We start from the raw sequence: 57671 nt of genomic DNA on the forward strand, positions 1-57671 counted from the left end.
CATTCCTGGGTATCCCTGCGCCGTCCGCTCGTGATCGGCCCCGCCCCTGCGTCCCGTTTCCGGCCGTGGGCGGCTGCGGGCGCGTGCCATGGCGCCATTCCTGGGTATCCCTGCGCCGTCCGCTCGTGATCGGCCCCGCCCCTGCGTCCCCTTCCGGCCGTGGGCGGCTGCGGGCGCGTGCCATGGCGCCATTCCTGGGTATCCCTGCGCCGTCCGCTCGTGATCGGCCCCGCCCCTGCGTCCCGTTTCCGGCCGTGGGCGGCTGCGGGCGTGTGTGGAGCCGTCTTTGTGGCTTCGCTTGTGGCCTCCGGTTGCGGTTTGCGGGGCCGGGGGTGGTGTTCTTACTGGCAGCCGCAGGTCGACAGGGCTGTGGCTGTGCGGTCCAGGGCCGACTGGGCCGCGGACGGGTCGGTCGTGCCGTCGGTGAGGAAGGCGAAGGCCAGGAGGCGGCCGTCGCGGTCGACGACCGTGCCCGCCAGGGTGTTGACGCCCGTCAGGGTGCCGGTCTTCGCCCGTACGAGGCCCGCCGCGCCGTCCGCGTAGCGGCCGCTGAGGGTGCCGGTGAAGCCGGCGACCGGGAGGCCGGTGAGGGCGGGGCGGAGGTCGGGGGAGGCCGGATCGGCGGCCTTGGTCAGCAGGGACGTGAGGAGGTCCGCGCTGAGTCTGTCGGTGCGGTCCAGGCCGCTGCCGTCGTGGAAGGCGGCGCCGGCGACCGGGAGGCCGAGCTTCTTCAGCTGGGCGGCGATCGCCGCGGCGCCGCCCGCGAAGTCCGCCCGTCCGCCCGTTCCCAGGGCCGTCTGGCGGGCCAGGGCCTCGGCGATGTCGTTGTCGCTGTGGGTGAGCATGCGCTCGACCAGGGCCGACAGCGGGGGTGAGGAGACGGTCGCGAGGGTCTGCGCGCGGCGCGTGGCCTTGGAGGGGCCGGGGGCCGTGGCCGTGACGCCGTGGCTCTTCAGGAGGTCCGCGAAGGCGCGGGCCGTGGCGGCGGCCGGGTCCGCCGCCCGGGGGGCCGGGCCGCTCGTGGAGGCGTCGGTGCGGGCCTCGTCGGTCATCAGGGCGGTGACCGGGGCGAGGTTCTCGTTGACGCCGATCGGGTGAAGTTCGGGGCCGGCGTAGAGGGCCGTGTCGTAGGAGAGCGTGACCTTGGTCAGCCCGCGTTTGCGCAGGGCGGCGGCCGTGTCGTCGGCGAGGGTGCGCAGGCTGGCCCAGCCGCCGGCGTCCGGGCGGGCGGTGAGGGTGGGGTCCCCGCCGCCGACCAGGACCAGTTCCCGGGTGTCGGGCTCCAGGGCGGCGCGGGTGGTGAGGCGGTGGTCGGCGCCGAGGGCGGAGAGCGCCGCGACGGCGGTGGCGATCTTCGTGGTGGAGGCGGGAGTGAGCGTGTCGCCGGCGTCCCGGCCGTACACACGGCGGCCGCTGGCGACGTCGACGACCGCGGCCGAGCGGCGGGTGCCGAGCGCGGAGACGTCCAGGAGCGGGTCCAGGACATCGGCGAGGGCCGGTCCGGTGGGCGCCGTGCCGGCGGTGCCGCCGACGCCCGCCAGGACGGTCGCGGCGCTCGGCGCCGGGCGCGGGGTGTCCGCCGTCACGGAGCCGTCGCCGTGATCTGTGCCACCCGTGCGCCCCAGGGCGGCCGCCCGCTCGCGCTCGGCCGTACGCTGGCCGGAGGAGTCCCAGGGGCCGGCGGCGGTCACCACGGCGGCGGCGAGCGCCAGCCCGGCCGTGGCGGCGCCGGCGGTGTACTGCCAGGTCCTCGGTACCCGCGTGAGCCGTACGACCCGCGCGGCCCGGGCGAGACGCGGCCGTGCGGCGCGCCCGAGACGCGCCAAGCGCGGTCTCGCGGCCCGCCAGACCCTCAGCTCCGGCACGACCACCAGCCCCTTTCGCGATCACACACGTGCGTGAGGGACACTTAACCACCAGAACTATGTGCTGATCATGGAGGAGCCACCGGTGGAGTTCGACGTCACGATCGAGATCCCGAAGGGTTCGCGGAACAAGTACGAGGTGGACCACGAGACCGGTCGTATCCGCCTGGACCGCCGACTCTTCACCTCGACCAGCTACCCGGCGGACTACGGCTTCGTCGAGAACACCCTCGGCGAGGACGGCGACCCGCTGGACGCCCTGGTCATCCTGGACGAGCCGACGTTCCCCGGCTGCCTCATCAAGTGCCGCACCATCGGCATGTTCCGCATGACGGACGAGGCCGGCGGCGACGACAAGCTGCTGTGCGTGCCCGCGTCCGACCCGCGCGTGGAGCACCTGCGGGACATCCACCACGTGTCGGAGTTCGACCGCCTGGAGATCCAGCACTTCTTCGAGGTCTACAAGGACCTCGAGCCCGGCAAGTCGGTGGAGGGCGCCAACTGGGTCGGCCGCTCCGACGCCGAGGCCGAGATCGAGCGGTCCATCAAGCGGTTCCAGGAGCACGGCGGTCACTGACCGCTTGTGGGGCCGGTGCTCAGGCCGGATCCCCCGCGGGCCGCGCGACCTCTGCCGGGGTGGCGCGGCCCGTCCGCGTGTCGGCGCGCATACTGAGAGTTACGAAAGGTGTCGTTCAGGGAGCGTTGCTCAGTGACGGATGCGGAGGACCGCAAGCCGCAGTCGGACGAGGTACGGAGCACGTTCAGGGCGCCCGTGGCCGTGTCGACGGGCCCGGTGGGCGACAGCGAGTCGTCCACGACCTCGGAGTTCGCGATCCCGCGGGGCCTGGCCGTGTCCAGGGGCGGGAGCGAGTCGGAGACCACGTCGGAGTTCGCCGTCCCGGCGGGGCTCGGCGTGCCGCACCAGGCCCAGGGCGCGGAACCCGAGGGTTCCGCCTTCAGCCTGCCGAGGACCTACACCTCGCGCCAGGCCCCGCCCGCCTTCACCCCGCCCAACGGCATCCCCCTGGTCAGCCTGACCAAGGACGTGCCCTGGCAGGACCGGATGCGCACGATGCTGCGCATGTCGGTGACGGAGCGGCCGGCGCCCGAGCCGCCGCCGAAGAGCGAGGAGGGCGGCCCCGCCGTCCCCCGCGTGCTCGACCTCACCCTGCGTATCGGCGAGCTGCTGCTCGCCGGTGGTGAGGGCGCCGAGGACGTGGAGGCGGCGATGTTCGCGGTCTGCCGGTCCTACGGACTGGACCGCTGCGAGCCGAACGTCACCTTCACCCTGCTGTCGATCTCGTACCAGCCGTCCCTCGTCGACGACCCCGTCTCGGCGTCGCGGACGGTGCGGCGCCGGGGCACCGACTACACGCGGCTGTCGGCCGTCTTCCGGCTCGTCGACGACCTGAGCGACCCGGAGACCCATCTCTCCCTCGAGGAGGCCTACCGGAGGCTCGCGGAGATCCGCCGCAACCGGCACCCCTATCCCGGCTGGGCACTGACCGCGGCCGCCGGACTGCTCGCCGGCGCGGCGTCCGTGCTCGTCGGCGGTGGCCTGCTGGTCTTCGTCGCGGCCGCGCTCGGCGCGATGCTCGGCGACCGGCTGGCGTGGCTGTGCGCGGGACGCGGGCTGCCGGAGTTCTACCAGTTCACGGTCGCCGCGATGCCGCCGGCCGCGCTGGGCGTGGCGCTCACCGTCGCGAACGTCGACGTGAACGCCTCCGCGGTGATCACCGGTGGGCTGTTCGCGCTGCTGCCGGGACGGGCCCTGGTGGCCGGCGTGCAGGACGGGCTGACGGGCTTCTACATCACCGCCTCCGCGCGCCTGCTGGAGGTCATGTACTTCTTCGTCGGCATCGTCACCGGCGTGCTGGTGGTGCTGTACTTCGGCGTGAAGCTCGGCGCGGAGCTCAACCCGGACGCGGCGCTGGGCATCAGCGAACGGCCGCTGCTGCAGATCTGCGCGTCGATGCTGCTGTCGCTGACGTTCGCGGTGCTGCTCCAGCAGGAGCGCTCCACCGTGCTCGCGGTGACGCTGAACGGCGGCGTCGCGTGGTCGGTGTACGGCGCGATGCACTACGCCGGCGGCCTCTCGCCGGTCGCCTCCACCGCGGTCGCCGCGGGGCTGGTCGGACTGTTCGGGCAGCTGCTGTCCCGCTACCGGTTCGCGTCCGCGCTGCCGTACACCACGGCCGCGATCGGGCCGCTGCTGCCGGGTTCCGCGACCTACTTCGGTCTGCTGTCCATCGCGCAGAACAACATCGACAAGGGGCTGGTCTCCCTGGCGAAGGCGGTGTCGCTCGCCATGGCCATCGCGATCGGGGTGAACCTGGGATCGGAGATCTCGCGGCTGTTCCTGCGGATCGGGTCCCTGCAGAAGCGCCGGGCCGCCAAGCGGACCCGCGGCTTCTGATGCGGCGGGGCGCGCCGCCGCCCGCTCACGGGGCCCGGTAGTAGCCCTGGCCGTGCGGGTACTGGCGCGGGTCCTGCTCCTGCTGCGGGTACTGCTGCGGGTCCGTCGGGTGGGGGTACTGCTGCGGGTCCTGCTGGTACTGGCCGCCGTACTCCTCCGGGCTGCCGTACGGGCCGCCGCCGTACGGGCCCCCGTCCTGCGGCTGCTGGGGGTGCTGGTGCCGCGGGTGCTGCGGCTCCTGCGGGTGCTGCCGGCCGCCGTAGTACTGCTGGTCGTAGCCGTACTGCGGGTGCTGCTGGTGCTGCTGCGGGTACCGGTCGTCGCCGTAGGCCCGGTCCTGGCCCTGGTGGGGCTGGTCCTGGTAGGCCGGCTCGATCCGCCGCAGCCGGGTCGTGGCGTCGTCCAGGACGGGCTGCTGGTGCTGCGCGGGCCGCTGCCGGTCCGGGGCCGGGCCCTCCCCCGGGTTCTTCTTCGCCTTGGACCGGGCCCGCCAGAACTCGATGATGATCGGGACCACCGAGACGAGGACGATCAGGATGAGGATCGCCTCGATGTTGTTCTTCACGAGGGCGATGTTGCCGAGCCAGGAGCCCAGCAGGGTGACGCCCGCGCCCCACAGCACGCCGCCGAGGATGTTGAAGGTCAGGAACGAGCGGTACCGCATGCCGCTGACGCCCGCGATGATCGGCGTGAACGTGCGCACGATGGGCACGAAGCGGGCCAGCACCAGGGACTTGGGGCCGTACTTCTCGAAGAACTCGTGCGCCTTGGTGACGTTCTCCTGCTTGAACAGGCGCGAGTCGGGGCGGCTGAAGAGGGACGGGCCGACCTTCTTGCCGAACATGTAGCCCGCCTGGTCGCCGAGGATCGCGGCCGCGCAGATCAGGGCGATCGCGCCCCACAGCGGGAAGTCGAGCTGGTTGGACGTGATCAGCAGCCCGCAGGTGAACAGCAGGGAGTCACCCGGCAGGAAGAACCCGATGAGCAGACCGGACTCGGCGAAGACGATGAGGAGCAGGCCCCAGAGGCCGAAGGTGTCCAAGAGGTAGTTCGGATCGAGCCAGCTCGGGCCGAGGGCAAGCGTCGTCACGGTTCCGGGCTCCTGAGGGGTGGGAAGGTACGGCGGCGGGTTCACTTCCGGTGCTGCCGCCCAAAGCTATCAACGCCTCGTGACCACCCCGGGTTCCACGGGGCCGGCCGGACGCCCGGCGGGCCCCCGTGGGGGCCGGCCCGGCCGGACGCCGTGCCGGCCCGGGCCCTCAGGAGTGCCGTGCGGCGTTCGCGAGGATCGCCTCCCTCAGGTGCTCGGCGAGCCCCGGCCGCAGCGCGTCGTAGTACGCCTTGAAGCGCTCGTCGGCGACGTACATCTCCGCCAGGCCCTGGTGCAGCTCGTAGGAGCAGTCGTAGAACCACGCGCGGATGTGCTGCCGGTGCTCCTCGGCCAGGTCCATGGCCGCCTCCCCGGCCGGCGGCTCCCCGGCGTCCACCAGGGCGCCGTAGCGCTCGCCCCAGGCGTCGGCCTCGGCCCGCATCCGCTTCCAGTCGTCCTTGGTGTACCGGGCGGCCCGGCGCTGCGACTCGGCGTACTGCGCCGTGCCGCCCCAGCGCTGCTCGGCCTCCTCCGCGTACTGCTCGGGGTCCTGGTCGCCGAAGACCTCGAACCTCTCCTCCGGCGTGAGATCGATGCCCATCCTGCGTGCCTCCATGGCGTGCTCCACGGCCGCGGCCATCCTCTGCAGCCTCTCGATCCGGGCGGTCAGCAGCTCGTGCCGGCGGCGCAGGTGCGCGCGCGGGTCCGCATGGGGATCGTCGAGGAGGACCGCGACCTCCTCGAGCGGGAAGCCGAGCTCCCGGTAGAACAGGATCCGCTGCAGCCGGTCGAGGTCGGCGTCGCCGTAGCGCCGGTGACCCGCGTGGCTGCGTCCGCTCGGGACGAGCAGGCCGATGTCGTCGTAGTGGTGCAGCGTGCGCACCGTGACCCCGGCGAAGGCGGCGACCTCTCCCACGGAGTAGCCCACTTCCGCTCCCTTCTTCTCGTGCGCTCCCCAGGCTGCCGCCTCACGCCGCGTGAGGTGCAAGCACACGGCCCCGCCGCGTCCGGGCGGAGATCCTTCCGGATGTTGTGTCGCTTTTATCCGCTTATCGTGAGCCCGTGGCCCAGGACACCGCAGAGCCGACCAGCGGCGCTCCTGTCCGAGGTGGGCGAGCCGGCCGCCCGCCCCGACGGCTGGTCGGCGGGGCAGTTCGCGACGATGGCGGTGGTCAAGCTCGCCGCGCTGGTCGTCGCCGCGTCCTGCGGCTTCCGCGACGGGCGGATCTTCCCGGCCGTCTTCGTCGGCGCCGCCCTCGGCCTGTGCGCGCACCGCGCGTGCCCGCGGTGCAGCCGGCTGCGGGAGTGCCGGCGGGCGTGCCGGGGATGCTGCCGGCCGTCACCCGGCAGGGCTGGATCAGCCTCCTCACGGCCGTCGTCCTGGTGTCCTCGCCGACGGGCCTCACCCTGCTCCGCGCGGCCACGCTCCCGGCCTGGCTGCCGGTGACCGGCGGCCGCGGACGCGACTGCGGAAGGACGGTACGGCGATGCGCTGACGGCTCGGCAGCCCCCGACCCTTCACCTGCCCCGCACTCCCGCCCCTTCAGGGACCCCTCGGGCACCCCGCTACCCCCCACCCCGTCAGGCACCCGCCCCGGAACCTCCAGGAGGCCCCCATGCCACTCCACGAAGGCCGCCGCACGCCCGACGAGCCCCCGCGGTCCGTCAACCCCTTCTACGCCGAGGCGAACCCGGTCGGCACCATGACCGAGGCCCCGCCCAAGGACCGGCTGCCGGACGCCCCGCTGGCGCCCACCACGGCGTACCAGCTGGTGCACGACGAACTCATGCTGGACGGCAACGCCCGGCTGAACCTGGCCACGTTCGTCACCACGTGGATGGAACCGCAGGCCGGGCAGCTCATGGGAGAGTGCCGCGACAAGAACATGATCGACAAGGACGAGTACCCGCGCACCGCCGAACTGGAGCGGCGCTGCGTGTCGATGCTCGCCGACCTGTGGAACACGCCGGACCAGGCCGCCGCCGTGGGCTGCTCCACGACGGGCTCGAGCGAGGCCTGCATGCTCGCCGGGATGGCGCTCAAGCGGCGGTGGGCGCGGCGCAACTCCGACCGGTATCCCAGCCGGGACGCCCGCCCCAACCTGGTCATGGGCATCAACGTCCAGGTCTGCTGGGAGAAGTTCTGCAACTTCTGGGAGGTGGAGGCCCGCCAGGTTCCCATGGAGGGCGAGCGGTACCACCTCGACCCGCAGGCCGCCGCCGAGCTGTGCGACGAGAACACCATCGGGGCCGTCGCCGTCCTCGGCTCCACCTTCGACGGCTCCTACGAGCCGGTCGCGGACCTGTGCGCGGCCCTGGACGCCCTGCAGGAGCGGACGGGCCTCGACGTCCCGGTGCACGTGGACGGGGCCTCCGGCGCCATGATCGCCCCCTTCCTCGACGAGGACCTGGTGTGGGACTTCCGCCTGCCGCGCGTGGCCTCGATCAACACCTCGGGGCACAAGTACGGCCTGGTCTACCCGGGCGTCGGCTGGGCCCTGTGGCGCGATCACGAGGCCCTGCCCGAGGAGCTCGTCTCCCGCGTCAACTACCTCGGCGGCGACATGCCGACCTTCGCGCTCAACTTCTCCCGGCCGGGCTCCCAGGTCGTCGCGCAGTACTACACCTTCCTGCGGCTGGGCCGCGAGGGCTACCGGCTGGTGCAGCAGTCCACCCGTAACGTGGCCCGGACAGTGGCCGGCCGGATCGGGGCTCTGGGCGACTTCCGCCTGCTCACCCGGGGCGACGAGCTGCCGGTTTTCGCCTTCACCACGGCGCCGGACGTTCAGGCGTTCGACGTGTTCGACGTCTCCCGGCGGCTGCGGGAGAGCGGCTGGCTCGTGCCTGCCTACACCTTCCCGCCCAAGCGCGAGGACCTGGCGGTGCTGCGGGTGGTGTGCCGCAACGGCTTCTCGACCGACCTCGCCGACCTGTTCCTGGAGGACCTGGAGCGGCTGCTGCCCGAACTGCGACGGCAGCCGTACCCGCTGACGCGGGACCGGCAGGCGGCGACCGGCTTCCATCACTGACGGCCGCCGTGCGGTCCGGCCGCCCGCCGGTCCGCCGCCACCGGTACAGGCCAGTGGAGGGCCGGCGCCGAGCCGTCGGGTCGTACGAGGGCGCCGGGCGGGGGCAGGAGCTGGTGCGGCAGCCGGGCGCCCGCCCGGCGTGCTCCTCCGCCGCCGGTCCCGGACGCGCCGTCCGGGACCTGCCCGCCCCGCCCGGCGGCCGTCCGGTCAGGCCCCGGACGTGCCGCCCTGCTCCATCGCCACCAGCTCGAACGCCGTCCTGCCGTCCAGCGACTCGCGGATGATGTCGGCATGGCCCGCGTGCCGGGCCGTCTCGCGGATCAGGTGGAGCACCAGCCAGCGCAGGGAGACCCGCTCGTCCGGCGGGAACCACGGGTCGTTCGGCAGCGCGAACGTGTCGTCGAGACTCGGGGCCGAGCGGATGAAGTCCTCCGTCGCGGCGGCGACCTTCTCCCAGTACGCCAGGTGCGCCTCCACCGTCTCGTCGTCGAGGAGGACGAAGCTCTGGTGCCAGTTCGACTCGTCCCGCCCGGCCGCCGGCGCCTGCCCCCTGGCCCGGGCCAGCCAGCCCTCTTCCGTCTCGGCCAGGTGCTTGACCAGGCCGCCCAGGGACAGCTCACTGGCACAGGGGCGGGAGCGGACCTGCTCCTCGGTCAGTCCGAGCACCGCGCGCCGCACACCGCCGCGCTGCTCCGCGAGGAAGGACAGCAGCGCTCCCCGCTCGTCGCCCCGCGCCTCGGCTCGCACGTGCATGACCATGACCGGCCGCCTTTCGCTCGTCGGATCCGCCGGCGGAGGCCTGCCCTCCGCCCGCCACCGACGACGCTACGGACCCTTGCGGTCAGGTGCTGTCCGCAAGGGCCCGGCGTCCACCCCTACGGGGGGACTCAGAACGGGAACCGGCTGCGTCCGTGCTGCACGGAGATCCACTTGACGGTGGTGAAGGCGTCCACGGTCTCCTCACCGTTCAGCCGGCCGACGCCGGAGTGCTTTTCACCGCCGAAGGGGACGAGCGGCTCGTCGTGGACGGTGCCGTCGTTCACGTGGAACATGCCGGTGTCGATCCGCTGGGCGAAGCGCACGCCGCGCTCCACGTCACCGGTGTGGACCGCGCCGCTCAGGCCGTACGGGGTGTCGTTGACGATCCGCACCGCCTCCTCCTCGCCGTCGAACGGGACGAGGAAGGCGACCGGGCCGAAGACCTCCTGCCGGAGCAGCGCCGAGTCGGCGGGGACGTCCGTCAGCACGGACGGCTCGACCAGGTTGTCGGTGGCCGTCCCGCGTACCAGGGCGGTCGCCCCCTCGGCGACGGCCTGCTCCACGACGGCCGTCAGGGCGTCCGCCTGCGAGGAGTTGATCACCGGGCCGATGACGGTCTCCGGGTCGCGCGGGTCGCCGACCTTCAGCGACCTGACCTTGGCGACGAACTTCTCGGTGAACTCCCCGGCCACCGAGCGGTCCACCAGGATGCGGTTGGCGGCCATGCAGACCTGGCCCTGGTGCACGTACCGGCTGAAGACGGCGGCGTCCACCGCGTAGTCGAGGTCGGCGTCGTCGAGGACCACCAGGGCGCTGTTGCCGCCGAGCTCGAGCACCGAGCGCTTGAAGTGGGAGGCGCAGACGGTGGCGACGTGCCGGCCGACCTGGTCGGAGCCGGTGAAGGAGATGACCTTGGGGACGGGGTGTTCGAGGAAGGCGTCACCGATCTCCGCTATGTCGGTGATGACGACGTTGAGCAGGCCGCCGGGCAGACCCGCGTCCTCGAAGATCTTCGCCACCAGGGAGCCACCCGTGATCGGGGTGTTCTGGTGCGGCTTGAGCACCACGCCGTTGCCGACGGCGAGAGCCGGCGCGACCGACTTGACCGACAGCAGGAAGGGGAAGTTGAAGGGGCTGATCACGCCGACGACACCGACGGGGACGCGGTAGACGCGGTTCTCCTTGCCGTCGGACGGGGACGGCAGGATCCGGCCCTCGGGGCGCAGCGCCAGGTGGACCGACTCGCGCAGGAACTCCTTGACGAGGTGGAGCTCGAACCCGGCCTTCGTGCGCGTGCCGCCCAGTTCGGCGATGATCACCTCGGCGATCTCCTGCTCGCGCTCCTCGACCAGGCGCAGCGCCTTCTCGAACACCGCGCGGCGGGCGTAGGGGTTCGTCGCCGCCCACTGCTTCTGCGCGCGGGCGGCGGCACGGTAGGCCTGATCCACCTCGTCGACCGTGGCTATCGTGATCGAGGCCAGCTTCTCGCCGTCGTACGGGTTGAAGTCGATGATGTCCCAGGACCCGCTGCCCGGGCGCCACTCGCCGTCGATGTACTGCTGGGCCAGGTCGGTGAAGTACGACGACATGTGATCCTCAATCCCCCTGCCGCGAGGCGGGCGAAGCAGTCGGAGCAGACACCCGATCGACGCCCGATCGCTTCCTGGTCTGATGTGACGTCATCGTACGTCTGTTTGTGACCAGTTGAGGTGGCAGTCCGGCCATCGGCCGGACGCGGGCGGACACAGGAGACCAGGGGACGCCTCCCGTTCCGGCCGCGGCCGCTACGTCAGCTGCAGCAGCCCCCGCAGCAGGTCCCGGCTCCCGTCCGGCCCCGGGCTGTCCCGCTGCAGTTCCTTCAGCGCCTTCTCGTACTGGGCGACGTCCTCCCTCTTGTCCAGGTAGAGGGCGCTGGTGAGCTGCTCCAGGTAGACCACGTCCGACAGGTCGGACTCCGGGAAGCTGAGGATGGTGAAGGCGCCGGACTCCCCGGAGTGCCCGCCGAAGCTGAACGGCATGACCTGCAGCCGCACGTTGGGCCGCTCGGACATCTCGATCAGGTGCTGGAACTGGCCGCGCATGACCTCGCGGTCACCGTAGGGCCGGCGCAGGGCGGCCTCGTCGAGGACGATGTGGAAGTCGGGCGCGTTCTCGGCGACGAGGTACTTCTGCCGCTCCAGGCGCAGCGCCACGCGCCGCTCCACGTCGGCCTCGCTCGCGCCCTGCATGCCGCGCCTGACCACCGCGCGGGCGTACTCCTCGGTCTGCAGCAGGCCGTGGACGAACTGCACCTCGTAGGCGCGGATCAGGGAGGCGGCGCCCTCCAGCCCCACGTAGGTGGGGAACCAGCTGGGCAGGACGTCGGAGTAACTGTGCCACCAGCCCGCGACGTTGGCCTCCTTGGCAAGGGACAGCAGAGAGGTCCGCTCCGCCTCGTCCGTGATGCCGTACAGCGTCAACAGGTCTTCCACGTCTCTCGTCTTGAAGCTCACCCGGCCCAGCTCCATCCGGCTGATCTTCGACTCCGAGGCGCGGATCGAGTAGCCCGCCGCCTCGCGTGTGATCCCCCGGGCCTCGCGCAGCCGCCTGAGTTGCGAGCCGAGCAGCATGCGCCGCACCACCGATCCGGGCTCTCCCGCGCTCACGTTCGCCAGCCTCCCCAAGTTTCAGACGCCGCAGTCTGCCACTAAAACACTTCAAGCTGTACTCGCGCGATTACGGAGACGGAAAGAGATCGAAGGAAGCGACACAGGTCTGGACAAGGGAACCGCAAGCGGAGGGCCAGAAGATGGCAGAAAAAATGGCCAGTAAGCGGTACGGGACCGTCCAATTCGGTCGCGTGCACGTGCATCTGCCCTTGCATCTGCTGTACGCATCCGAAACCATGGGGCCGCGCCACCGCTGCATCGCTACGACCGCGGATTACCGGGAGTGCCTCGCATGGGGACGAATGGATCGACCATGCTCGAGCCGTTACGGCAGGGCCCTCCGCCGCTGGACCCCGCGGCCGTGTCCAACGCCGCCTCCTGTGCCCTGCCGGCCCGCTACGAGGCGGTGGGCGAGGCCCGGCGGTTCACGCGCGGCGCACTCGAGCACTGGGAGACGGGCGACCGTTTCGACGACATCTGCCTCGTCGTCTCCGAACTGGTCACCAACGCCCTGCGGCACGGCCTGCCCCTCGACCACCGGCAATCCGGGCACGAGGCCCACCGGTCCCCGTCGTACGACGCGACGGGGACCGCGCGCAACCGCGCAGAGGACCCGCCGGTGCGGCTGCACCTGATGCGGTGCGCCGGACGTGTGGTGTGCGCGGTGCGGGACCCCAGTCACGACACCCCGGTCGCCGGCGACACGGACGACTGCGCGGCGGAGTCCGGCCGCGGCCTGTTCCTCGTCGAGTCCTTCAGCGACAGCTGGGGCTGGCACCCGCTCGACGGAGCGGTGGGCGGCAAGGTCGTGTGGGCGCTGTTCCGGCTGGAGAACACCGGCTGAGGGAGCGCGAGTCCTGTCACGCCCTGGTTCTACGCGCGTCGCGGGCCGTCGCGGGCCGGTTACTTTCCGTCACCCGTCCTGCGCCGGCCGCGGCCCGTTCAGCCGACGACCAGGTGGTCGAACTCGCCGTCCTTGACGCCCAGCAGCATGGCCTCGATCTCGGCGCGCGTGTAGACGAGCGCGGGACCGTCCGGGAAGCGGGAGTTGCGCACGGCCACGTCCCCTCCCGGCAGGCGCGCGAACTCCACGCACGAGCCCTGCGAGTTGCTGTGCCGGCTCTTCTGCCAGGCCACTCCGCGCAGCCGCGTGGCCGCCATGCCGTTGTACACGTCGCACTCCCCGTACACGCCCTCAGCGTCGTGGTCCACAGGTCGCTCCCCGATGGTGCACTGGCTGGTGTGGCCATTGATGCATTGGTCAACTGACCCGGATCATAGCTCTGTTTCCCGTGCAGCTGCGTGAGCAAATGCACGTGCACGGGCGGTGGCCCCGTGGTTACGGCTGTGACGTCCGCCGTATCCGAAGTGCTCAGCGGCTGCCCTGAAAGCCGCAGGACATGCGGCGGCCGCCACGCGGCCACAACCGTGCCGCCCGTGGATCGCCCCGGATCGCGCCGGATCCCGCCGACCCAATCCTTCGCGCGTAAGAAAAGACGCGCGCCGGGGGTCCGGTGTTCCGTGATTCAGATAACGGTCCGGCGTGACGTCCCCCGCGACGGGACCGCTGTGCTCCGGGCCGACCCGCTGGTAGCTTGCTGCGGTCGTTCCGCCCGTCGGTCGACGGGCCGCGGCGCGGGCGCACCGGCCCGGTCCATCGGTCCATCGGTCCATCGGTCCATCGGTCCATCGGTCCATCGGTCCATCGGTCCATCGGTCCATCGGCTACAGCTTGGGAGCTACCAGTGACTTCGGCGACCCTCTCGCGCGCCGCCCGTACGGCGACGCGCCGGCGCGTGCGGATCGCGGCCGCGGCGGCCTTCCTGGCGGGCGCGCTCTCGCTGACCGCGTGCAGCGGCGGCGACGGCTCGGACGACGGCGCCGCCGCCTCCTCGACGGCTTCCGCCACCACGTCCCCGACGGCGACGGCCGGCACGGGTGACGGCCCGGGCGGCCCGTCGGCCGACGCGGGCGGTCTGGCGGGCAGTTGGCTCGCCACCACCGGGGGCAAGGCGGTGGTGCTGGTGGTCAACGGCAGCCAGGCCGGGCTCTTCACGACCGGGAAGACCGTGTGCAGCGGGACGGCGGGTGAGCAGTCCGGGCAGCGGACGATCCGCCTGAAGTGCAACAACGGGGACGAGGACCGCACGGCCGGCGTGGTCGACTCCGTCAACAAGACCACGCTGGAGGTCACTTGGCAGGGTGGTCTGGGCAAGGAGACGTACACGCGGTCGGAAGGCGGCACGCTGCCGCCCGGCCTGCCCACGGCAAGTCTCGGCTCCTGAATACCACTCAGGTTCGTTGAGGCCCGCCGAGGTCCTCTGAGCTCCGCTGAGCTTCGCACGGGGCGCGGGTCGCGGTTCTTGGCGGCGCCCGCGCGCCGCGTACGCCTCTTCCGCGCCCGGCCGCCCCTGCGTCCTGCGCGCCGTCCGCGCGGTTCGGCAACCGGGCGGCCGCCGAATACGTGATGATCCTTGAGCATCGTCACGACCCCAAGGAACCACCTCATGCGCGCCATTCCGCTCACCGTCACCGCGCTCGCCGCGGCCGTCCTCCTCACCGGCTGCGGCAGCGACGGCGGCAGCGACTCCGCCGACAAGAAGAACCACGACGACACGGCCTGCCGGCTCGGCGGTGTCTCGGTGCAGGTCGGCCCCGCCAACGCCGCGCCCGCCGCCGGGGACACCGGCGACGTGCCCGTCACGATCAGCAACCGCGGCGCCGAGTGCACGCTGGAGGGGTTCCCGGGGGTGACCCTGTCCGCTGGCGGCGCCTCCGCGACCGTGTCGGCGCAGCAGGCCGGTACGCCGCAGAAGCTGACGCTCGCCAAGGACGGCACGGCCTCCTTCACCCTCACCTACGTGCGCGGCGCGGAGGGCGACGCCAAGAGCCTCGGCGCCACGAAGCTGCGGCTTGCCCTGCCCGGCGCCACGGACTCGAAGAGCTTCCCCTGGTCCTACGGCCCGGTGCGGGGCAAGAAGGACGCCCACGACCCGGAGGCGTCCGTCACCGCCTTCCAGCAGGCCGGCGACTGACCTCCGACGGCCGGGCCGGGGCACCGGCGGGTTCCCGGAACCATCGGGTCGCGGAAGCGGCGGGTCGCGGAGGCGGTAGGTCGCGGAGCCATCGGGGTCGCCGCGCCGGCGCCCGCCCGGTCTCGGGCGCTCAGCGCAGCGGCGGGCGCGCCCTCAGCTGTGCCCGGTCCGCCGCCCGCGCCCCCTCGGTCCACCCCGCCTCGTCGCTCACTCCGCGCAGACGGGTGGTCGTCGTCTGCGGGAACATGCGGTCCAGCCGGTCGGTGACCGCGACGTCCCGGCTCGCCAGCACCGGGAGCAGGTCCTCGGTCACCTGGGTCCCGGCGGCGGCCGCCAGGCGGGTGCCGATGTGGTGGGCGTAGGCGGCCAGGAACGACTGGCGGAAGGGCTTGGTCCGTCTGCGGCCCCCGGCTTTCCCCCGCTCCCTCGCCCTCGCTCCGGCGGAGGGCGCCGCCACCGCCGCCTCCGCCCGCGTCATCGCGGTCGTGGCCTGGACGAGGAGCGAGGCGTAGAGCAGCTCGACCGCCTCCAGGTCGGATTCGAAGCCGACGACGGTGGAGAAACCGAGGGACTCGTTCCACACGGCACGGCAGTGGTTCGCCGTGGCGACGGCGTCCAGCAGCACCGCCTTGGCCTGCTCGTACGGCGGTTCGACGCCGATGCGACAGGCGCCCGGCGTGTCCGCTCCGGGCGCGTCCGCCGGCGCCCGGGCCGCGAGCAGGGCCTCGTCGATGCTGTGCCGGGCCATCAGTTCCTGGGCCTTCGCGCTGAGAGCCTCCGCCTCCTCCGGGAAGGCGGTCGCCTCCGCCTTGGCGAGCAGCGCACGGATGCGGGTCAGCATGCGGGACTCGGTCCGGGGACGCACCGCGGGGTTGCCGGACGGTTCGTCGAGCGGTTCGAGGGAGGGCAGCCGCAGCAGCAGGCGGTACAGCTCCAGGACGGCGGTGGCGTGGGAGAAGCGGTCGGCCGGGGCCGGCTCCCCGGCGGGCAGTTCGCCGAGCTGGGCCGCCCAGCGCCGGCCGCGCGGCCGGTCGTCCGGCGCCTGCGCCCGTATGAGGGCCGTCACCAGTCCCGCGTGGACCTCGCCCAGCTCCCGCCGCACGATCCGCACGACGTCGGCGGGCTGCCAGCCGCGCTGCCAGGCCGACGCGACGAACTCCCGCCCGCGCCGGGCCACTTCGTCGCCGGCCGCCGGGTCGGCCGCGAGCAGGGAGGCGCCGGTGTCGAGGGCGTCGTCGTCGGCGGCGTAGAGGGCGGCGCGGAAGGCGCGGTCGACGGCGCCGGGGTTGCTGGGCGTGCTCACCCGTCGATGGTGTCATGCCCGCGGGATCGTCTGTCCACAGGCTGTGGACAACGGGGGGGAGGGTGGCTTCACGGGGTGGGCGAGCCTGGGCCCGCGCGGAGCGTCGAGGGAACACACGGCTGAGCGTCCGCCAATTGTCAACTTCGGGTTGACGGCCGCCTGCCGTCAACCTACGGTTGACACATGTCGACGAACCCCGCCTTCACGTCAGCAGTCCGTCTCGACGACCTCATCGCCGCCATCAAGAAGGTCCACGCCGAACCCCTGGAGCAGCTCCAGGACGCGGTGATCGCCGCGGAGCACCTCGACGAGGTGGCCGACCACCTGATCGGCCACTTCGTGGACCAGGCGCGCCGGTCCGGAGCCTCCTGGACCGACATCGGCAAGAGCATGGGCGTCACCCGGCAGGCCGCCCAGAAGCGCTTCGTGCCGAAGGAATCGCTCGACCTCGACCCCAACCAGGGCTTCAGCCGCTTCACCCCGCGCGCCCGCAACACGGTCATGGCCGCCCACAACGCGGGCAAGTCCGCGGGCAACACGGAGGTCCTGCCCGAGCACCTCGTCCTGGGTCTGCTCGCCGAACCGGAGGGAATCGCCGCCAAGGCGATCGCCGACCAGGGCGTCACGCTCGACGCGGTCCGTGAAGCCGCGACCGCCGCCCTGCCGCCGGCCTCGGCAGAGGCCCCCGAGCTCCTCCCCTACGGCCCCGCCGCGAAGAAGGCCCTGGAGCTCACCTTCCGCGAGGCGCTCCGCCTCGGCCACAACTACGTCGGCACCGAGCACGTCCTGCTCGCGCTGCTGGAGCACGAGAACGGGCGGGGCGTCCTCAGCGGCCTCGGCATCGACAAGGCGCGGACCGAGGCGTACGTCGCTCGGGTCCTGGCGCTGCTGGTCGAGACCCGCCCGGAGGAGCAGCAGGGCGAGGGCGACCGCCCGGCCTGACGGCGACCGCCCGCCTGGCGAGGACCGCCCCCGGCCTGGCGGCGCCCGGGCCGGGCGGTGGCACCCGGGCGGCGTCCTCACCGAGCGCCCGGCGGACGCGCGGCGCACCCTTCGGGTCCGGCCCCATATCCATCCGGCCTGACCCCGCACCCGTCGGTCCGGCACCACGCCCGTCGGCCCGGCCCCGCACTCATCGGTCCGGCACCACGCCCGTCGGCCCGGCACCACGCCCGTGGGTCCGGTCCGGACCGGGTGCCCGACCGGTCTGCTCCGCCCGGCAGCCCCCTGACCACCCGGGACCACCCCGGACCATCCCTGACCGCCCCGTGCGCCCCCGGCCCGAGCGAAAGCACGGCCCGGGCCGAGGCCGCACAACCCCGCAGGCCGGGCCGGGTGCCCCGGGCGGATGCGCTGGTCGCGGGGTTGTCAGAGCCGGGTGCGAGACTCGCGGACATGACCGGACGGTGGGCCCTGGCTCCCGCCGAGGACGGCGGCGCGGACGTCGCCCCCCTCGGCGCGGACGGGCTGCCCGCCGGGCCGGTGCGCCGGGAGCCCCGTCTCGCCGAGGCGGTCCGCAGCCGTCCGGACGTCACCCGCTGGGTGTGGCGCTCCACCACCGAGGTCCATCCGCACCTGCTCGCCGCCGGCGTGCGCGTGGAGCGGTGCTACGACGTCGAGAGCGCCGAGACGCTCCTCCTCGGCCACGAGGGCCGCTACGGCGAACCCCGCTCGGCGGCCGCCGCCCTGGCCCGGCTGCGCGGCGGCCCCGTCCCGCCGGACCCGCCGCAGCGCTCCGCCGAGCCGGGCGCGCAGTCCGCGCTGTTCGAACCCCGGGGCGCACACCTGCCGCTGGCGGACCTGATCGAGGTGTACGCCGGCCAGCAGCGACGGCACGACCGCGCGGCCCACCCGGACCGCATGCGCCTGCTGACGGCGGCCGAGTCGGCGGGGATGCTGGTGGCGGCGGAGATGAACCGCGCGGGCTTGCCCTGGAGCGCGGACGTGCACCGTGAGGTGCTCCACGAACTGCTCGGCGAGCGGTACACCCGCGGCGGAGAACCCCGCCGCCTGGCCGAACTGGCCGACGAGGTCTCGACCGCCTTCGGCCGCCGGGTGCGGCCCGATCTGCCCGCCGACGTGGTCAAGGCGTTCGCCCAGGCCGGCATCAAGGTCAGGTCCACCCGGCGCTGGGAGATCAAGTCCGTCGACCACCCGGCGGTGAAGCCCCTGCTCGAGTACAAGAAGCTGTACCGGATCTGGGTCGCCCACGGCTGGTCCTGGCTGCAGGACTGGGTGCGCGACGGGCGGTTCCGGCCGGAGTTCCTGGTGGGCGGCACCGTGACCGGGCGCTGGGTGACCCACGGCGGTGGCGCGCTGCAGATCCCCAAGGTCATCCGGCGTGCCGTGGTCGCCGACCCCGGCTGGCGGCTCGTGGTCGCGGACGCCGACCAGATGGAGCCGCGTGTGCTCGCCGCGATCTCCCGCGACCCCGGCCTGATGGAGGTGGCGGGGCGTGGGACCGACCTGTACCAGTCGGTGTCCGACCGGGCCTTCTCCGGCGACCGGGCGCAGGCCAAGCTCGCCGTGCTCGGCGCGATCTACGGCCAGACCTCGGGCGACGGCCTGAAGAACCTCGCCGCCCTCAGACGCCGCTTCCCCAAGGCGGTCGCGTACGTCGACGAGGCGGCACGGGCCGGCGAGGAGGGCCGGCTCGTGCGGACCTGGCTGGGACGCACGTGCCCGCCGGCCGCCGCTGCCGGGGACGACGCCGCCGAGGAGGCCGGCATCCCCGTCGCCGCCGACCAGCCGTCCGGGGAGCCGGCCGAACAGCAGTGGATGCCGGGATACGCCTCGACGAGCGCTCGCGCCCGCGGCCGCTTCGCCCGCAATTTCGTCGTCCAGGGCAGCGCCGCCGACTGGGCCCTGCTGCTCCTGGCCGCGCTCCGGCGGTCCTGCCGGGACCTGGCGGCCGAGCTGGTCTTCTTCCAGCACGACGAGGTGATCGTGCACTGCCCGCAGGAGGAGGCGGAGACGGTCGTCGAGGCCATCCGGGAGGCGTCGGAGCTGGCGGGACGCCTGACGTTCGGGGACACGCCGGTGCGGTTCCCGTTCACGACGGCGGTGGTGCAGTGCTATGCGGACGCCAAGTGAACGAACGAGGACGTCCGGGCCGCCGTTGGTGATGGCCGCCCGCGCGGCCGCCTGGGCGCGCCGTGCGGTGGTGGCCACCCCCTCGGCCGCCCGGGTCCGCCGTCCCCGAGTGACGGCCGCCCCGGACCGCGTGCGGTGGTGGCCGTTCCCGCGGCCGCCCGGAAGCGCCGCCCCCGGGTACGCCGACCGACCGGACGCCGCCTCAGGGGGCGCCGGCCGCCCCGGCCAGCAGCTCCCGCAACTCCTCGACGACGGCCTTCGCGTCCGTGCCGTCCAGTGCCGTGAGCGCGGAGCGCCACTCCTCGTGCGCCTCCTCGATGCGGCCCTGGTCCCGCAGCAGCAGCCCGCGCTGGTGGCGGGCGAGGCTGCCCGCATAGCGGTCGGCGCGGGCATCGGCGCGGCGCAGCAGTTCGGCGCACTCCCGCTGGGCGCGCCGGGCGTGGCCCAGCCGGCGCAGCGCACGGACGAGGCCCAGCCGGGTACGGGACTCGCCCTGCCAGTCGCCGTGCCCGCCGAGGATGCGCAGGCTCTCCTCGAAGTGCGCCGCGGCGGCCTCCGGTTCGCCGAGGCTCAGGTGGGCGTGGCCGATGTTGCAGTGCGCGGTGTGCCGCAGGGTGACGGCGCCGATCTGGTCGCCGATGGCGAGGGAGTGCCGGTGCTGTTCGATGGCGGCCCGGGGGTCGGTGTGCCCGTAGAGGGTGCCGAGGTGGCTGTGGGTGACGGCCTCGCCGTGGGGGTCGTTCAGCCGGCGTGAGTACGCGAGGCTCTGCCGCAGTGCCTCGCCCGACTCGGCGTACCGGCCGAGTCCTTCGAGGAGCAGCCCGCGGTGGTCGAGGCAGCCCCGGATCCTCGAGACGACGCCGAGCCGCCGCCACAGTTCCAGTGACCGGTCGTTGAGGGCGAGGGCGTCGCTGTGGCGGCCGGTCAGGTAGTGCAGCGCCGCGAGGTCGCCCAGGGCGTGGGCCTCGGCCGCCGTGTCCCCCAGTGTGCGCGCCGTCACGAGCCCGGCCCGCCCCAGTACCTCCATCTCCGCCACCCGGCCGCTGCGTTGGGCGTAGGGGAAGAAGAGCCGGACGAGGAGGGAGACCCGTGCCGCCCGGCGGTCGTCGGCAGCGACCGCGCCGGTGGGAGGGGGTGAGGTGGCCGGCGCGGCGGCGTGGGTGTGCGGGGCGCTGAGCGCCGTGCCGTGCCGGACGGTGGACGACCGGCTGGGCTGAACGCCGCGTGACTGCCCGGGCCGCGTGCCGGACGGGGGGCCGGGCCGGGTGTCGGACGGCCGATCCCGCTGGGCGGCGGGGGCGGGGCAGCATGCCTGACGGGGGTCGGACCCGAGGCGCTCCGGACCGCTCCGGTCGTTGTGAGCCGAGGCCGCGGCGTCCACGGGGGTGGACGGAGCGGCGTCGGCCACCGCAGCGGAGCGCGGGACAGCGCCGGCACCTCCGGAGCCGGGTGGAAAGGCCTCGGCGTACGGCGGGCCGAGCGCGCCGGCGTGGCGTTCCGCCAGGGCGACGACGTTCTCCAGTTCGGCGTCCGCCCAGGCGAGGGCGTCCTCAGGGCAGCAGAACGGTGAGACGGAACGCAGGTCGGCCGCGTGCTCGGGCGGCTGCGCGGCGGTGGGGCGGCAGCGGTCCTCCCGGTCGAGGCCGGGCTCGGCGACCGCGGTGAGGGCGTGCTGGGCGACGGCTGCGTACCAGCGCAGGGCGGCTTCGACGGGGTCCGCGCCCCTGGCCGTCACCGTATCCATGACCGTGCCCGTACCTGTGCCCGCGGCCGTGGCCCCGCCCGTGAACGTGTTCTCGCCCGTGAACGTGGCCTCGCCCGTGGACGTGGGCGCGCCTGTCGCCGTGGGCGTCTCGGTGAGTTCACGAGCGAAGTCCCGCACGAGGTCGTGCGGGGCGTAACGGCCGTACGCCGTCTCCTCCAGCAGAGCCACGTCGACGAGGCGGTCGAGGGCGGCCTCCGCGCGGGGCTCGTCGGTGCCGGTGAGGCGGGCCAGCAGGCGCGCGCCGTACGTGGGGAGGTCGAGCGCGCCGATGTGCCGCAGCGTCAGGGCCGCGTCCCGGTCGGCCTCCCGTTCCGAGGCGGCGAGCGCGTCGTGCGCCACGGCCAGGGAACGGCGCACGCTCAGGTCGTCGTACTCCAGGTGGTGCAGCCTTCCCTCCGTGGCGGCCAGTTGGCCGGCGAGCACGTCCGGGGTGAGGGCCTGGCGGGCGGCGAGCCGTGCGGCGACGACGCGCAGGGCGAGCGGGAGCCGGCCGGTCAGCTCGACGAGTGGATGACCGGCGTGGAGTCCGTCCCGCCCGGAGACCGCGCGCAGCAGCGCCGCGCTGTCCTCGCCGGACAGCGGTGCGAGCGCGAAGCGGCGGGCCGCGTCGAGGGCGGTGAGCGGGGAGCGGCTGGTGACGATCACCGCGCAGCCGCCGCCGGCGGGCAGCAGCGGGCGGACCTGCGCGGCGCTTTCCGCGTCGTCCAGCAGCAGGAGCGTGCGCGTGGGTGCGAGCAGCGAGCGCAGCAACGCGGCCGCCGCGCCCGGGTGGTCGGGGATGTGCCGCGGCCCGGTGCCCAGGTCGCGGAGCAGGGCGCGCAGCGCCTGGCCGGGGGTGAGCGGGGTCATGCCGGGGGTGGCGCCGTGCAGGTTGAGGTAGAGCTGACCGTCGGGGAAACGTTCCAGCAGTCCATGCGCCACGTGCAGTGCGAGGGCGCTCTTGCCCACGCCGGCCATGCCGCTGAGGACGGCGACCGGGCTCCCGCCGACGTCACCGAACCCGTCCTCGGCGGTCAGGTACAGCCGCAGGGCCTGCTGGACGTCGTCGCGCCCGGTGAAGTGGGCCGGAGGCGGGGGAAGTTGCGCCGGTCGGGGTGATGGGGCGGCGTCGCCCTGCGTGGACCGGAGGGGACCGGCATTGGCGACGACGGGGCCGGAAACCGTCTCGGACGCGGGAGCGGGAGCGGGACCGGCCTGCGCAGCGGAGTCGGTGACGGGCTCGGAAGCCGATTCGGGACCGCAGCCGAGGGCAGCGGAGGAGCCGGCCGCACGAGCGGTATCGGCCTCGGTGGACGAATCGGCCGCAGGAGCCGTACCGGCCGCGGCGGACGAACCGGCCACCGGAGCCGTACCGTGGGCGGCGGACGTACCGGCCACAGGAGCGGTACCGGCGGCAGCAGAGGAACCGGCCACAGGAGCGGTACCGGCGGCGGCAGAGGAACCGGCCGCCGACGCGGTGCCGGCCCCGGACACGCGCCCGGCAGCTGGAGCGGCACCGACCCGTGCGGCACGGTCCGCGGCCGAAGCGGCGTCCGCCTCGGGGACGGGGCCCGCACCAGGGGCGGGCCGGGCACCCGGGGTGGGCCGGGTATCCCGGGTGGGCGAGGTATCAGGTGCGCGGCCGACGGCCGGGGCCGAGCTGTCCTCGGCCTGCGCGACGACTCCCCGCAGCACCTCCAGGTGCGCCTCGCGCACGGCCGCACCCGGTTCCACGCCGAGTTCGTCCACCATGCGGGCCCGCAGGTCGCGGTGGACGGCCAGCGCCTCGGCCCGTCGGCCGGTCCGGTGCAGGGCGATCATCAGCTGACGGTGGTACGCCTCCCGCATCGGGTGCTCGGCGGCGAGGGCCGTCAGCTCCGGGACGAGACCGGCCGGCCTGGTGCCGCCGACGGCCAGCTCGGCGTCGTACCGCCACTCCAGGAGCAGCAGCCGCGCCTCCTCCAGACGCTGGACGACGGAGTACCGCCCGAGCCCGGCAGGCAGTCCGCCGAGCGGCGTGCCCCGCCAGAGTTTCAGGGCCGCCGCGCACGCGCGCAGCACCCGCACCCAGTCCTGGTCCGCGTGCGCCAGGCGTGCCTCGGCGAGCCGTGCCTCGAAGACGTGCACGTCGAGTTCGCCCCGGCGGACCCGCAGGACGTATCCGGGCGGTACCGCGCGCAGCCGCTGCGGGTCGTCGAGCAGCCGGCGCAGACGGGCCACGTGGTTGTGGAGCGAGGCACGGGCGGAGGCCGGCGGCGCGCCGTCCCACAGCGCTTCCTGGAGCGACTCGACGGAGACGACACGGCCGGCCTCCAGCAGCAGCGCGGCCAGCAGGGCCCGCACCTTCGGGCTGCCGATGGGCCTGGCGACGGGAGGACCGGCGGCGCCCTCCCGGCCGGCCACGCCGTCCCGGCCCGCCGGCCCCTTTTGATGAGCTGCTGCGCCGCCCCCGGCCGCCACGACGGGACCGGCCGGCTCGTCCGCACCGGGCGGTTCGTAGAGGGCTGGTGGCCCCAGCAGTCCGAACCGCAGCTCGCACCGCATCACGCAGTCCACTGCCTTTCCCGGCGGTCACTTGCCGACCGCACCACCCGGCGGTTCCTCGCCGTCACGGCGGATGTCCGCATCCCTGGCAGGCGGTAGCCCGCCCTCCTGACGGAAGCCCGCCGCACCGCAGCGCTCTCCTGCCACGTCTGCGCCGCGGGACCCGGCCGCAGTCCCGTGCGGTGCGGGCCGCGGCCCGATGCCTCCCGGCTACTTCAGGCCAACTGGCCGACAATCACCGGGCAAACCATTGGCCATATGTTAGCGATCTGTTGGCGCGATCTGATGTGATCACGCCATCGGATGCGGTCCGACGGTGCGCGGTACGACGCGTAACTCGGGGGAGTGTCGCCGCCGGCCGGATCCGGGGAGGCAGTGGGGCCCCGGTCGTCAGAGGTGAACGACCGGGGCCCCGTCCTGCGCCCACCCCCGAACGGCATCCCGGAACACGCGCTCCCCCACGACGCTCCGGAAGATCGACGTGTACGAGGACCGGCAGGCCTGGAACGGGCCGCAGCCCCCGGAGGGAAGCGCCAGGCGTACGACTGGCCGACGGGGTTCGCGCGATTCAGGATCGAGGTCTTGGATCCGAAGCGGGCATGGCTGACCGACGAGGCACTGGCCACCCTCACGAGCGCGCTCGGACACTCACTACGACAGCTCCTCACCCACCCGGAGCGCTGGGACCGGGCAGATCACTGCCCTGACGCCCTGCTCGCCCGTGTCACCGGCTCAGCGACGTCCCGCACCGCGCCGCACGAGCTGATGGCCACCCCAGCCACCGGCCACGGCGGCTCCGACAGCGGCAGGCCACACAACCGCCTCCGGAGCCCCCAGCGCCGACAGCAACGCCCCCACCGCTCCGAACGCGGCCACAACGCCGGCGAAGCACACCGCGAACCGGAACCTCTCCGCGATCCAGTTCTCCTGCCTCATGAATCCCCCAGCCGACCGGCCACCCTCGGACAGCCGGATCCCATGGACGCCCGGTAGCAGCCCACATACCCCGTGAGACGCCCGGTAGGGCCCCACGCACCCCCGTGCGGGCGGGGCAACGGAATCCCAACATCCGTTCCGCGCCCGCTGTCGGCGCCGTGCCCGCTGAACACCGAACCCCCAGGCCGACAATGTCGGCCTGGGGGTTCCGATGGAGCCGCCTTCGGTATTCCAATCCGAGAGCTACGCATTACGAGGGCTGACAGGATCGCGACTGCGAGTTTCAGGACCTGCCGCGACATCCGGTTTGCCAGGTCATAGGCGTGCGGCCGTGGATCCCCATGACACCCGGTCCACCGAGTGCCGCACCGTCCGCTCACGCATTGCTCACGCGTTCCGTCACGTCGTCCAGCCCGAGACTGGCATGCCCGCTCAGCCTGCGTACGTAGGTGGGGCTGCTATCAGCCGACCCGCTGCATTGCCTTCCGGCGCCGTTCCGCCACTGCCGAACCAGACTCGCGGCGGGCCATCCTGCGCAGGACGGAGGGGGCGAGCGACAGTCCGGCGACCGCCCAGACGCCCAGCACCCCTGCCGTCTCCAAATGTCGCCAGGACTCGCCGATCTCGGCGGCGACAGCGTCGGCTGGAAGCAGCGCCGAGCGGAGGCCGAGCCCGAGCCAGTACACGGGGAAGACCTGCCCGACGGTCTGCAACCACTCGGGCAGCTTCGTCAGCGGAAAATAGATACCAGAGATCACGACGAGCCCCATCACCGGGAGCATCAGCAGCCCGACGGTGCGAGGGCTTTCCACAAGGGCCCCGATGACGGCGCCGATCGGCAGGCTCGCCAGGAGGCCCAACGGCACGACCCACAGCAGTGTCAGCCATCCTCCGCCCCCCTGCCGGGCCACACCGTCGACCAGGAACACACCGGCAACCAGAGCAAGAGCCATGGAGACCAGCGCCGTACCCGACACCAGGATGATCTTGCCGACCAGGTGACCGACCATGCCGTGCGGCACGGCCTTCGCCCGCAGCAGAGTGCCGTCCTCGCGCTCGGCCGCGAGCAACTGTGCCGTGGTCATCACCCCAGTGAAGGCAAGCGTCATTCCCAGCATGCTCGGCAGCATGAATGCACCGGCCGAGATGCCCGCACCCTTCAGCGGATCGTCCCTGACGAGGAGCATCGGCACGATCAGCAGAACTGTCCACAGGGCGTGCCCGAACAGGTCCTGCCCCGTGGTGAAGGTCTGCCGCAGCTCCGTCCAGCCGCGCCGCACCCCGGCTCGCGCCGCATACCACACCGGGTTCATCGCGTTCCCCCGCCAAAGGTGTGTGCCGCCCGTTCGCCGGAGGCGTTTCCCGCCTCCCACTCCCTGACCATCAGCAGGTAGGTGTCCTCAAGATTCGCCCGGCGCACCTCCAGGTCGCCGATCGCGCCGCCGTGCTCCTCGAACAGTCGACGGACGAACTGAGTGGGCTCCGCCGTCTCCTGCCCGAAAGGCTGCCCGTCCCGCGTCCAGCGCACAGTGGCCTCGGCCGACGCCTGCCGGGACAGTTCCTCGGCGGATCCGTCAGCGACGATCCGGCCGCCGGCCAAGATGAGGATCCGGTCAGCAAGCTTCTCCGCTTCGGCCAGATCGTGGGTGGTCAACAAGACCGTGGTGTTCTCGTCCGCGAGCCCGCGCACCAGGCCGTGAAACTCGTTCCTGGCCTCCGGATCCAAGCCGGCCGTCGGCTCGTCAAGGAACAGCAGTTCGGGCCTGCCCACGATGCCGATGGCCACGTCGAGCCGCCTGCGCTGCCCCCCGGACAGTGCGCCGACCCGCTTGTACGCCTGCTCCGTCAGCCCAACGGCGGCCAGGAGTTCGTCGACGCCCCACGGACGACGCACGAGCGGGGTCGAGTACGGCGCGTAGTACGAGCCCAAATGGGCCAGCAAGTCCCGTACCCGCCACTTACCGTGGTCGCGCCAAGACTGCAGCACGATGCCGAGCCGCGCTCGCCACCGCTCGTCCCCATGCGCCGGATCGGTGCCCAGCACGGCGACGTCGCCAGCCGAACGCATCCGGAAGCCCTCCAGGATCTCGATCGTGGTCGTCTTACCAGCGCCGTTCGGGCCGAGCAGAACGAGTACCTCACCCCGCCGCGCCGTAAAGCCGACCCCCTTCAGTACGTCCTGACTGCGATAGCCCATCCATAATTCGCGTACGTCGATGACCGTGTCGCTCTGCGGCGGTGCACCGCCCCGTCCATAGAGCGACGTATGACCAGTCGTCACGGTGATCCCCCCATCCTGGTCCATGGACCGTGGCTGTGTGTGTCGGTGTGCCTGGTCAAGAGCCCCGTTGGCCCGTGGTCCGTGTCGCGAGACCGTGTCTGCGGCCGCGACTGCCTGCCCTCGGGCAGCCCTCCGCCACCTTCCCCGACCGAACACACTACCGAGCGGCAGGCGCGGCTCACGGCGCTGCCTGTGCTGTAGGTGTCGTCGCCGCTGCGGTGGTCGAGCATCGGCAAGCAGGCCCGACTCGTCATCGGTTCACTGGCGACAAGCATCGCCATCGCCTTACCAGATACCCCACGGTCAATACAGGCATCGCCCCGCGCCTGGAAGGCATTTAGAGACATTACCCAACTCCGACAACCCGCTTCGTTTCAGGGAGGAGCATCAAGCAGCTGCTCGATCAAGAGGTTGCGCAGACATGAAGGGACTCAACAAGGCACTAACGGGGTACCAACGGCCGCGACACTGCAAGGTGAGCACAGCAGCCATGAACGGCACCCTTACCTATGCGAGAAATGTTCCAGAGCCCCGGCCAGGGGAAGTTGACTTGAAATAGTCACATATCAGACCTCCCATTCGACCCACTCTTGCATTTCCTCTTTCCTCTCATAGTATTGACCTGCCAGCCAGCGCGCCATCGCCGCCTTATCTTCCTCAGCAAACTCAGCGGCAGCCAGTCCCGCCAACCTTCGGTTAAGCCCCTATCGACCGACCAGCACCGGCCAGCTGAAGGTTTGTCGGGGCACCGCGGACACTACAGACTGCGGATCGACCATATCTCTCACTACCTGGCCGATAAACAACTCGAAGAAGGCCACCTCCTACACGCAATCGCCTCCTCGTTGATATCCCGGGTGGGCCAGCAGGCCAGGAGTCTGGATGCTGCGCCCACCTGCAAGTCCCACACTGAAAGGCCCCCCACATGCCACAGTCCCTGTGGAAACGCCACGGCATGGTGCTGACCGCTGGCGCCGTGTGCATCCTCGTCAACGGAAAGGGCATCGGGCCGTTATGGCTCGTCGGGCTCGCCCTGCTGGTGACAGGTCTGCTGATGCGGCGGGCGATGACACGTGCCCAGCGCCCGCCGAGCGAGGAGGCCCCGCCGTGGGCACTGGACATCCCCGTGAGTGGCCGCTGGATGGCCCGCAACGGGCCCGCCACCAAAGTGCCCAGCCACACCCACAACCTCGCGCAGACGTACGCCATCGACCTGGCCCGCCGCCCGGCGCCGGAACCTGTGTGGCTGTGGCCGCTGACGCGACGCCCCGAGTCCTACCCGTCCTTCGGTGAACCGCTGCTCGCCCCCGCGGACGGCCGGGTGGTCGCCGCCACAGACAGCCAGCGCGACCACCTGACGCGTACTTCCCTGGCCGGCTTGTTTTACGTACTGCCGGAGGGTTTCGTGCGCTCCCTCGGCCTTCCGCGTCACCTGCTCGGCAACCACCTGATCCTCGACTTGGGCAACGGAGCGTACGCCGTCTTCGCACACCTGCGGCGCCACTCGCTGAACGTGGCCGTGGGGGATCACGTGACGGTTGGTCAGGCTCTGGCCGAATGCGGCAACTCCGGGAACTCCGCAGAGCCCCACCTGCACTTCCAGCTGATGGACGGCCCTGACATCACCTCAGCCCGAGGGCTGCGCTTCACCTGGCGGTACCAGGACGACGACGGCCGCGAGCACGAAGGCGTACCCGCCGACAACACCTGCTTCGTCCCAGTCCGGACCGCCCCAGCCGACCCCTCAGAACCCTACGCCTCGTCATAGCCGGGATCGAGCGCGAAGCGGACCGACTGGACACGGCCGTCCGAGGCAAACTCGCCGAAGGCGAAGACTTCCTGCGGCCGCTTCGGGTTCCCGTCCCGGCTGGTGGTGTAGCGGGCCGCGAAGCGGTTGCCCTCTCGCAGCGTCTCGTGCACCTCCACCGGGTAGGTGTGGCCCAGCTTGCGCCCTTCTTCCAGCGCCTTTAGGACGCCCGAGCGCTGCATCACCTTTCGCCCGACCTGGTGCAGTGCGTCGGGGGTGTGGAAACGGTCGTACGCCTCGGCGGCCGGCACCGTCACGTCGTATCCGGCCGCGTAGTAGGCCCGCAAGTAGTGCGCCGGGTCCTGGGCGGGCGTCGGTTCCTCTCCCTCGGCGGGCGGCAGTGCGGGCGAGGTTCCCGGCGCGGGGCGGGCCGCGCTGTCGAACGGCTCGTCCCGGTCCCGCCCCGACCAGCCGGGCCGGGTGGCGGAGAAGGCGGTCGTACGGGCCACCCGCCCGTCCTCGGCCAGTTCGGCGAAGACGGCCGCTTCCGTAGCAGACTGAATCTTCCCCAGCATGGGCGTGCTGATCGTGTATCGGGCGGCGGCGCGGCGTCCTTCCACTGTCACTTCGTGGATGTACAGCTCGTACGACGCCCCGAGAGAACGCCGGGAGCGGAGGCTGCCCAGAATTTTGTCGCGGTCCCAAATCCGGCCGTTGACCTGGTGTGTGCCATCGGGCAGGTGATAGCGGTCCCAGACCTCCGCGACCGGGTCGCTGCCGTCGATGGCATCGGCATGGTAGGCACGCAGGTACCCGGCGAAGTCCTCCGCGGCGGTGGGGCGGTGGCTGACACTCATGAAGCTCTCCTGCTTTCCTCTGTGGGGGTTGAATTGTGCTCTGTGGGGGTGGGGCCGCCGTTGGGTCCCAAGGGCGGCACGGCGGTGATGTGAAACTCGCGGTGGAGGGCGGACATCGCGGCGAGGTGGCCGCACATGCCATGGACGCTGGGGCCGGGTGGCGTCGACGCCGAGCACAGGTACACCCCGGGCAGTGGTGTGCGGTACGGGTTCCAGGCGGGTGTGGGCCGGAACACGGACTGCGTGAGTGTGATGGCTCCGGCGCCGATGTCCCCGCCGGGATAGTTCGGGTTGTAGGTCTCGTACTCGGCCGCCGGCACGCCGTGCGCCGCGATGACCGTGTCGGCGAAACCGGGTGCGTACCGCTCGATCCGGCGGGTGATCAACGGCACCGGATCCTGAGTATCGCCGTTCGGGACGTGCGCGTACGCCCATATCGGGCGGCGCCCGCCGACGGCTCGGCCGGGATCGGTCACAGCTGGGTCGACCAGCAGGACGAAAGGCTCCTGTCCGGCCTTGCCCCGGGCAGCGGCATTCTCCGTCGCGAACATTTCGGCACGTGTACCGCCCACGTGTACGGTCCCGGCTCGTCCCACCTCCGGGTCGGCCCACGGAATGGGCTCGCTGACCAGGAAGTCAGCCTTCGCCGCGCCTGGACCGTAACGGAAGCGTTCCAACGCCCGGCGGTAGCGGGCCGGCAACCGGTCTCCGGCCAGCGTCAGCAGGCCGCGCGGCGTGGTGTCCAGCATGATCACCCGGGCGTTGAGCTCCGCGAGGTCGGTGATCTGTCGGCCGGTGTGCACCGCGCCGCCGTGCGCCGTCAGGTCGTCGGCCAGGGCCTCGGCGATGCGATGGCTGCCGCCCTGCGGCAGCGGCCATCCGGTCGCATGAGCCAGATGGCCGAGCAACAAAGCGATGGCGCCGGCAGGCAGGCTGGGCAACTGGCCCACCGCGTGCGCCGCGACTCCCGTCAGCAGTGCGCGGGCAGCCTCGGTGCGTAGTCCGTTGCCCCGCAGGAGATGGCCTAACACCCGTGGGCCCAGGAACAGCGGTACAGCGGGGTCGGGCGGCAAGGACCGCTGGCCGGAAAGCAGGAAGTCGGTGACGCCCAAGCTGTGTCTCACCAGCGGTGCCATCAACCGGTACCAGCGCTGCCCATCCGGACCCAGCCGGTCCCGCGTCTCGGCGAGGTCGCGGTACGCGAACGCAGCGACACCACCGTCCAGCGGGTGTGCGTAGGAAATGGGCGGCTGCAGCAGCCGTACACCGCGGGCCTGCAGGTCGAACGCGCGGAAGAACGCAGAGGCGGCCGCCATCGGGTGGACGGCAGCGCAGAGGTCGTGCCGTACCTCGGAGTCAAACAGGGCTTCGCCGCGCAGGCCGCCGCCGATGGCGGCAGCCTGCTCGTGGACCTCCACGGTCAGCCCGGCGCGCGCCATGGTAACGGCGGCGGCCAGACCGTTGGGGCCACTGCCTACGACCGCGACATCAACCCGTGTCATGCCAACGCGTCCTCGGTCGCGAACTGCCCACTGGCAAGCCGCCGGTAGACCGCGTCGGATTCGATGAGCTCTCGGTGGGTGCCGGCCGCCCGTACCCGTCCCTCCTCCATCACGATGATGCGGTCGGCCTGCACGATGGTGGACAGCCGGTGCGCGATGGCAAGCACGGCGCATTCACGACCGGCTTCCATGATCGCGTCGCGGAGCGCCGCCTCGGTGTCGCTGTCGAGGTGGGCGGTGACCTCATCGAGCAGGATCAGCTCCGGACGCTGCAGCAAGGTCCGTGCGATAGCGAGCCGCTGCCGCTGGCCGCCGGACAGGCCGGCGCCGCGCTCACCCAGCTCAGTGTCGAGGCCGTCGGGCAGAGCGGTGATGAATTCCTCCAGGCTGGCAAGCCGCAGCGCGCGAGCGATGTCGGCCTTGTCAGCCTCCGGGTTCGCGTACGTCAGGTTCTCGCGGATGGTGCCACGTAGGAGCGGTGCGTCCTGCTCGACATAACCGACCAACGAGCGCAGTTGGGTAAGCGGAAGGCCGGCGATGTCGTGGCCCGTAACCCGGATGGTGCCGGTGTCCGGCTGGTGAAAGCCCTCGATGAGCTGGAACGTCGTCGTCTTGCCCGTGCCGGAGGCGCCCACGATCGCGGTCAGGCCGCGACGCGGCACGGTGAACGAGACGTCCCTCAAGACCGGGGCATTCTCGTGGTAAGCGAAGCCGACGCCCTCGAAGCTGACCGCCGGCGCCGATTCCACGACGGACGCGCGCTCCTGCCGTTCTGTTGGCTGCCCGTCCTCCTGCTCCTCCTGCGGGATCGTCCCCAGCTCAGTCACGCGCTGGATGGCGGCGCGCCCCTGCTGGATCTGGGCGATCGACATGAAGAGCATCACCAACGGTGACACCAAATAGAAGAGGTACATCACGAACGATGTGAGGTCGGCAGGCGTGAGCGATCCGGTGGCGACCCGGGCCATACCCCAGGTGATGACGACGGCGAGCGAGAGCTGTGTGCCAACGTTCATCATTGGGGTGAGCAGAGAGCTGAATCCAGTGACCCGGATACCACTGCGTCGAGCCCGGTCGGCCAGCCGTATCAGCTGCTCGGTCTCCCGCTCTTCGGCGCGGGACGCCTTCACCGTTGTGATCGCGCCGAGCACCCGTTGCAGGCCCGAGCCGAATGCACCAATGTTCTGCCGGTTTTGCAGTGCGGCGCTCCGGACCTGACGGGCCAGCAGAAGCGCGCTGACGCTGGCCAGCCCCAGGCAACCAAGCGTGGTGAGCAGCAGCTTCCAGTCGAGCCTGGCCATCAGCACGATACCGCCGATCACCATGAAGACGGAAGTCACCACCTGCGCCAGGGCCTGGGCAATGACCAGGCAGGCGATGGAGGTGTCGGACACCGTGCGCGAGAAGACGTCACCGTGCTCCAAGCGCGAGAAGTGCGGAATCCGACTGCGCAGCAGACGGCCGCCGAGGATGCTTCGGGCATCGAACACGATGTTCTCGCCAGCCCTGCCGATGGCGTAGGCGTGGCCGGCACTCAGCGCCGCGTCCGCGACGAAGAACAGCGCGATGAACGTGACGGGCCAGGCCATGGGCTTGTCCAAGGCCACGGCCTCGATCAGTCGACCCAGCATCCAGGGCTGGGCGAGGGTGGCCGCCGCGCCGAGCAGGCCCATGCCGATACCGGCGATCAGCAGGACCCGGTGGCGGAGGACTATCTCCCGAAGGTTCATACCGGCTTGGTATAGGTGGCGACGAACAGTCCGGTCGCGGGGGCGTACTCGGTCCGCTGCCAGTCACTGTAGTGACCCTCTGTCTGCAGCCCGGCGTCCTGCGCGTAGCCGTCCACCTCGTCGGGCGTGAGCAGGCGGGCGACTTCGGTGCCGATGCGGTGGGTGCCGTCGGCCTCGAACCACACGGTGGACACCTGCCAAATCCGGTTGCCCATCAGAAGCGTGGCGTGCATCTGGATGCCGGTGTTCGGCTCCGGGTAGGGCACGAACATCGTGGTGCGCGTCAAGCCCTCGTGCTGAGCGACGACTCCCGGGCGGTTGTGGGTCTCGACCACCAGTCGGCCGCCGGGCCGGAGGTGTTCGGCCGCGCGGGCGATGGTCTCGCGCTGTCCCTCGGGGTCAAGGACCAGCGCGAGCGTGGAGCAGACGCAGTAGACCAGGCCGTATTGCTGGTCGCCACGGTAGGTCCGGATGTCGTCGAGCTCAGCGATCACCTGCCCTTCCCCGGACCGCTTCTCCAGGGCCCCAAGCATCTCCTGAGAAGAGTCCACCCCAGCGACCGGGCCGACGCGATGCGACAGTGGCAGCGCGATCCGGCCTGTCCCAACGCCGAACTCCAGCGTGCCCCAGGCAGGATCGGGGTGGAGTTCAGCCAGGGCCTCAACGGTGACCCGTGTGGAGGCGTCGTCCTGGAAGATGCGGTCGTACCAGCCCTCGAACTGTTTGCCGTAGCCAATGTCCGCGATTTTCATCGGTTCTCCGTTTCTCTTGGGTGAGGACACTCCTCGTAGCGGGAGCAATCGGTTCTCAGGCGGTCCGCAGAAAGACCGGTGACGCGGCACTCATCGCCTGGTAGGTGGAAACGTAGAGAACCTCTGGATTCTCACTTTCGTCGTGACCTGCGGCACGGACCACAGCGAATTGGAAGCCGCGGACATCGGCTGCATTCGGGGCGTCTCTGATCTGTCTCCGGATGAACTCAGACAGGACTCGAAAGGGTGGGGTTCCGGTTGGATCGCTCCCCTTGGCGATGTTCTTGATGATGGCAGTGCAGATATCGAACACTGCTTTTTCCGTCCGGCGGGACGAGAACCAAAACGCCTGGATCATCCTGCGGCTCTGGATCAGGTCGAGTTCGATCCAGGGGGATGTCTCATGGCTTTCGCCGAGGGTGCGGTAGAGGTAATGGTAGTCGTGCGTCGCGGGGTTCGGCGCAAAGAACTTCCAGTTGGGCACAAGAGAGAAGAGGTCCTTTTCCCGTGCACGCTCGAAAGCCGGATTCGGATGCTGCGCGGCCAGGGTGGTCACCAGCAAGGCGGCGCCTGCGAGACGCGTCACTGCGCCGGATCCTGTGAGTGCCTCCTTGAGGGATGCGGCGATGCTCACTTCTTCTCCCCAGCCCTTTCCGTCAACTTCCCGGCCGGGGCCGCCACGGTCGGCGCGCAGTGCTGGTCCACGAAGGCCGCGATCCGGTCTGCTGCGGTTCGCGCGTGGCGAGCGTCGGTCAGGATGGTGTCGTGACCGGCACGCTCCACGACGGTGACATCCCCGTGCTGGCTCGCCGCCTGGTGGGTCCGGACGATGTCGTTGTACATCAGCAGCTGTTCGGGATCCATGTCCACGGTTACCTGCGCGGCGACGACCAGGCCCGGTGCCGGCACCGGGGCCAGGCTCTCGTCGAAGGAGCGAAACTCCTCCTTAACCACCTCCCACTCCCGGGCTGCCGCACTCCATAGCCGTGCGTCGGTGTAGAGAGCGAAGACCTTCTGGCGATAGGCGTACGGCAGGTCGTCCACCCAGCGAGGGCGCGACATCAGCGCACCGCTGCCCAGCTTGGTCCAGCGCGCCATCTCCGTCAGGGAGTAAGTGAACATCTCACTGCCCTTCCGCTGCTTCTCCGACCGCACAAGCTGCCCCGGGTGAGTGGGGTCGAGGTAGACGACGCCCGCTACCCGCTCACCGAGCTGCGCCACCGCCCGGCGGTTGAGGTCCGCGCCCAAGGAATGCCCGATCAGCACCACCTTGCGGTCCTCGGGTAGTGCCTGGCGGACCAGGTCTTCCAGGTCGTCCACGGACTCCTGGATGGTGTATGGGGCCTGCTTCACCCGGCGGCTGGGGCCGTAGCCGGCTCGGGCGTACGTCACCACGGGGTATCCGAGGTCGAACGCCAACCGCTCGACCATCCACGCGAAGTGCTCGGGGGTCGAGGCGAGGCCATGGTTGAACACCAAAACCGGGCGGTTGTCGAGGCCCTGGCCTCCTGTGTCGTATAAGAGGACGTTGCCGTTCCGGGTGGTGACGCTCCGCGAGTTCGGCCAGCCCGCCACAGCCCGCGCGCGCCGCTGGGTCGCCAGCACGCCCGCACCGGCGACACCTCCGGCCAGCAGCACCAGCGCGGTCTTGACCATCCGGTCGTCCCGCCCGGCGACCGCCGGGAACGTCCGGGGCGCTGTCGTGTAGGCAATCATGGGATGCATGGCGGGAAACGCGGTCATGAACCGGCCCAGTCCCATGACGAACGCGTTGGCGACATGGAAACCTGCGGCCGAACCCATCATCGGTCGTGTCAACCGCCCACCTGCCAGATAGACGACGGGGAAAAGACATTCCATCGCCAGTACGGCATGCTGCGTCACCTTGCTGGCCCTGGGATAGCGCTGCGTCAGCCGGTAGGCGTGCTCGAAGCCGTAGGTGCGGGTCCGCATCACGCCAGGGAGAGCCGAACCGTCACGCCACTTCGTTCCCGCCAGCTTCGCCCAACCAGAGGCCGCGTAGGACATGTTGGCCTGGATCGCCAGGTACCACATCAAGGCGTCACTGACCTGCGGACTCTTCGACATCCGAGCAAGCCCGGTGACCGTCTGTACCTGTGTGGCGACCTGGTCCGAGCCGTCAGTTCCATAGCGGTGGCGGGCCTGCAAAAGGGTGGTGGTGGCGGCGAGGTAGAGATTGCCTGCTGCCCGCCATTTACTGTTGCCGGGCAACAACATTCCCAAGCTGCAGGCGACGCGCGTGGCATGCAGAGTCAGCGTGGTCCGCCTGCCGCTCACGGCGTTGGTGAGCTTCTGGATCACCGGGATCTTACTCTCCGGCGTCTGCTTCATGATCTCCCAGTCATTGAGACCACCCGGCGCCAAGTTCTGATGCTGGTGCAGGTATTCGAGAGAAGAGGAAAGGCTGGAGAGGGCCGCGAGGCGTTCGGATATCCCTATCGCGCGATCGCGGGGAATCGGAATTGGCGAAAACACCGAAGAAGCAAGTCTCTTTATTCGCGTCATGCCGAATTTTTCCTCCACGTTGAACCTGTTGAGGGTAGGCTAGAAAAGCTGTCGGGCCGCGATTCCGCCGCGGCCCGACAGCCTGTCGTTCCTGGAAGCAACTCCCAGATGGCAGCACCCTCAGAAGCCCACAGGGCTTCTCAGCAGGTGGTGCTCAGTCGGGTCGAACCGATCAGTCGTTGGCGCCTGCTTCGTAAGCCTGCACAGTGACCCAGGCAGCACCGGCGCCGCCGGCGAAGCCCACACCGAACGCGACCAGCGTCGGGGTGGCCTGCACGGGCGCCATCGCGCCGAACTCGCCCTGGCTGTCGTCCCTCAGATCCGCCGGGGTGACGGCGACAACACTGTCTACGATCCTGCTCATGGCATTTCTCCTTCGAGATTGATCGTGGTGAGAGGTTTCAGCCGACGACGCGACCGGTGACGTAGGCACCCACAACAGCGGCCGCGCCAGCGGCCGCGCCGCCGACGTACCAGCAGGTGGCGACGGCCGCAGCGGGGGTGGCCAGGACCGGCATCGGGGCGTCATCCCTGTAGCCCTGCTCCAGCGAGCCGAGGTCCTGCTCGTTCATGAACGCAGCGATCTTCTGTTCCATCGCGTTGTCTCCCGTTTCTCTATTGCGTTTCGGTGCATTCCGATTCTTGCTGGTGGTACTGCCGGCCAAGACATGGACCGACCATGCCTGATGTGAGACATCAGGCAAGCCTATGAGAGGCATTGCAAGGGGCGCGCGGCTTTTCTATCCGCTGCGGTGATCGGACGCTACGCGCGTCGCACCGAAAGCCGATAATGCACCGTGAACTTTCTTGACAAGGCGTAGGAGGTTTTGAAATCCGAGTCGCTGGGACTTTTGTGCGCGATCTTCGCCAGGCAGGGCCTAGGCAAGAAAACATGCCAGGCAGCGGGAGAACACAGACCCCCCAGTATTCCCTGCATACAGAATATGGTTCGCAGCACCACGGACACTAATGCCCGTATCCAGACTCAACCTCATGTACCTGTCCCCCAATTGGTCGGATTCCTCGGAGCGTCGCTATTTCCGGGATCATTCGCAACGGATGGCCCGTGGTGGTCAGCCACTAGCCCCTTGACTGCTGAACAGGACGACGGCCCGCACGCCTCGGAGGCAGCGACCGAGCGGTCGACCCGCAATTCCCTGCAAGAAAGTTGCCGCGCTTCCCGAAGGCAACGCCACACTAGCGACTGTTGATCAGGGAGAACAGGCCATGAAGCCGTTCTGGCCGGATTCGAAGCGTGTCGGCTGACGCCGCCCTGGTCTCGACACAGGAATCGACCTGGGATTTATCCGACTACACCCATGCACCCACGAGTAATGTCCAGGTAATGGAGTGGCCGATTCCCCTCCATGAAAGACTCATGGAACCCCCAACTCCGCTTACGTTGTCACACATACCGCACCGCTGCCAACCGCATATGGTCGACGCTGACCACCACAGGGAAAGCTCGAGCACCACAGAGGGAATCAGCCCCACCGCTTTCCTGGGGTGAATACGGACATCAGTGTGCGATTCACCGCACCCAGGAGGAGGAATTTTCCATCCTCCTGCCGGTTCTGAGCGTCGCGCAGGCCGGAACTATGCGATCCACAGTCGTCCCCGGACGAATCCGCCAACCGGCCGTACTTTTTCAGCCAGGTTCGAACCTGGCCGGTGTCCTGGATAGTTACTGCCGCGCCCCCAAGACCGGCAAACCGCTCGGCAGAACTGCCCCAAGCTGTCCAGCCGCAAGCACGGCTCGTACTCCATACGCCAGGAGCTCCCGCCCCGCGCCGACGGCACCCGCCGCTCCTTCAGCCGCGCCGGCTACGAGAGCCTCAAGGCGGCCCAAGCCGACCTCGACCACGTCCGCGCCATCCTCGGCCTCGCCGACACCGACGACCCCGAGGGCACGGAGCTAATTGGCGCCATGCTGGAGGAAGTCGGCGACCAAAAGTCGCTGCTGCCCGATTCTAGAAAACCCGGCGGCGCCTGAAGTCAGGCCAGAACCTGATCGGCCGCCTGACCGTCAGCGAGTGGCTCGACCGATGGCTCGACGGCAAGCGCATCCGCAACTCGGGACTCAGTCGCTACGAGACCGATATCCGGTTCCACTTGAAGCCCCGGATCGGCCACCACCGTCTCGACCGCCTGTGCGTGAGCCATCTAAGCGACATGTTCACGGCCATCGCCGACGCCAATGCCGAGATCATGGGGCACAACTCCCAGCGTCGGGCTGCGGTCGAGGAGATGACCACCGTGCCGTGGAAGGGCACGGACAACCGCGCCCGCCGCAAGGTGATGAAGACGGCGATCGACGCCATGCCCCCGTTTCGGCGTGTGACCGGCCCGGCTACCCGGCTGCGCATCAAGGCCACGCTGCGGGCCGCGCTGAACGACACGATCGGCCAGCAGATCCTCACGTTCAACCCGGCCGCGCACGTCGAACTCGACCCCGTGCGCAAGCCAAAGGCTCTGGTGTGGACGGACGCACGGGCCGCCAAGTGGGAACACACGGGCGAGAAGCCCTCGCCCGTGATGGTCTGGACACCCGAACAGACCGACGCATCCCTCGACTTCGTCGCAGACGAACGGCTGTACGCGATGTGGCACCTGATCGCCTTCCGCGGCCTGCGTCGGGCGAGGCGTGCGGGCAGCCCTGGTCGGAGACCAAGCTCGATGACCACTCCCTGACCGTTTCCGCCCGGCTCGTCCAGGACGGGTGGGAGGTCGAGACCTCCGAGCCCAAGACGGACAGCGGCTTCCGCGTGGTCGCGGTCGACGACGACACCGTCAGCGTCCTGGAAGCGGCACCGCGAACAGCAGGACGCCGACCGCGAGGAGTGGGGACCGGCATGGTCTTCACCCAGGAAGACGGCTACTGGCTCCACCATGGCAAGGTGACCGACCTTTTCGAGCGCCTCGTCGCTGCCTCGGGGCTCCCGCCGAGCCGGCTGTACGACCCCCGCCACGGGGCGGCCACCCTCATGCTCGCCGTCGGCATCGACGTGAAGATCGTGTGCGACACACTCGGGCACAGCGGCACCCGCATCACGCGAGACATTTACCAGAGCGTCCTGCCGCAGGTCGGCAAGAACGCGGCCGAGGCCACCGCCAAGCTGGTCCCGCTCCAGCGCAAGACCGAGGCGGAGGAGGCCCGCAAGGCCGCCAAGAAGGCCAAGGACGAGGCGAAAGCCGAGGCAAGGGCCAAGAGGAAGGGCAAGCGGAAGAAGCCCGAGAAGTAGGGCACCGGACCGCTCCGCTCACGCATCGCTCACGCAAGCAATCTCACGGCATCCCAGCCGTGTGAGGCGCCATGCCCGGAGCAGCAGAAAACCCCAGGTCAGCAGCTATCTGTCCTGGGGTTTCACGGAGCCGCCTTCGGGATTCGAACCCGAGACCTACGCATTACGAGTGCGTTGCTCTGGCCATCTGAGCTAAGGCGGCGCGCTGCCCGCACCATGGTGCGATCGGCAACGTCGGTAAGTCTACACAGTTTCCGGGGGTGCTCGGACACCGCCCCGGAGCGGCCGCTCCGGGGCGGTGTCCGGCCACTACGAGCAGCGCTTTCCCTGGGCCGGCGGGGTGCCGCGCAGCAGGTAGCCGTTGATCGCGGAGTCGATGCACTTGCTGCCGCGGCCGTAGGCGGTGTGGCCGTCGCCCACGTAGGTCAGGAGGCGGGCCGAGGAGAGCTGGTCCGACAGGGACTGGGCCCAGCGGTAGGGGGTCGCCGGGTCGCGGGTGGTGCCGACGACCACGATCGGCGCCGCGCCCCGGGCCGTGATCCGGTGCGGCGCGCCGGTGGGCCTCACCGGCCAGTACGCGCAGTTCAGGGAGGCCCAGGCGAGGCCCTCGCCGAAGACCGGGGACGCCTTGCGGAAGGCGGGGAGCGCCTGCTCCGTCTGCTCGGGGCCGGTGAAGGCGGGCGGGAGGTCCAGGCAGTTCACGGCGGCGTTGGCGAACATCAGGTTGCTGTAGTGGCCCTCGGCGTCGCGCTCGTAGTAGCTGTCGGACAGGATCAGCAGCCCGGCGCCGTTGTTCTTCCGCATCGCCGCGGTCAACGCCTGGCGCAGCTGCGGCCACGCTGCCTGGTCGTACATCGCCGCGATCACCCCGGTGATGGCGAGCGACTCGGTGAGCCGGCGGCCGTCCGCGTCGCCCGTGGGGACGGGGTGCGCGTCGAGCTTCCGGAAGAACTGCTGCAACCGTGTGCCGACCTGTGCGGGGGTCGTGCCCTTGCCGCCGAGCGGGCAGTCGCCGTGCCGTACGCAGTCCCTCGCGAACGACTGGAACGCGGTCTCGAATCCCGCCGTCTGGTCCAGGTTCATCCGGCGCGACGACAGCGAGGGGTCCATCGCGCCGTCGAGGACGATCCGGCCGACCCGGTCCGGGTACAGCCCGGCGTACGTCGCGCCCAGGAACGTCCCGTACGACGCTCCGACGTAGTTCAGCCTCCGGTCCCCCAGCGCCGCCCGCAGGATGTCCATGTCCCGCGCCGCCTCGGCGGTGGAGACGTGGCGCAGCAGCTTCGGAGCGTCGGCACCGCAGCCCTCCGCGAACCTGCGGTAGGCGGAGACGAGCGTCGTGATCTCCTTCGGGTCGTCGGGTGTGATGTCGGTCTGGCTGTACCGGTCCATCGCCCGGTCGGTCAGGCACTTGACGGGCTCGCTGCGGGCGACGCCGCGCGGGTCGATGGCGACCATGTCGTAGCGGGCTCGCACCTCGGCCGGGTAGCCGACGCCCGCGTACTGCTGCAGGTAGCCGATCGCCGAGCCGCCCGGTCCGCCCGGGTTCACCAGCAGCGAGCCCAGGCGCCTGCCCGGGGCGGTGGCCTTCTTGCGGGCGACGGCCAGCTCGACCTCGTCCGCGGCGGGGTCGGCGTAGTCGAGCGGTGCCTTCAGGGTCGCGCACTCGAAGCCGGGCACTCCGCAGCCGCGCCAGGTGAGCTTCTGCTCGTAGTACCGCGACAGGCCGGACGGCGTGGCGCGCGGCAGGGCGGCCAGGACGGCCTCCGCCGCCGCCGCGGTGGTGTGGTCGCTCGCCGTGCTCCCGGTGGAGCAGGCCGAGACGAGCAGGGCGACGGCGGCCAGGAGGACGCCACCGGTGCGGGCCGAACGGAGCCCGCGGGTCCGGTGGGTTCGGCTGGCCGGAGCAAGGGCGCGGCTGATGTCCATCCCGCGAGCGTAACCGCCTGCGACGATATGAACGCTCAGCGTACACACCATGCCTCGTACGAGTGACACCGTCAGCCGCAGGTGGGCGGGGTGAGACGGCGGCCCGTCCGGCCGCGGGCGGGCACCGATGGGCGGCCGTCGGCGCCCGCGGCGGGGTGCGCGGCAGCTTCGTCGGCCTCACGGCCCCGCACGACGGACGGCGGCCTCGTCGGCCGCCAGGCCGGGCACGGGAACGGCCGGGCGGGCACGGAAAGCGGCCGGGCGGGCACGGAAAGCGGCCGGGCGGACACCGGAGCGGCGGCCTGGTCGACCGCTGGCGGTCTGTGGGCGGCGGTCCCACGGCGCGCGTCGGCGGCGAGGCCCGCGGCGGCTGCGTCAGCCTGCTCTGAGGGCCATGGTCATCGCCTCCACGGCGAGGAGCGGGGCCACATTGCGGTCGAGGGCGTCGCGGCAGGCGGCGATCGCCTCGATGCGGCGCAGGGTGGACTCCGGGGTACTGTCCCGCGCCAGGCGCTCCAGCGTGTCCTCGGCGTCGGCGTTGGCTATCGCCACCCTGGAGCCCAGCTGGAGGGCGAGGACGTCCCGGTACAGCGCGGTGAGGTCGGTCAGGGCCAGGTCCAGGCTGTCGCGCTGGGTCCGGGTGCGGCGGCGCTTCTGCTTGTCCTCCAGCTCCTTCATCACGCCCGCCGTGCCGCGCGGCAGCCGGCCGCCCTGCGCCGCGCCCAGCGCCGCCTTCAGCTCCTCGGTCTCCTTGCCGTCCGTCTCCTCGGCGAGCGCCTTGGCGTCGTCCGCGGCGGCGTCGACCAGCTCCTGGGCCGCCTTCAGGCAGCCGCCGACGTCGCCGATGCGGAGCGGGAGCTTCAGGACGGCGGCCCGGCGTTCCCGCGCGGCGGGGTCGGTGGCCAGTCGGCGGGCCCGGTCGATGTGCCCCTGGGTGGCCCGGGCCGCGGCGGCCGCGAGGCCGGGCTCGACGCCCTCCCTGCGCACGAGCATGTCGGCGACGGCGTCCACCGAGGGCGTGCGCAGGTTCAGGTGGCGGCAGCGCGAGCGGATCGTGGGCAGGACGTCCTCGATGGAGGGCGCGCACAGCAGCCAGACCGTGCGCGGGGCCGGCTCCTCGACGGCCTTCAGGACGGCGTTCGCGGACTTCTCGTTCAGCCGCTCGGCGTCCTCGACGAGGATCACCTGCCAGCGGCCGTTCGCCGGGGAGGTGAACGACTTGCGCACGGTGTCCCGCATGTCGGCGGCGAGGATCTGCGTGCCGTCGGCGGCGACCGTGCTGACATCGGCGTGCGTCCCGATCAGCGCCGTGTGGCAGCCGTCGCAGAAGCCGCAGCCGGGGACCCCGCCCAGGGCGCGGTCGGGGCTGACGCACTGCAGCGCGGCGGCGAAGGCGCGCGCCGTCTGCGTGATGCCGGCGCCGGGCGGTCCCGTGAACAGCCAGGCGTGGGTCATCTTCGACGCCTCCGGCGGCGGTGCGTCCGTCGCCGCGGCGGTGACCTGGGCGTCGGCGTCACGGGCAGCGGCGGTCAGCACTTCGCTGACCTTCTCCTGCCCGACGAGGTCGTCCCACACGGTCATGGGTCACGCCGCCCTTCCGTCAGGTTCTGTGGTGCCGGATCCATTGTGACGGTGAGGACTGACAAACGGGACGGGTGCCCTGGGCCTGGCGGGCACCCGGCCCCGTCCCGCAGGCGCACGCGGGACAGCGGCCTCGGCGGCCGTTCGGCGGCACGGCGGCCCGGAGCGGCCTCGGCGGCGGTCGACCGGACCGGACAACCGGAAGCGACACCAGCCGACGGCCAACCGGAACGACGACCGGAAGCGACACCAACGGGCGCCACCGGAAGGACGACCGGAAGCAACACCAGCGCCGGCCACCGGGACGGCGACCACCAACCGCGCCCGCGGCGGCCCACCGAAACCGCCGGGCCACCCACCACCTACCGGGTCACCGGACCAGCCCTACCGGGTCACCGGACCAGCCGTCGCGCGCACCCGGCGCGTGCACGGCTGGCTCGGTCCGGTCGCCCCGGCCGGGATCAGCCGCGCCGGCCGCGGCCACCCCGGCGGCCCCGGCCGTCGTCCGGCTCCCCGTCGTCCTCGCGAGGGCCCAGCAGTTCGTCCGCCAGCGTCGGCAGGTCGTCGAGCGGGGTCTCCTCCGCCCAGTCCGGACGCGGCCGGCGCGGGGCGGCCCCGCCCTCGGCATCCAGCCGCGGCAGCTCCCGCGTGCGGTCGTCGGAACCGCCGGAACCACCAGGCCGCGCGGTACCACCGGCTCCGGCCGGGGCCGCGCGCTCACCGTCGGCGGGGCGCTCGTCGCGGAAGAAGCCCGGGGGCACCCGGTCCTCGGGGTCCTCGGCCGGAACCGGCGGCAGCACCGCCGTCTCGTCCGCCGCTCCGGCGGAGCCCACCGGCGGGAGCACCGTCGTCTCCTCCCCGGCGGCCGGCGGAACCGGCGGCTGCGGGAGCTTCGCGGTCACCTCGGATTCGGACTCCCCGGCCGCCCACGAGGGCGTGCCGCCGGTCCGCTCGTCCCGCACCGGCCGCAGCACGGCCGTCTCCTCGGCCGGACCGCCCGAGGCGTTGGTCGGCGTCACCACCGGCGTCGGCACGGTCATCGCGTCCGCCGGGACCGCCGGAGCCGTCGCCTGCCCGGGAGCCGGCTGCGCCGGACCCGCCTGCGCGGCGGCCGCGGCCTCCTCCGCCGCCCGCCGTGCCTGCTCGGCGCGCAGCAGGGCCTCCTCGGCCTTGCGCTGCTTCTCCAGACGCAGCGCCTCGGCCTCGGCACGCAGTCGCGCCTCCTCCTCGGCCTGCTTGCGCAGCCGCTCCTCCTCGGCCTTGCGCCGGGCTTCGGCCTCGGCGCGGGCCTGCTCCTCGGCGAGCAGGCGCGCCCGCTCCTCCTCGGCCCGGCGGCGTGCCTCCTCGGCCCGCTGCCGGGCTTCCTCGGCCTGCCGCTCGGCCTCGCGCCGCTGCGCCTCCTCCAGTTCGCGCCGCTTGCGCTCCTCCTCCTCGGCGCGCAGCCGCGCGAGCTGCTCCTGGCGCTCACGCTCCAGCCGTTCCTCCTCGGCCTTGCGCCGGGCCTCCTCCTCCGCCTTCCGGCGGGCCTCCTCCTCGGCCTTGCGGCGGGCCTCCTCCTGGGCCCTCACCTCGGCCTCGGACAGGGGCAGCATCTGGTCCAGCCGGTGCCGGACGACCGTCGTGACGGCCTCGGGCTCCTGGCCCGCGTCCACGACGAGGTAGCGGCCGGGGTCGGCGGCGGCCAGCGTCAGGAAGCCGGCCCGCACCCGGGCGTGGAACTCGGCGGGCTCCGACTCCAGCCGGTCCGGCGCCTCGGTGAAACGTTCCCGGGCGGTCTCCGGGGAGACGTCCAGCAGCACCGTCAGGTTCGGGACCAGCCCGTTCGTCGCCCAGCGGGAGATCCGCGCGATCTCCGTCGGGGACAGGTCGCGGCCGGCGCCCTGGTAGGCGACCGAGGAGTCGATGTACCGGTCGGAGATGACGACCGCGCCCCGCTCCAGGGCGGGCCGCACGACCGTGTCGACGTGCTCGGCGCGGTCGGCCGCGTACAGCAGCGCCTCCGCCCGGTGCGACAGGCCCTGCGAGGACACGTCCAGCAGGATCGACCGCAGGCGCTTGCCGACGGGCGTGGCCCCCGGCTCGCGGGTGAGGACCACCTCGTGCCCCTTGGCCCTGATCCACTCGGCGAGCGCCTCGGCCTGGGTCGACTTGCCGGCCCCGTCACCGCCCTCCAGGGCGATGAAGAAACCGTTCGACGCGGGCACCTGCGCCGGGTCGTCGCCGCCGCGCAGCGCGTCGAGCAGGTCCTGCCGCAGCGGCACGCCGGAACGGTCGTCGGCCTTCGCCAACACCAGCGCGGCGACCGGCAGCAGCAGCGCGCCGACCAGCATCAGCGTGAAGGCGGCGCCCCCGTGCGCGAAGACGAACCTGCCGTTCTCCAGCCGGTGCGGCCCGATGGCGCCCGCGACGACCGGGGCGATCACGGCGCCGAGCGCGACGCAGACCCGTACCACCGCGTGCAGGTGCTCGGTCGTGCGCGCCCGGCGGTGGTCCTCGGTCTCCTGGTCGAGCAGGGTGTGCCCGGTGTTGGCGGCCACGCCCGCGCTCACCCCGGCCAGGGCCAGGATCAGCAGCACGGTGGTGACGTCCGGCACGAGGCCGGCGGCCAGCAGTGCGACGCCGGTGAGCGCGATCGCCAGCGACAGCAGCCGGCGGCGCGAGAGCGACTCCAGGGCCCTGGGCGCCGTGCGGATGCCGACGACGACCCCGCCGGTCAGGGCGAGCACCAGCAACCCGTACAGCACCGGCCCGCCGCCCAGGTCCTTGGCGTGCAGCACGCACACGGCGACGGCCGCGGCGATCGCGCCGGCGACCGCGGCGCAGGCCGTGACCAGCAGCGGAAGGGCGCCGGTACGGCCCTTGTCCACGGTGGTGCCGGTCCGCGGGCGGCGCAGTCCCTCGAGGGGCGACCGCGGGCGGGGGGTCCGCGTGTCGGGCAGCTCCAGGGCCGTCAGCACGGACAGCGAGGCGGCGAACAGGCCGGCCGCGACGAAGGCGGCGAGCGCCGCCTGGTGCTGGGCGAACCAGTCGATGCCGGTGCCGAGCACGTTGTTCAGGAGCGCCGCCAGGACCAGGACGGCGGCCGCGAGGGGGAAGGCCCCGAAAGCCGTCCGCAGCGACAGCCGGCGCAGGGTGCCCATGTGGTCCGGCAGCGGGCGCACCGTGGCGCCCTCCGGGGGCGGCGCGGGCAGGAGCGCGGGCGCCGCGCTCTCCCGGCACACCGTCCAAAAACGCTCGGCGATCCCGACGACGAAGGCCGTGACCAGGAGGAACGCGGGCGCGTCGCCCGGCGTCCAGTCGATCCACAGCGGTGCGACGATCAGCAGGGCCGCGCGCACGCCGTCCGCGCCGACCATCGTCCAGCGGCGGTCGAGCGGTCCCTCCCGGGAGGTGAGGGAGGTCAGCGGTCCGAGGAGGACCGCGCCGAAGAGCAGCGTCGCGAGGATCCGTGCCCCGAAGACGGCCGCCACGGCGAACGCCGCGCCGCGGTAGCCGCCACCGAACGTGTTCTCGGCGATCGCCGCCTGCAGGACCAGGAGGACCAGGACCAGGAGGGTCAGGGTGTCAGCGACGCTTCCCACCAGTTGGGCGCCCCACAGGCGCCTCAGCTGCGGCCGGCGCAGCAGCGCGCGGAGGGCGCGCTCCCGCGAATCGGCGACCAGGGCGTCGTCAGGGGCCGGAGTGGGGGCCGTTGGCTGCTCGGCTCGCGTCATGCAATCAGCCTATCGGGATGCGCTGCCGGCCCGTGGCGCCCGCCCGAACGTGCGCACGTCCCGTCACCCAAGTGATGCCGAGACGTTCGTTTCGTGCACCCGGTGTGCACAGCCCGGGAGGGGAGCGACGGACCGCGTCCTGTCCGCGTCCCGACGGTGCGCCAGGCCGCGGCCGGCCAGGCGGCCGGCGAGAAACCGATTCCCCACCGCCGCGCGATCACTCCTGACCCGCGCCGGAACACGAAGTGGTCCCGGAAACCGGGGACGCCGCCGCGTCCGAGAACCCTGAGACGCCACCGCGCCCGCGACCGGGAACCCACCGCGCCCGGCACCCGGACACGCCACCGCGCGGACCGGGCCCGGGCGCTGCCGCCAAGGACAGCGAAGGGCGTGCCGCCGGAGCCGCCCCCCGCCGCGCACGCGCCGGCACGGGCCGTGACGGCGGCGCGCCAGCAGCGGCTGCGGCGCCGACCGCGGGCACGGGCTGCGGCGCCGAGTGCCGGCACCGGCCGCGGCGGCCGGACGGACTGCCGACCGAGCCGGTCCCTGCGCCCGTGCCCCAGTACGGGCGCCCCGGTCGCCTCGGCCGCCGCCGGCGGATCAGTCCTCCGAGGCGGCCTTCGACGCCGTCGCCTTCGTGGCGGCCGTCTTCTTCGCCGTCGTCTTCTTCGCCGTGGTCTTCTTGGCGGTGGCCGTCTTCTTGGCGGCCGTCTTCTTCGCGGTCGTCTTCTTCGCCGCCGCCGTCGTCTTCGACGCGGACGTCGCCTTCTTGGCGGTCTTCTTCGCCGTCTTCTTGGCGGGCGCCTTCGCGCGCTTCTCGGCCAGCAGCTCGAAGCCGCGTTCCGGCGTGAGCGTCTCGACGCTGTCGCCGGAGCGCAGGGTCGCGTTGGTCTCGCCGTCGGTGACGTACGGCCCGAAGCGGCCGTCCTTCACGACGACCGGCCTGCCGCTGACCGGGTCCTCGCCCAGCTCCTTCAGCGGCGGCTTGGCGGCCGCCCGCCCACGCTGCTTGGGCTGGGCGTAGATGGCCTGCGCCTCCTCCAGCGTGATCGTGAAGAGCTGGTCCTCGGACTGCAGCGAACGGGAGTCCGTGCCCTTCTTCAGGTACGGGCCGTAGCGGCCGTTCTGCGCGGTGATCTCCTGCCCGTCGGCGTCGGTGCCGACGACGCGCGGCAGCGACATCAGCCGCAGCGCCTCCTGGAGGGTCACCGTGTCCGGCGACATCGACTTGAACAGCGAGGCCGTGCGCGGCTTGACCGCGTTCTTGCCGGTCTTGGGAGTCCCCTCGGGCAGCACCTCGGTGACGTACGGGCCGTAGCGGCCGTCCTTGGCGACGATCGTGTGGCCGGTCTCCGGGTCGGTGCCCAGCTCGAAGTCGCCGCTCGGCTTGGCGAGCAGCTCCTCCGCCAGTTCGACGGTCAGCTCGTCCGGCGCCAGGTCGGCCGGGATGTCGGCGCGCTGGTGGCTGTCGGTGTCCTTCTCGCCACGCTCGATGTACGGGCCGTAGCGGCCGACCCGCAGCACGATGTCGTTGCCCACCGGGAACGACGACACCTCGCGCGCGTCGATCGCGCCCAGGTCGGTCACCAGCTCCTTGAGGCCACCGAGGTGGTCGCCGTCACCGTTGCCGGCGTCGGCGGCCGCGCCCTCGACCGTGCCCTCGCCGAAGTAGAACCGCTTCAGCCACGGCACCGCCTGCGCCTCACCGCGGGCGATGCGGTCGAGGTCGTCCTCCATCCGGGCGGTGAAGTCGTAGTCGACGAGCCGCCCGAAGTGCTTCTCCAGCAGGTTGACCACGGCGAAGGACAGGAAGGACGGCACGAGGGCCGTGCCCTTCTTGAACACGTACCCGCGGTCGAGGATGGTGCCGATGATCGACGCGTACGTCGACGGACGGCCGATCTCGCGCTCCTCCAGCTCCTTGACCAGGCTGGCCTCGGTGTAGCGGGCCGGGGGCTTGGTCGCGTGGCCGTCGGCGGTGATCTCCTCGGCGGACAGCGCGTCGCCCTCGGCGACCTGCGGCAGCCGGCGCTCGCGGTCGTCGAGCTCGGCGTTCGGGTCGTCCGCGCCCTCGACGTACGCCTTGAGGAAGCCGTGGAAGGTGATCGTCTTGCCGGACGCGCTGAACTCGACGTCCCGGCCGTCGGCGGCCATGCCGCCGATCTTCACCGTGACGGAGTTGCCCGTCGCGTCCTTCATCTGGGAGGCGACCGTCCGCTTCCAGATCAGCTCGTACAGCTTGAACTGGTCGCCGGTCAGCCCCGTCTCGGCGGGCGTGCGGAAACGATCACCCGAAGGCCGGATCGCCTCGTGCGCCTCCTGGGCGTTCTTCACCTTCCCGGCGTACGTGCGCGGCTGCGCCGGCAGGTAGTCGGCGCCGTACAGCTGGGTGACCTGGGCGCGGGCGGCGGAGACCGCCGTGTCGCTCAGGGTCGTGGAGTCCGTACGCATGTACGTGATGTAGCCGTTCTCGTACAGCTTCTGGGCGACCTGCATGGTCGCCTTGGCGCCGAAGCCGAGCTTGCGGCTGGCCTCCTGCTGCAGCGTCGTCGTACGGAACGGGGCGTACGGCGAGCGGCGGTACGGCTTGGACTCGACGGACCGGACGGAGAAGCGGGTGTCCGCCAGGGCGGCGGCCAGGGCGCGGGCGTTCACCTCGTCCAGGTGGAGCGTGCCGGCGCTCCTGAGCTGCCCCAGGGAGTCGAAGTCGCGGCCCTGCGCGACACGGCGGCCGTCGACGGTCTGCAGCCGGGCGACCAGCGTCGAGGGGTCGGACGGGTCGCCCGCGCGGCCGGTCGAGAAGGTGCCCGTCAGGTCCCAGTACTCGGCCGAGCGGAACGCCATGCGCTCGCGCTCGCGCTCCACCACGAGCCGGGTCGCGACCGACTGGACCCGGCCCGCGGACAGCCGCGGCATGACCTTCTTCCACAGCACCGGCGAGACCTCGTAGCCGTAGAGGCGGTCGAGGATGCGGCGGGTCTCCTGGGCGTCGACCAGCTTCTGGTTGAGCTGGCGCGGGTTGGCGACGGCCGCGCGGATCGCGTCCTTGGTGATCTCGTGGAAGACCATCCGCTTGACCGGGATCTTCGGCTTCAGCACTTCCTGCAGGTGCCAGGCGATGGCCTCGCCCTCGCGGTCCTCATCGGTGGCGAGGAAGAGCTCGTCGGACTCCTTCAGCAGGTCCTTGAGCTTCTTGACCTGGGCCTTCTTGTCGGCGTTGATCACGTAGATGGGCTGGAAGTCGTGCTCGACGTCCACCCCCAGGCGGCGGACCTCGCCGGTGTACCTCTCGGGGACCTCGGCAGCGCCGCTCGGAAGGTCTCGGATGTGCCCGACGCTCGCCTCGACGATGTAGCCGGGGCCGAGATAGCCCTTGATCGTCTTCGCCTTGGCGGGCGACTCGACGATGACGAGTCGGCGGCCGCCCTGCGCGGTCTCGCTGGTCGGGGACAACTTCGCTCTTCTCTCCGGTCGACGCTGGGTCTCCCCAGGCCTTGGCTCCCGGGGTCGGGTGGTGCTGACGCTGCGGAGTGTGACGGTACATCCCGCCCCCGTGTCAAACGGGAAAAGCTCGCAACGGCCACTCGAACGGTAACCCGACTACCGCCCTTCCTGCCGCCCGGAGTGCCGGCCGTTCCGTTCCGGCCGCTGCGGAGAGTGGCCGGCAGGCCGCCGCAGCGGCCGCGCCCGGTGGCTGTCACAGGCGCGTGAAGCACCACGCCCCGGCCGTGAGGGCCGCGACGGCGGCCAGGCCGGCGAGCGTCGCCGACGCCGTCCGGTTCACCCCGAGGGCGACGGGCCGCCCGTGCCGCACCCGGACCACCGTCCACCCCAGCAGCGCCGCTCCGAACAGGGCGAACACCGCCCCGGTGAAGATCGCCGCCCCGGTCTCCATCTCTGTCCCCTCCCGTTCCGGTTCCCCGGTCCGGGAGGCTGGCACCCGCGGGCGACGGCCGGGCCAACACCCGGTGAACGCGGGGCGCAGGGCTCCGCGGCGCCGCGCGCGGGGCGGCGGCCGCGGCACACCGCCGGACCGGCTTCCTCACCGTCCGCGTTCGCGCGACAGATGACCAAAAAAGTGGCCGAAGACACCGGGACGACCGGACGGCACCGGACCGGCGGGACCGGAAGCGGAAGGACACGGCCAGAAACGGACGTCCGCGATCAGAGCCGGAAGGCAGGGATCAGAACCGGAAGGGGCGCGAGGGCGGCGCGGCACGGCGCGGAACCCACGCCCCGCGACGCCCCGGCCGCGCTCACCGGGCGGGCTCGAGGAACCCCTGCTCCACCAGCCTCCGGATCTGCGCGGGCGTGCGGTCCCGCAGCAGCACGGGATCCTCGCCCATCAGCTGGGCGATGGCGTCCAGGATGCGGCCGGCGCTGAGCGTGCCGTCGCAGACGCCCGCGAAGCCCGCGGCGACGGTGTCCACCGTGGTGGCCCGGCGCATCCCGCGGTGCTGGCGCAGCACGACGTGCTCGGGGTCCTCGGCGCCCGGCAGCCCGACCTGCTCCTGCACGACCTCCGGGACCAGCCGGAAGTGCGCGGCGAGCAGGGCCGCGTCGTCGTGGTCGCGCAGGTAGTCGACGCGCGCGAAGTGCGCCCGCACCGTCTCGCCGAGCGGCTGCTCGACCGGGTGCGGCCACTCCTCGACGGTGAGCGAGGGCACCGCGGAGCCCGTTCTGCGCAGCGTGATCCAGCCGAAGCCCACGGCCTTCACCTTGCGCGCCTCGAACTCGTCCAGCCAGGCGTCGTACCGCGCCTGGTACTCCGCCGGGTCCCCGAGGTGGTCCCCGGCGTCCCGGAGCCACAGCTCGGCGTACTGCGTGACGTCCTGCACCTCGCGCTGCACGATCCAGGCGTCGCAGCCGCGGGGCACCCAGGACCTGAGCCGGTCCTGCCAGTCCTCGCCCTCGACGTGCTGCCAGTTGGCGAGGAACTGCGCGTAACCGCCCTCGTTGAGCCGCTCGCCCGCCTGCTGGACCAGCGTGCGGCACAGGTCGTCCCCGGCCATGCCGCCGTCGCGGTAGGTCAGCCGGGCTCCCGGGGAGATCACGAACGGCGGGTTCGACACGATCAGGTCGTACGTCTCGTCGTCCCTCAGCGGCTCGAACAGCGAGCCCTGGCGCAGGTCGGCGGCCGGGGCGCCGGACAGCGCGAGGGTCAGCGCGGTGATGTGCAGGGCGCGCGGGTTGACGTCGGTGGCGGTCACGCGCGTGGCGTGCCGGGCGGCGTGCACCGCCTGGATCCCGGAACCGGTGCCGAGGTCGAGCGCGGAGCCGGCGGGCGTGCGCACGGTGATGCCGGCCAGCGTCGTGGAGGCGCCCCCGACCCCGAGGACGACGCCCTCCGCCCGGCTGCCGATGCCGCCGGCGCCGCCGACCGCGCAGCCGAGGTCGGACACGATGAACCAGTCCTCGCCGTCCGGTCCTCCGTACGGCCGTACGTCCACGGCGGCGGCGACCTCGTCGGCGCCGACGCGCCTGAGCCAGCCGCTGCCGAGGCACGCCTCGACGGGCAGCACGTCTTCCACGCGCGCCCGCGGCACCGGGTGCTGCAGCAGGAACAGCCGCACGAGCGTCTCCAGCGGGGTGTCCCCCCGCGTGGCCCGCAGCGCGGGGACGGTCTCGCTGCGCGCCAGCGCCGCGTACGCGGGGGCGCCGAGCAGTTCGAGGAGGCCGTCGGCGGTGAAGGAGGCGCCGAGCAGGGCCTCACGGAGCCGGACGGCGACGTCCGGACGGTCGGCGGCGGGCAGGGCGGGCAGGCTGGAGTCACTCACGTCCCCATTGTGTCGGCTCGCGCCGACACCGCACACGCGCGTGGGCCCTGCGCGGCCCGGCTCCCCGCGACCGGGGCCGCTCAGCTCCCCGTCGCCGGAGCCGACGCGGGCGCCGAGGCGGACTTGCAGCTCGGCTGCTGGGCCATCGCCCGGCCGACGTCGCCCTCCTCCAGGTTCTTCAGGGCGTCGTTCCCGGTCTTGCTGAGCTGGTCCAGGCGGGTGGCGACGCCCTTGAGACCGTCGGCGAACTTCGCCTGGTCCTTGATCTCGAGCGCGTCCACCTGCTTCTTCAGCGAGGCGTAGGAGGCGGAGAGGTCGTTCAGCTCCTTGACCGCGTCCTGCTGCTTCTTCTTGCCCTGGTCGACGTCGGGCGCGCCGGCCCGGGAGACCGCGGCGCCGATCGCCTTGTAGGCATCGGACATGTCCTGGAAGGCCTGCGAGTCGGTCTGCTTGACGTCGGCCGGGGCACTGTTGTCCGAGGTCTGCTTCTGGATCGCGGAGTTGGCGGCCGCGATCTTCTTCGCCTGCGGCTGCACCGCGTCGCAGACCTGCTTGGCCCACGTGTTCAGCGCGTCGTTCTTGTCGTCGGCGCTGCTGTCGGAGCAGCCCGTCAGTGCCAGTGCCAGTACCGCACCGCCGGACAGTGCGGCCGCGAGCTTCTTGTTCACCGGATTGGTCCCTTCCATGGCTCTCGGCCCCGGAACATACACGCCGTCCACAGGGCCACCACGAACCGGACGCCCGCTATTTCCTTCTTGAAGCCATTTGCACCACGCGAGAGAAGGCTCACGAATGCGGCGCGCACGCACACGCAGCGGGCGGGCGGCGCCTCGCACGCGCCGCCCGCCCGCCGTGGAACGGTCCCCGGATCCCGGCTACGACACCACCGCCGGGTCGGCCGGCTCGGACGTCCGCTCGGCGTCGCCCTCGTCGCCCACGGCGATCCCGCGCCGCTTGGAGACGTAGACCGCGCCGACGATGACGGCCAGCGCCACGACGGCGACCGCGATCCGCACGGGGATGCTCGCGTCCTGGCCGTAGCTGAACTTGATGACGGCGGGCGCGATGAGCAGCGCGACCAGGTTCATCACCTTCAGCAGGGGGTTGATGGCGGGACCGGCGGTGTCCTTGAACGGGTCGCCGACGGTGTCGCCGATCACCGTGGCCGCGTGGGCCTCGCCGCCCTTGCCGCCGTGGTGGCCGTCCTCGACGAGTTTCTTGGCGTTGTCCCAGGCGCCGCCGGAGTTGGCCAGGAACACCGCCATCAGCGTGCCCGCGCCGATCGCGCCCGCGAGGTAGGCGCCGAGCGCTCCGACACCGAGTGTGAACCCGATGAAGATGGGCGCCATCACGGCGAGCAGGCCGGGCGTGGCGAGTTCCCGCAGGGCGTCCTTGGTGCAGATGTCGACGACCTTGCCGTACTCCGGCTTCTCGGTGAGGTTCATGATCCCGGGCTTCTCGCGGAACTGCCGCCGGACCTCGAACACCACCGAGCCCGCCGACCGCGACACCGCGTTGATCGCCAGCCCCGAGAAGAGGAAGACGACCGCGGCGCCGGCGATGAGGCCGACGAGGTTGTTGGGCTGCGAGATGTCCATCATCAGGCTGAGCGGGGCGCCCGCTCCGGACAGCGCCTCGCCGACGTCCTGCGCCCCGGTGGTGATCGCGTCGCGGTACGACCCGAACAGCGCCGACGCCGCCAGCACGGCGGTGGCGATGGCGATGCCCTTGGTGATGGCCTTGGTGGTGTTGCCGACGGCGTCGAGGTTGGTGAGCACCTGGGCGCCCGCGCCCTCGACGTCGCCGGACATCTCGGCGATGCCCTGCGCGTTGTCGGAGACCGGCCCGAAGGTGTCCATGGCGACGATCACGCCGACCGTGGTGAGCAGTCCGGTGCCGGCCAGCGCCACCGCGAACAGCGCCAGCATGATCGACGTACCGCCGAGCAGGAACGCCCCGTACACGCTGAGGCCGATCAGCAGGGCGGTGTAGACGGCCGACTCCAGGCCGACGGAGATGCCGGCGAGGATCACGGTGGCCGGGCCGGTCAGCGACGTCTTGCCGATGTCGCGGACGGGTCGCCGGCTGGTCTCGGTGAAGTAGCCGGTCAGCTGCTGGATCACGGCGGCCAGCAGGATGCCGATCGCCACCGCGACGAGGGCCAGGACGCGCGGGTCCCCGTCCTTGCCGAGGATCGCCGCGTCGGTCACGCCGTCGAGGTCGGCGAACGACGACGGCAGGTAGAGGAAGGCCGCGGCCGCGACCAGGACCAGGGAGATCACCGCGGAGATGAAGAAACCACGGTTGATCGCGCTCATGCCACTGCGGTCGGCCCGGCGCGGCGCCACCGCGAAGATGCCGATCATGGCGGTGATCACGCCGATCGCGGGCACGAGCAGCGGGAAGGCCAGTCCGTGGTTGCCGAAGGCCGCGGTGCCCAGGATCAGCGCGGCGACGAGGGTCACCGCGTAGGACTCGAAGAGGTCGGCCGCCATGCCCGCGCAGTCGCCGACGTTGTCGCCCACGTTGTCGGCGATGGTCGCGGCATTGCGCGGATCGTCCTCCGGGATGCCCTGCTCCACCTTGCCGACCAGGTCGGCGCCGACGTCGGCGGCCTTGGTGAAGATGCCGCCGCCGACACGCATGAACATCGCGATCAGCGCGGCACCGAGGCCGAAGCCCTCCAGTACCTTCGGCGCGTCGGCCGCGTACACCAGCACCACGCAGGAGGCGCCCAGCAGGCCGAGCCCCACCGTGATCATGCCGACGACGCCACCCGTGCGAAAAGCGATCTTCATCGCTTTGTGCGAGACGGTGGTGAGATCCTTTTCCGGCTCACGCCGCACCGGCTCACCCGGCAAAGGATGCGCGTTCACCCCGTTGACGGCGGCGGGAGACGGAGGGGCCTGCGCTGCCTCGCGGGCCGCCGCGGCGACGCGCACATTGCTGCGCACGGCGAGCGACATCCCGAAATAGCCGGTCGCCGCCGAGAACGCCGCACCGATCAGGAAGAAGGCCGACCGTCCGGCGCGCTGATTCCAGTCGTCCGCGGGCAGCAGCAGAAGCAGGAAGAACACGGCGACGGCGAATATGCCGAGCGTGCGCAACTGCCGGCCCAGATAGGCCTTCGCGCCTTCCTGCACCGCCTCCGCGATCCGCTTCATGCTGTCGGTGCCCTCGCCCGCCGCGAGCACCTGGCGCACCAGGACGCCCGCGACCACGAGGGCGGCGAGCGCGACGGCCGCGATGACCGCCACGATGATCCGGTTGTCGTCGGTCAGCACTGCGGCTGCGAGGGTCGTGGGGTGGCCCCACTGATGAGGGGTAGAAAGCCCCGCCATTCGTCCTCCTTGACGCTTGGGCTGAGCTCAAGATGTGGACGGATTGTAGGTACCGGAACCTGATCAAAACAGAGGACGGTAAATCGAATTGGCCTTCATCTGCGTCTTGGCAAATGATCGCCGGCCGGTCACGGAACCCGAAAGCGGTAATGCCCCAAAAGCATTCACGCTTGATCCATTGTCCAATCGCTGATCGTGAAGTCATTCACGACTCGCTGCATGCCTCACTGTAAGCGCGGCCGACGGTACCCGCACACGCCGAAGGCCCCTGCTGAGGAGGGCCCTTCGGTGAAATCCGGTGCGGTTGTGCTCAGGCGGGCGCCGACGCCGGGGCCGGGAGCCCGTTCGGGACGGTCCAGGCGAGCGCAGGGGGCGGCTCGGCCGGTCGAGTGAGGCGAGCGGCTCCGGGCGAGCGCCGGGCACCGGGCGGAGGCGGGGCTCGGCCGGGTGAGCGAAGCGGCCGGCTCCGGGCGAGCTCGGCCCTCTGGGCGGAGGCGGGGCCTCGGCTCGGGTGAGCGAAGCGGCCGGCTCCGGGCGAGCGCCGCCCTCCAGGCGGAGGCGGGGGCCAGCCTGGGTGAGCGAAGCGGCCGGCTCCGGGCTCGGCCGGTTCAGAGAAGCGGCCGCTCCGGGCGAGCGCCGGGCTCGGGCGGGCGATACGGAGATCGGGCTGCGACGGGAGCCGGGGTCAGCCACTCATGAGAGACCCGGGGCGACTGTGCATGTACAGCGACCGGCGCGAGCAGAGCCGGGTCGGCTCAGGGGGAGCCGGGGGCTCGACTAGGCGAGTACGGCGGTCGGCGGGGTGGTCGGCCAGGTCATGCGGATCAGCCCGCCGTCCTTCCCGGCCGAGACCTCCATGTCGTCGACGAGACCGCTGATGACCGCGAGGCCCATCTCGTCCTCCTCGGCCTCCACGTCGCCCGGGGCGCCTCCGGCACCGGCGGCCGTGTGCGGGGCCTCGTCACCGACCTCGATGGAGAACTGTTTCTCCTCCTCGATCAGGATCACCTTCACCGGCGCCGAGATGCCGCCGTTGCGGTGGAGTCCGACGGCGCGGGAGCAGGCCTCGCCCACAGCCAGTCTGACCTCGTCGAGGACGGCCTCGTCCACTCCGGCCCTGCGCGCCACCGCCGCCGCCACCAGACGGGCAGTGCGGACGTGTTCGGGAAGCGCGCTGAAGCGGAGCTCAACGGTGGCCATGCATCCCCCTCGGAGCCGTGGGCGTGCTGTCGGGGGCCGGGCCGCGGACAGCCCGGACCCCGTCCTGAACTTCTTCCTCCCCGGGCACCGGCCCGAGGCCGGTGGTCAGTCGGTGGCCGCCACCGCCTCCTCCACCGAGGTGTGAATCGGGAACACCTTGGTGAGGCCGGTGATGCGGAAGATCTTGAGAATGCGCTCCTGGTTGCAGACCAGGCGCAGTGAGCCCTCATGGGCACGGACGCGCTTCAGGCCGCCGACCAGCACGCCGAGCCCGGTGGAGTCGAGGAAGTCCACGCCCTCCATGTCGACGACGAGGTGGAAATTCCCGTCGTTCACCAGCTCGACCAGCTGCTCACGCAGCTTGGGCGCGGTATATACGTCGATTTCGCCACCGACCTCGACGACCGTACGATCGCCGACGGTACGGGTCGACAGGGACAGGTCCACGGATCCTCCAGCACCTTGCTATCGAGCGGTCGCCCCTCGGGACACCTCGGCAGAGCCCCCGGGACGGTTCGCCAGCCGCGATGGCATTCAATCACTTACCGGCAGGCGTGCACGACGCCTTGGCTCCATTGTCCGTCATGCCGGTGACACACTCGGTGCCGATGGCCAAGAATCACCGATCCGATCGATCCCCGACGGACAGCGCGTCCCGCCCGGCCCCGAGCACGGTCCTGGACCGGCTCGCCTCGGGCCCGAGCCGGGCTACGCGCATCACTCATACGGAGCACTTGCCCCCGCGTGCGGGCCGCCATGCCGTCTGGCCCGACCGGATTCGCTCCGAGGTCGTCGCGGCGGTGCAGGCCTGCGGGGTCGAACATCCGTGGGCGCACCAGGCGCGCGCGGCGGAGCACGCCCTGGACGGGGACTCGGTGGTGGTCGCCACGGGCACGGCGTCCGGCAAGTCCCTGGCGTACCTCGTCCCGGTGCTGTCGACGCTGCTGGACGGCTCCGAGGCCCCCAACGGCCGTGGCGCCACCGCCCTGTACCTGGCCCCGACCAAGGCCCTGGCGGCCGACCAGTGCCGT

Annotated in this window: 41 protein-coding genes, 1 tRNA gene and 1 pseudogene (1 of these 43 running past the window's edge); 13 read left to right on the plus strand and 30 right to left on the minus strand. The window is 71.7% G+C overall.

The annotated features are described in order from the left end of the window. Positions 1–341: 341 nt before the first annotated feature. The gene (gene dacB, locus ABZ920_RS18905; RefSeq protein ID WP_361505807.1) at positions 342–1871 is read right to left on the minus strand and encodes a D-alanyl-D-alanine carboxypeptidase/D-alanyl-D-alanine-endopeptidase; all 1530 of its coding nucleotides are present in this window, start codon (positions 1869–1871) and stop codon (positions 342–344) included. Positions 1872–1950: 79 nt separating this feature from the next. Here dacB and ABZ920_RS18910 point away from each other — a divergent pair, with 79 nt between their 5' ends. Both ABZ920_RS18910 and ABZ920_RS18915 read left to right on the plus strand, forming a co-directional pair. Continuing rightward, positions 1951–2442, plus strand: a complete 492-nt coding sequence (locus tag ABZ920_RS18910) for an inorganic diphosphatase (protein WP_361506043.1) — start codon at positions 1951–1953, stop codon at positions 2440–2442. A 132-nt stretch (positions 2443–2574) separates the two neighbouring features. Further along, on the plus strand, positions 2575–4281 hold the full coding sequence (locus ABZ920_RS18915) for a threonine/serine exporter family protein (protein WP_361505810.1): 1707 nt from the start codon (positions 2575–2577) through the stop codon (positions 4279–4281). Positions 4282–4306: 25 nt separating this feature from the next. Here ABZ920_RS18915 and ABZ920_RS18920 read toward each other — a convergent pair whose 3' ends face one another. Continuing rightward, entirely contained in the window at positions 4307–5371 is a 1065-nt protein-coding gene (locus ABZ920_RS18920) for a VTT domain-containing protein (protein WP_361505813.1), read from the minus strand. 169 nt (positions 5372–5540) lie between these two features. Continuing rightward, complete coding sequence (locus ABZ920_RS18925) at positions 5541–6299, minus strand: MerR family transcriptional regulator (RefSeq protein ID WP_361505816.1); 759 nt, start codon at positions 6297–6299, stop codon at positions 5541–5543. A gap of 171 nt (positions 6300–6470) precedes the next feature. Between ABZ920_RS18925 and ABZ920_RS18930 the strand changes: the two are divergent. Together ABZ920_RS18930 and ABZ920_RS18935 are read left to right on the plus strand one after the other, a co-directional pair. Next, a pseudogene (locus ABZ920_RS18930) lies at positions 6471–6867 on the plus strand (ion channel protein); the annotation flags it as partial. Between the two features lie 120 nt (positions 6868–6987). Further along, on the plus strand, positions 6988–8400 hold the full coding sequence (locus ABZ920_RS18935; RefSeq protein ID WP_361505819.1) for a glutamate decarboxylase: 1413 nt from the start codon (positions 6988–6990) through the stop codon (positions 8398–8400). A 207-nt stretch (positions 8401–8607) separates the two neighbouring features. On the opposite strand, the gene ABZ920_RS18940 is transcribed toward ABZ920_RS18935, so the two are convergent. The 3 genes from ABZ920_RS18940 to ABZ920_RS18950 all read right to left on the minus strand — a co-directional run bounded on the left by ABZ920_RS18940 (position 8608) and on the right by ABZ920_RS18950 (position 11768). After that, complete coding sequence (locus tag ABZ920_RS18940) at positions 8608–9159, minus strand: DinB family protein (protein ID WP_361505822.1); 552 nt, start codon at positions 9157–9159, stop codon at positions 8608–8610. Between the two features lie 128 nt (positions 9160–9287). Further along, complete coding sequence (locus ABZ920_RS18945; protein WP_361505825.1) at positions 9288–10748, minus strand: aldehyde dehydrogenase family protein; 1461 nt, start codon at positions 10746–10748, stop codon at positions 9288–9290. A 195-nt stretch (positions 10749–10943) separates the two neighbouring features. Next, entirely contained in the window at positions 10944–11768 is an 825-nt protein-coding gene (locus ABZ920_RS18950; RefSeq protein WP_361506046.1) for a helix-turn-helix transcriptional regulator, read from the minus strand. Positions 11769–12120: 352 nt separating this feature from the next. Here ABZ920_RS18950 and ABZ920_RS18955 point away from each other — a divergent pair, with 352 nt between their 5' ends. Next, on the plus strand, positions 12121–12651 hold the full coding sequence (locus tag ABZ920_RS18955; RefSeq protein ID WP_361505827.1) for an ATP-binding protein: 531 nt from the start codon (positions 12121–12123) through the stop codon (positions 12649–12651). A gap of 98 nt (positions 12652–12749) precedes the next feature. Here the strand turns inward: ABZ920_RS18955 and ABZ920_RS18960 are convergent, their stop codons facing one another. Continuing rightward, complete coding sequence (locus tag ABZ920_RS18960) at positions 12750–12968, minus strand: DUF397 domain-containing protein (RefSeq protein WP_361506049.1); 219 nt, start codon at positions 12966–12968, stop codon at positions 12750–12752. Between the two features lie 584 nt (positions 12969–13552). On the opposite strand from ABZ920_RS18960, the gene ABZ920_RS18965 reads away from it, so the two are divergent. Both ABZ920_RS18965 and ABZ920_RS18970 read left to right on the plus strand, forming a co-directional pair. Beyond that, positions 13553–14092, plus strand: a complete 540-nt coding sequence (locus ABZ920_RS18965; protein WP_361505830.1) for a hypothetical protein — start codon at positions 13553–13555, stop codon at positions 14090–14092. Positions 14093–14314: 222 nt separating this feature from the next. After that, entirely contained in the window at positions 14315–14842 is a 528-nt protein-coding gene (locus ABZ920_RS18970) for a DUF4232 domain-containing protein (RefSeq protein ID WP_361505833.1), read from the plus strand. Positions 14843–14972: 130 nt separating this feature from the next. On the opposite strand, the gene ABZ920_RS18975 is transcribed toward ABZ920_RS18970, so the two are convergent. After that, positions 14973–16145 (minus strand): DUF2786 domain-containing protein, encoded by a 1173-nt coding sequence (locus ABZ920_RS18975; protein ID WP_361505836.1) that lies wholly within the window; start codon positions 16143–16145, stop codon positions 14973–14975. A gap of 183 nt (positions 16146–16328) precedes the next feature. Between ABZ920_RS18975 and ABZ920_RS18980 the strand changes: the two genes are divergently transcribed. After that, the gene (locus ABZ920_RS18980) at positions 16329–17087 is read left to right on the plus strand and encodes a Clp protease N-terminal domain-containing protein (RefSeq protein ID WP_361505839.1); all 759 of its coding nucleotides are present in this window, start codon (positions 16329–16331) and stop codon (positions 17085–17087) included. Positions 17088–17540: 453 nt separating this feature from the next. Further along, on the plus strand, positions 17541–19238 hold the full coding sequence (locus ABZ920_RS18985; RefSeq protein ID WP_361505842.1) for a bifunctional 3'-5' exonuclease/DNA polymerase: 1698 nt from the start codon (positions 17541–17543) through the stop codon (positions 19236–19238). A 202-nt stretch (positions 19239–19440) separates the two neighbouring features. Here ABZ920_RS18985 and ABZ920_RS18990 read toward each other — a convergent pair whose 3' ends face one another. The 3 genes from ABZ920_RS18990 to ABZ920_RS19000 form a co-directional block, all read right to left on the minus strand. After that, positions 19441–23526, minus strand: a complete 4086-nt coding sequence (locus ABZ920_RS18990; protein ID WP_361505845.1) for a BTAD domain-containing putative transcriptional regulator — start codon at positions 23524–23526, stop codon at positions 19441–19443. A 1397-nt stretch (positions 23527–24923) separates the two neighbouring features. Next, on the minus strand, positions 24924–25775 hold the full coding sequence (locus tag ABZ920_RS18995; protein ID WP_361505848.1) for an ABC transporter permease: 852 nt from the start codon (positions 25773–25775) through the stop codon (positions 24924–24926). Further along, positions 25772–26659 carry an ABC transporter ATP-binding protein gene (locus tag ABZ920_RS19000; protein WP_361506052.1) on the minus strand — a complete coding sequence of 296 codons (888 nt, stop codon included), beginning with the start codon at positions 26657–26659 and terminating at the stop codon, positions 25772–25774. Before ABZ920_RS19000 ends, ABZ920_RS18995 begins: the two co-directional genes overlap by 4 nt. A gap of 1039 nt (positions 26660–27698) precedes the next feature. Between ABZ920_RS19000 and ABZ920_RS19005 the strand changes: the two genes are divergently transcribed. Beyond that, the gene (locus ABZ920_RS19005) at positions 27699–28511 is read left to right on the plus strand and encodes a M23 family metallopeptidase (protein ID WP_361505851.1); all 813 of its coding nucleotides are present in this window, start codon (positions 27699–27701) and stop codon (positions 28509–28511) included. Here the strand turns inward: ABZ920_RS19005 and ABZ920_RS19010 are convergent. From ABZ920_RS19010 to ABZ920_RS19045, 8 genes are all read right to left on the minus strand, one after another. Further along, positions 28496–29347: a nuclear transport factor 2 family protein gene (locus ABZ920_RS19010; protein ID WP_361505854.1), complete on the minus strand. Its 852-nt coding sequence runs from the start codon at positions 29345–29347 to the stop codon at positions 28496–28498. The genes ABZ920_RS19005 and ABZ920_RS19010 overlap by 16 nt on opposite strands. After that, a complete protein-coding gene (locus ABZ920_RS19015; RefSeq protein WP_361505857.1) occupies positions 29344–30849 on the minus strand; it encodes an NAD(P)/FAD-dependent oxidoreductase in 1506 nt (501 codons plus the stop codon). Before ABZ920_RS19015 ends, ABZ920_RS19010 begins: the two co-directional genes overlap by 4 nt. After that, the gene (locus ABZ920_RS19020; protein WP_361505859.1) at positions 30846–32579 is read right to left on the minus strand and encodes an ABC transporter ATP-binding protein; all 1734 of its coding nucleotides are present in this window, start codon (positions 32577–32579) and stop codon (positions 30846–30848) included. The genes ABZ920_RS19015 and ABZ920_RS19020 overlap by 4 nt, the downstream gene beginning before the upstream one ends. Next, positions 32576–33331: a class I SAM-dependent methyltransferase gene (locus ABZ920_RS19025; protein WP_361505862.1), complete on the minus strand. Its 756-nt coding sequence runs from the start codon at positions 33329–33331 to the stop codon at positions 32576–32578. The genes ABZ920_RS19020 and ABZ920_RS19025 overlap by 4 nt, the downstream gene beginning before the upstream one ends. A 55-nt stretch (positions 33332–33386) precedes the next feature. Beyond that, positions 33387–33965, minus strand: coding sequence for a hypothetical protein (locus tag ABZ920_RS19030; RefSeq protein ID WP_361505865.1), 579 nt, complete (start codon positions 33963–33965; stop codon positions 33387–33389). Next, complete coding sequence (locus ABZ920_RS19035; protein ID WP_361505867.1) at positions 33962–35875, minus strand: alpha/beta fold hydrolase; 1914 nt, start codon at positions 35873–35875, stop codon at positions 33962–33964. The genes ABZ920_RS19030 and ABZ920_RS19035 overlap by 4 nt, the downstream gene beginning before the upstream one ends. A 154-nt stretch (positions 35876–36029) precedes the next feature. Beyond that, a complete protein-coding gene (locus ABZ920_RS19040) occupies positions 36030–36221 on the minus strand; it encodes a hypothetical protein (RefSeq protein ID WP_361505870.1) in 192 nt (63 codons plus the stop codon). 37 nt (positions 36222–36258) lie between these two features. Beyond that, positions 36259–36453 (minus strand): hypothetical protein, encoded by a 195-nt coding sequence (locus ABZ920_RS19045; RefSeq protein WP_006132579.1) that lies wholly within the window; start codon positions 36451–36453, stop codon positions 36259–36261. A gap of 1576 nt (positions 36454–38029) precedes the next feature. On the opposite strand from ABZ920_RS19045, the gene ABZ920_RS19050 reads away from it, so the two are divergent. Then, a complete protein-coding gene (locus ABZ920_RS19050; RefSeq protein WP_361505873.1) occupies positions 38030–38548 on the plus strand; it encodes a hypothetical protein in 519 nt (172 codons plus the stop codon). Beyond that, a complete protein-coding gene (locus ABZ920_RS19055) occupies positions 38461–39099 on the plus strand; it encodes a tyrosine-type recombinase/integrase (RefSeq protein WP_361505876.1) in 639 nt (212 codons plus the stop codon). The genes ABZ920_RS19050 and ABZ920_RS19055 overlap by 88 nt, the downstream gene beginning before the upstream one ends. A 128-nt stretch (positions 39100–39227) precedes the next feature. Here ABZ920_RS19055 and ABZ920_RS19060 read toward each other — a convergent pair. From ABZ920_RS19060 to bldG, 11 genes are all read right to left on the minus strand, one after another. Next, positions 39228–39301 (minus strand) — tRNA-Thr (locus ABZ920_RS19060). A 107-nt stretch (positions 39302–39408) separates the two neighbouring features. Beyond that, entirely contained in the window at positions 39409–41028 is a 1620-nt protein-coding gene (locus ABZ920_RS19065) for an alpha/beta hydrolase (protein WP_361505879.1), read from the minus strand. Positions 41029–41403: 375 nt separating this feature from the next. Beyond that, on the minus strand, positions 41404–42609 hold the full coding sequence (locus tag ABZ920_RS19070) for a DNA polymerase III subunit delta' (RefSeq protein WP_361505882.1): 1206 nt from the start codon (positions 42607–42609) through the stop codon (positions 41404–41406). Between the two features lie 461 nt (positions 42610–43070). Next, positions 43071–46322 carry a dTMP kinase gene (gene tmk, locus ABZ920_RS19075; protein ID WP_361505885.1) on the minus strand — a complete coding sequence of 1084 codons (3252 nt, stop codon included), beginning with the start codon at positions 46320–46322 and terminating at the stop codon, positions 43071–43073. Positions 46323–46922: 600 nt separating this feature from the next. Beyond that, the gene (gene topA / locus ABZ920_RS19080; protein ID WP_361505888.1) at positions 46923–49775 is read right to left on the minus strand and encodes a type I DNA topoisomerase; all 2853 of its coding nucleotides are present in this window, start codon (positions 49773–49775) and stop codon (positions 46923–46925) included. A 244-nt stretch (positions 49776–50019) separates the two neighbouring features. After that, positions 50020–50217: a hypothetical protein gene (locus ABZ920_RS19085; RefSeq protein WP_361505890.1), complete on the minus strand. Its 198-nt coding sequence runs from the start codon at positions 50215–50217 to the stop codon at positions 50020–50022. A 361-nt stretch (positions 50218–50578) separates the two neighbouring features. Next, complete coding sequence (locus ABZ920_RS19090) at positions 50579–52099, minus strand: methyltransferase (protein WP_361505893.1); 1521 nt, start codon at positions 52097–52099, stop codon at positions 50579–50581. 80 nt (positions 52100–52179) lie between these two features. Further along, positions 52180–52785, minus strand: a complete 606-nt coding sequence (locus tag ABZ920_RS19095; protein ID WP_361505896.1) for a small secreted protein — start codon at positions 52783–52785, stop codon at positions 52180–52182. Positions 52786–52974: 189 nt separating this feature from the next. Next, positions 52975–55440, minus strand: coding sequence for a sodium-translocating pyrophosphatase (locus ABZ920_RS19100; RefSeq protein WP_361505898.1), 2466 nt, complete (start codon positions 55438–55440; stop codon positions 52975–52977). 777 nt (positions 55441–56217) lie between these two features. Then, a complete protein-coding gene (locus ABZ920_RS19105) occupies positions 56218–56640 on the minus strand; it encodes an ATP-binding protein (protein ID WP_361505901.1) in 423 nt (140 codons plus the stop codon). A 105-nt stretch (positions 56641–56745) separates the two neighbouring features. Beyond that, positions 56746–57087, minus strand: coding sequence for an anti-sigma factor antagonist BldG (gene bldG, locus ABZ920_RS19110; protein WP_010986038.1), 342 nt, complete (start codon positions 57085–57087; stop codon positions 56746–56748). An 80-nt stretch (positions 57088–57167) separates the two neighbouring features. Here bldG and ABZ920_RS19115 point away from each other — a divergent pair, with 80 nt between their 5' ends. Beyond that, positions 57168–57671, plus strand: partial view of a DEAD/DEAH box helicase gene (locus ABZ920_RS19115; protein WP_361505903.1) — the start only. It continues 2067 nt past the right edge of the window; 504 of the gene's 2571 nt are visible here — the first part of the coding sequence; the start codon lies at positions 57168–57170; its stop codon lies beyond the right edge, outside the window.

It is taken from the genome of Streptomyces sp. NPDC046831, from assembly GCF_040645305.1.
GTDB lineage: Bacteria > Actinomycetota > Actinomycetes > Streptomycetales > Streptomycetaceae > Streptomyces.

Excerpts from the sequence above, each read along its gene's own strand:
- ABZ920_RS19070 (WP_361505882.1), bottom strand. The coding sequence starts at position 42,609 with ATGACCGTGTGGGACGACCTCGTCGGGCAGGAGAAGGTCAGCGAAGTG.
- ABZ920_RS19045 (WP_006132579.1), bottom strand. The coding sequence starts at position 36,453 with ATGGAACAGAAGATCGCTGCGTTCATGAACGAGCAGGACCTCGGCTCG.
- ABZ920_RS19000 (WP_361506052.1), bottom strand. The coding sequence starts at position 26,659 with ATGGGCTATCGCAGTCAGGACGTACTGAAGGGGGTCGGCTTTACGGCG.
- ABZ920_RS19010 (WP_361505854.1), bottom strand. The coding sequence starts at position 29,347 with ATGAGTGTCAGCCACCGCCCCACCGCCGCGGAGGACTTCGCCGGGTAC.
- ABZ920_RS19100 (WP_361505898.1), bottom strand. The coding sequence starts at position 55,440 with ATGGCGGGGCTTTCTACCCCTCATCAGTGGGGCCACCCCACGACCCTC.
- ABZ920_RS19015 (WP_361505857.1), bottom strand. The coding sequence starts at position 30,849 with ATGACACGGGTTGATGTCGCGGTCGTAGGCAGTGGCCCCAACGGTCTG.
- ABZ920_RS18960 (WP_361506049.1), bottom strand. The coding sequence starts at position 12,968 with ATGGCGGCCACGCGGCTGCGCGGAGTGGCCTGGCAGAAGAGCCGGCAC.
- ABZ920_RS18940 (WP_361505822.1), bottom strand. The coding sequence starts at position 9,159 with ATGGTCATGCACGTGCGAGCCGAGGCGCGGGGCGACGAGCGGGGAGCG.
- ABZ920_RS19040 (WP_361505870.1), bottom strand. The coding sequence starts at position 36,221 with ATGAGCAGGATCGTAGACAGTGTTGTCGCCGTCACCCCGGCGGATCTG.
- ABZ920_RS19095 (WP_361505896.1), bottom strand. The coding sequence starts at position 52,785 with ATGGAAGGGACCAATCCGGTGAACAAGAAGCTCGCGGCCGCACTGTCC.
- ABZ920_RS19005 (WP_361505851.1), top strand. The coding sequence starts at position 27,699 with ATGGTGCTGACCGCTGGCGCCGTGTGCATCCTCGTCAACGGAAAGGGC.
- ABZ920_RS18985 (WP_361505842.1), top strand. The coding sequence starts at position 17,541 with ATGACCGGACGGTGGGCCCTGGCTCCCGCCGAGGACGGCGGCGCGGAC.
- ABZ920_RS18990 (WP_361505845.1), bottom strand. The coding sequence starts at position 23,526 with ATGCGGTGCGAGCTGCGGTTCGGACTGCTGGGGCCACCAGCCCTCTAC.
- ABZ920_RS19065 (WP_361505879.1), bottom strand. The coding sequence starts at position 41,028 with ATGGACATCAGCCGCGCCCTTGCTCCGGCCAGCCGAACCCACCGGACC.
- ABZ920_RS19105 (WP_361505901.1), bottom strand. The coding sequence starts at position 56,640 with ATGGCCACCGTTGAGCTCCGCTTCAGCGCGCTTCCCGAACACGTCCGC.
- tmk (WP_361505885.1), bottom strand. The coding sequence starts at position 46,322 with ATGACGCGAGCCGAGCAGCCAACGGCCCCCACTCCGGCCCCTGACGAC.
- ABZ920_RS19050 (WP_361505873.1), top strand. The coding sequence starts at position 38,030 with ATGTTCACGGCCATCGCCGACGCCAATGCCGAGATCATGGGGCACAAC.
- ABZ920_RS19025 (WP_361505862.1), bottom strand. The coding sequence starts at position 33,331 with ATGAAAATCGCGGACATTGGCTACGGCAAACAGTTCGAGGGCTGGTAC.
- ABZ920_RS18950 (WP_361506046.1), bottom strand. The coding sequence starts at position 11,768 with ATGCTGCTCGGCTCGCAACTCAGGCGGCTGCGCGAGGCCCGGGGGATC.
- ABZ920_RS18955 (WP_361505827.1), top strand. The coding sequence starts at position 12,121 with ATGCTCGAGCCGTTACGGCAGGGCCCTCCGCCGCTGGACCCCGCGGCC.
- ABZ920_RS18980 (WP_361505839.1), top strand. The coding sequence starts at position 16,329 with ATGTCGACGAACCCCGCCTTCACGTCAGCAGTCCGTCTCGACGACCTC.
- ABZ920_RS18995 (WP_361505848.1), bottom strand. The coding sequence starts at position 25,775 with ATGAACCCGGTGTGGTATGCGGCGCGAGCCGGGGTGCGGCGCGGCTGG.
- ABZ920_RS19020 (WP_361505859.1), bottom strand. The coding sequence starts at position 32,579 with ATGAACCTTCGGGAGATAGTCCTCCGCCACCGGGTCCTGCTGATCGCC.
- ABZ920_RS18935 (WP_361505819.1), top strand. The coding sequence starts at position 6,988 with ATGCCACTCCACGAAGGCCGCCGCACGCCCGACGAGCCCCCGCGGTCC.
- ABZ920_RS18945 (WP_361505825.1), bottom strand. The coding sequence starts at position 10,748 with ATGTCGTCGTACTTCACCGACCTGGCCCAGCAGTACATCGACGGCGAG.
- ABZ920_RS19085 (WP_361505890.1), bottom strand. The coding sequence starts at position 50,217 with ATGGAGACCGGGGCGGCGATCTTCACCGGGGCGGTGTTCGCCCTGTTC.
- ABZ920_RS18970 (WP_361505833.1), top strand. The coding sequence starts at position 14,315 with ATGCGCGCCATTCCGCTCACCGTCACCGCGCTCGCCGCGGCCGTCCTC.